We start from the raw sequence: 56,924 nt of genomic DNA, 5'->3' as shown, positions 1-56,924 counted from the left end.
GGACCGAGGCCCAGGACGACAACCCACACGACCGGCGCCGCCATCGGGGCAAAGTACAGCCCGCCCATGCCGACCAGGTAGCAGACGGCACACGCGATCACGACAGGGAAGGGATTGGCCATGCGGGCGCACAGGGTCGGCGCACCGAACGCTGCGACGAGCCCGATCACCGAGAACATTCCGACCATCGTTCCGCCGAAGGCATCACTGGCTCCGGCGTCACGAAGGATCGAGGGAATCCACGTGAACATCGAATACGTGATCAGTGAGGTCATGCCGAACATGCCGGCCATCCCCCAGGCCACGGGAGAACGCCAGACCTGACCGCGTGGCTGTTCTGCCACTGCCGCAACCGAATCCGATGCATTCTCGACGGACCCGGCTGCGTTCGCGCGAGCCTTGCGCGAGCGAGCGAGGGTGATCAACCACGGCACTGCTGCGGCGAAGCCGAAGGCGGACCACCAGCCGATCGAGAACCGCCACCCGAAGGCGTCGGCAACCGGGACTGCGACGAACGCCGGAACGATGGTGCCGATCTGCACGGCCACGATGTAGACCGAACTCATGGTGGCGAGGCGATCCGAGAAGTACCGCTTGACCAACGGCGGGATCACGACATTGCCGATTCCCATGCCTGCCAGTGCCAAAGCCGAGAGGGCCAGCAACGACCATGTCTGAGACATCATGGCGCGCAACAGCATTCCGACGCCGGCCATGAGCATCGCGACGAGGGCCGTTCGCTCGAGCCCGATACGTTTCGCGATGGCGGGAGTGATGAGACCGAAGATGGCGAACATTGCGGTCGGAACCATGCCGAAGACACCGACGATCGAGGCGGAGAAGCCGATCTCGTCGCGAATCTCGGCCGCCAAGGGCGAGAACGAGGTCACCGCAAGTCGAAGTACGAGCGCAGACATCGCAATCGCTGCGAAGACGAGCACACGGCCTTGTATCAACGAGCGGGTTTCGGTTCTCTCCAGTTGAGCAGTCACCGGCAAATCATAGGATGACCGGACGAACTCGCACAAGCGCGGTAATCTTACGTCACATTCACACCACTTACCCGGACCCGAGGAAACAACCACGTGCAACCCGTTCGACGCGCAAGTCTCATCTCGCAGGTCACCGAACAACTCCGCAACGAGATCCGGAGCGGGACCTGGCCGATCGGTTCCAAAATCCCCACCGAACCGGAACTGTCGGAGCTGACCGGGACCGGTCGCAATACCGTGCGCGAGGCGGTCCAGGCGCTTGTTCACGCCGGAATGCTGGAACGTCGTCAGGGATCGGGTACCTACGTCGTTGCTGTCTCCGACCTCGGTGGCACTCTCGGCAACTACTTTGCCGGTGCCCACCAACGGGACGTACTCGAACTTCGGCGCGCACTCGACATCACTGCAGCCACCCTCGCCGCCGCACGGCGAACCGAAGACGACATCGCCGAACTGACGCGACTACTCGAGCTTCGCACCGCGTCATGGGAGGGTCAGGACATCGACGCTGCCACCACCGCTGACGTCGCCCTGCACCGAGCAATCGTCGCGGCCAGCCACAACGAGGTCTACCTGGAGTTCTACGACTCCCTGCTCCCGGTCATCGAGACCACGATCCAACAGCACATCGATGCAACCGGCGAAGGATTCCACTCGCAGCACGCGAACCTCGTCAACGCTGTCGTCGACGGAAACACCGTGGCCGCCTCGAACGCCGCACGCGAGCTGTTCGAGGGCCTGGTCTCGGACTTCGGTACCGGCGCCCCGATCTAGAGCAGCAAGCGCACGATGTCGGAAGTACGGGCCAACCCCGGGAACGCGTCCGCCGTCGAGCGGGGATGCAGAACATGAACTGCCAAGCGGAACATCACCGCACGTAGAAGCATCTGCGGCCACTCGGGAAGGTCTTCCCACCGGCCGACCAGTGCCTCGTCGGCACCGCCCCACGAGATCGCGTCGACCACAGCGACGGCAGCGGCCCACGCAGCCGGTCGCCAATACGGCGTGATGTCGGTGATTCCGGGGGCCATACTGCCCGAGAACAGCACCGTCCCGAACAGATCGCCGTGCACGAGCTGGTCCGGGCTCTGCACCGGCTTCCGCAAAGTAGCGAGCCCGGCAATCAGTTCCAGACTTTTGCGACCGTCAGGAGTGGGCGTCTCGAGTTGCTCGACGCCCTTCGCGATCCTCAGCGGAACCGTTTCCCATGCCGCGCGATCAGCGGCGACGAATACGTCGACCTCGGCCCACGGCGGCACCGGCGGTTGTGCAAGGAAGCGCGGGCGCTCGAGCGAGGCCGTCGCCGCATGCAGTCGGCAGGACATCGAGACCACTTCGTCGTGACGTGGTTCCGGCGATCCGACGATGAATGTGTCAGCGCGCCAGCCCGAGACGACGTAACGACCGTCGGTCGAACGCACCGGTCGAGCCAGCCGAACGCCGTCGACTTCGAGGTTCTCTCGCACCTTCGCCGACCACGCTGCGCGGGCATGATCCGCGACTGCTGAAAGGACGACGTCTCCACACAGCCACCCGCCGTCCCAATCCGCACCGAGTGGGATGGGATCGACTTCACGGAGGCCGAAGGTGGAGCACACGTGCTGGGGAGGTTGGCCTGTGCTCACACCCCAACGCTACCGGTGCGCGGCGCCGCCTCCCGCGAGGCGCGCCTAGTAGACCGGCAGACTCGCATCCACCTGGTTCGCCCAGGCGATCGCGCCACCTTGAACATGAACTGCGTCGGAGAAACCGGCGTTCTTGAGAAAGGCCAGTGCCTCGGCCGAACGAATGCCGGTTTTGCAGTACAGAACTATCTGCTTGTTCTGCGGCAACGTCGCCAGAGCTTCACCGGAAAGGATGCGGTCCTTCGGGATCAGCACCGCCCCCGGCAGATGCATGATGTCCCATTCAACCGGTTCTCGTACGTCTACCAGCTCGATCGATCGTCCCTCGCCGATCATGGCCTCCAACTCCGGCGCCGTGATCGTCGAGCCGACAGCAGCAGCGCTCGCCTCTTCGGACACGACACCGCAGAACGCGTCGTAGTCGATCAAGGCGGTGACCGGCACGCGGGTCGGATCACGCTGAAGGCGGATCGTCCGGAACGTCATCGCAAGAGCGTCGTAGATCATCAGGCGCCCGAGAAGCGGTTCGCCGATCCCCGTGATGAGCTTGACCGCCTCGGTCGCCATGATCGAACCGACGGTCGCAGGCAGGACTCCGAGAACACCGCCCTCGGCGCACGAGGGGACCATGCCGGGCGGCGGCGCCTCCGGGTAAAGATCGCGATAATTCAGTCCCGCGCCGTCCGGGGCGTCTTCCCAGAAGACCGAGACCTGCCCTTCGAAGCGGTAGATCGAGCCCCACACGTACGGCTTTCCGGCGATGACGGCGGCATCGTTGACGAGGTACCGCGTCGCGAAGTTGTCCGTACCGTCCAGGATCAGGTCGTACTCCGAGAACAGTTCGACCGCGTTGGAGTTGTCCAGGCGGAATTCGTGCAACCGGACGTCGACGTGCTCGTTTATCTCGAGAATCGACTCCTTCGCGCTGACCGCCTTCGGGCGTCCGACGTCGGAGCGTCCGTGAATCACCTGACGCTGCAGGTTCGACATGTCGACCTCGTCGAACTCGACGATCCCGATGGTGCCCACTCCTGCGGCCGCGAGATAGAGCAGTGCAGGCGAACCCAATCCACCGGCGCCGATGAACAGGACTCGCGCATTCTTGAGCCGCTTCTGGCCGGTCATGCCCACGTTCGGGATGATCAGGTGCCGGCTGTATCTGGCAACTTCCTCCCGGCTCAACTCGGCTGCCGGCTCCACCAGTGGTGGCAATACGACGGGTGTTGCAGACACCGCGAAACACTCCTAGTTCAAGACGAGATCAGGGATTCTCGATCCGGTCACGCTCGGGGGTACGGCCACGGATTGAAGCGGCACGTGAGTCCGTTCATCGGAACGACGCCCTCGGGATCAAGCCTAGCGATGTCGTTGTTCGCGGTTCCGAAGGTCTGCTGCATCATGATCGGTGCGAGTCCACCTTCGGTCTCGCAAGGCTGATGGGCGGCGTATCCGATGGCATGGCCGACCTCGTGATTGATCTGATACTGCCGATACGAGCCGATGTCACCCTGGAACGAAATGGCGCCTCGCACCCAGCGCGGTTCGTTGAGCAGGACTCGGTCCATGCTCGGGTTGTAGCAGGATCCTTCGAGTTCGATCTCGTATCCGCAGCCTTCACGGATAGTCATCTGCGAGGTCAAGGAGATCCGGAAGTCCGGCTCGCCTGCGTCGACGCGCCGGAACGCGACCTTGGGGTCATTGGTCCAACTCTTCGGGTTGGCCAGTGTCTGATCGACCATGCGTCCGTACGATTCGTCACCGCCGAAACCGGTCGTGTCGACGCCGTCCTCGATCTCGACCGTGTACGTGAACTCGCGTTCGGTTCCCTGTCCGACCTTGCCCGTCGTACCCGGTACGACGTGCCACGTTCCGCCGCCCGCGACGGTGAACGGACCACCGTCGGGGAGAGCGCCGGACGGTATCGACGACGCAAAGGTTCCGTCTCCGGCCGGCGGCGCACCGATGACGTCGGTTCCGTCGGTGCTGTGGGCGAGGTCGGCAGTGGCCGACGTCTTGCTCGCGGTGTCCGTGGCGTCCGGACGTACTGCGTCGACGATCACAAGGATGGTGAGCACCACGAGAACCGGAATCGCGTAGGCCCGCCAACCGTAGGTCGAGACGAAGCGCCCGAGCTTGCTCTGCTTTCGCGCTGCCCGGTCGGGCCGCGGATTACGCGGGGTTCGGCCCACTTCTCGTTTGGTCGGATCCCACTGGGCACGCAAGGGCTGATGGGAGGAAATGCCGCGATAGTCGCGTTCGCCGTAGGCACGATCATCCGGCACCTCTGGCCGACGTTCGTCGCGGGGCGCTCCAGTTCCGCTACGCATTCGACGTTCCTCACGTTCAGGGTTCTGCGTAGTTCGTCCACGCATGCGCGGTCCCCCTGGGTCAGTCACGTCGTCCAGAATCTCACACACGGCAAGTCGCTCGCCCGGGCTGACCGAAACATGCTGGTCCTGGCGTGTCATGGCAACCCGTCATGTAACGAGAAAGACCGCTGGTCTCGCTCACCGAGGCACGCGCGACTCGCCCGGGCGACACACGGTATCGTTCATTCGGCTACGACCGGTGTGACGGAGGATACTGGCGGGTACGCACACGCGACTCGCGGATCCGCGCGCCGACCGAATTTACTTTTGCTCAGATTGGAAGCGACATGACAGAACTCGCGGATCGGACAGACTCCGATCGCGGTACAACGGCTGGCAAGCCTGCCGGAACACGTCGCAGCACCCGACTCCCCCGCGATGCGCGCCGCCTCCAGCTCCTCGCAGCTGCAAGTGAGGTATTCGTCGCGAACGGGTACCACTCGGCCGGCATGGACGAGATCGCCGAGTGTGCCGGTGTCAGCAAGCCAGTCCTGTACCAACACTTTCCAGGCAAGCTCGAATTGTATGTCGCAGTCCTGCAGAGTTATGTCGACAGCCTCATCTCGGGCGTACGCCAAGCCCTGCGATCGACGACGGACAACAAACAGCGTGTCCGCGCCGCAGTCCAGGCGTTCTTCGACTTCGTCGACAACGACTCGCAGGGCTTCCGCCTGGTGTTCGAGTCCGACATCATGGGCGAACCTCAGGTCCAGACACGCGTGGAACAAGCCACCGAAGCCTGCGTCGACGCCGTGTTCGACCTGGTCAGTCAGGATTCCGGACTCGATCCGTATCGCGCGCGCATTCTTGCGGTCGGTCTAGTCGGTGCCAGCCAGTTCACGGCGCGGTACTGGCTCGAAGCCGCGCGGCCGATCCCCAAGGAAGAGGCCGTGGAAATCACCGTGACACTGGCGTGGGGCGGTCTCTCACACGTGCCGCTGCAGGCCGAAACCAAGTAACCGGAACCCGAACGAGAATGGGCGGGCAGTCTCACGACTGCCCGCCCATTCTGCTTTTACGGCTACGCGTCAGACGGTAGGCGCGAATCCGACCTTGCGGATATCGGACGGACCGATCTCCACGTACGCCACACGAGAAGCCTGCACCAGGAACTTGCGGCCCTTGTCGTCGACGAGAGCCAGAACCGGCTCGCGGCCACCGAGGACAGCCGCGACCAGTGTCTCGACCTCGTCAGGGGTCTGTTCGCTGTTGACGATGAGCTCACGCGGGCTGTCGATTACACCGATCTTGACCTCCACGGTCAACCTCCGAACTGTTCGTGAATTACATCCGTTGTCGACGCAAGGCTAATGCAGCAGCGACCGCCCACGCTCCTCTGCACGCTGTGCCCAGAGCGAACAGGCACCTAGACGAGTCCGAGAATCGCCATCCGCTCGGCGTGCTTTGCCTGCATACCGTCGAACAACGCGACAACTCCGTTGAGGTCACCCGAGGCCGAGATCACCAGATCCGTGAGGTCCTCACGCTGCGCCAGCACGAACTGCGCCTGCGTGATTGCTTCACCCAGAAGACGGCGTCCCCACAACATCAGCCGGTCCTTGGCGCGGGTGCTGGCCTCCACTGCTGCCTTCACCTCGAGCACCACGAACTCCGAGTGGCCCGTCTGGGACAGCACGTCCTCGACGATCTCGGCGACATCCGCCGGGAGGGAGTGCCCGATCTCGCGGTAGAAATCGGCAGCGATTCCGTCGCCGACGTACGCCTTCACGAGCGATTCCAGCCACGTCGACGGTGTCGTCGACGCGTGATAATTGTCGAGAGCACGAACGAACGGGTCCATGACGGCAAAGATCTCGTGGCCACGTTCCGTCAGCGCCGTTTCCAGAGTCTCGAAGTGGTCCATCTCGGCGGCGGCCATGCTGGCGAACGCCACCTTGCCTCGCAGGTCCGGTGCCATTTGTGCGTCCTCCGCCAACCGGTAGAACGCCGAAATCTCGCCGTAGGCGAGAACGGCAAACAAATCGATCACGCCGGGGTGATCGGAAGCGACTCGGCCTCCGGTTCCAGCGTCCGTCGAAGCATCAAGATCGTGTGCGCCCATGACTACGAACTGTAGTGCTTCGACGGCCGACGCGACCGCCAAGGACCGCATGTCCGATTCGGTGATCTTCGACATGTCATCGCGAGGGGCGGACAACGTGCAGCTACAATGGTCTTGGGAGTTCGCCAGTTCCCCCGGCTCTTATGGTTAGCCGGGACGGCTGCTTTAGGTCAGCCGACACGACTGTGCTCACGCGGACCCCACCGATAATGTGCGCGCACCTGCATCGACGGTTGTTGCCCGCTTCGCCGAGATCTCCGGACGGTTCGAATTCGTCCGAGTGGAATTCAGTGCTGAGGCGTAGGCATGACCGAAGAAAAAGAGGGCATCGACATCGGCCGATTTACGGCCTGGCCCCTTACCTTGTGCGTGCGTACCGCCACGAGGAAAGGCTAGTCCCCTGAGCAAGATCACTGTCGACCACGAAGACGAAGCAACCGAGAACACCGTTTCCGTCCAGCTCGACGACACCCATGTACCCCCGAGCTTCGCCGAACTCGGTGTACGCGACGAAATCGTCCGCGCACTGAACGAGATCGGCATCGAGCGCACCTTCGCCATCCAGGAACTCACCCTTCCGTTGGCTCTCGCCGGTGACGACCTCATCGGTCAGGCCCGCACCGGAATGGGCAAGACCTTCGGTTTCGGCGTCCCGCTCCTGCATCGCATCGTCACCGCCGAGAACGGCACGGCTGTCCTCGACGGCACGCCTCGCGCTCTGATCATCGTTCCCACCCGCGAACTGTGCATCCAGGTCGCTCGCGACCTCGAGAACGCCAGCAAGTACCTCCGAGTCGGCGACCGAGGTCTCCAGGTTCTGCCCATCTACGGCGGTCGGCCGTACGAGGCGCAGATCTCGGCACTGCAGAAGGGCGTCGACGTTGTCGTCGGCACCCCGGGTCGCCTGCTCGACCTGGCCAACCAGTCGCACCTGATCCTGGGCAAAGTGGGCGTTCTCGTCCTCGACGAGGCCGACGAAATGCTCGACCTCGGATTCCTCCCCGACATCGAACGCCTCATGGGCATGGTCCCCGACAAGCGTCAGACGATGCTCTTCTCCGCCACGATGCCCGGCCCGATCATCACCCTGGCTCGCACCTTCCTGACGCAGCCGACGCACATTCGCGCCGAGGAAGCCGAATCCTCCGCAGTGCACGACCGCACGAGCCAGCACATCTACCGTGCGCACGCTCTCGACAAGGCCGAGATGGTCGCCCGTGTTCTGCAGGCCGAAGGCCGCGGCGCGACGATGATCTTCACCCGCACCAAGCGCACAGCCCAGAAAGTCGCCGACGATCTCGCCGAGCGCGGTTTCTCCGTCGGTGCCGTCCACGGTGACCTCGGACAGATTGCCCGCGAGAAGGCCCTGAAGGGCTTCCGCAACGGCAAGGTCGACGTGCTGGTCGCCACCGACGTCGCCGCACGCGGCATCGACATCGACGATGTCACCCACGTCATCAACTACCAGTGCCCCGAGGACGAGAAGACCTACGTCCACCGCATCGGTCGCACCGGCCGCGCCGGACGCACCGGTATCGCCGTCACGCTGGTCGACTGGGACGACATTCCTCGCTGGCAGCTCATCGACAAGGCACTGAGCCTCGGAATCCCCGATCCGGTCGAGACGTACTCGAGCTCGCCGCACCTCTACGAAGAGCTGTCGATTCCGGCTGACGCCAAGGGCACTGTTCGCAGGGCCAAGGCCGCCCCTGAGAAGGCTGCAACCGACAAGGCAGCAACGGACAAAGCAGACGCGCCGAAGACGGCCGACGCCGACGGCAACGAAGAGAAGGCCGCGCCTCGTCGCAACCGGACTCGCCGCCGTACCCGCGCCGGTGCTTCGACCGACGCCGCGACGTCCACCACCGCCGGCGCCACCACAGCTCCCCCTTCGGCACCGGCTGCAACCGCTACCGAGAACTCGGACGAAGACGGAGCGGCCAAGCCGCGTCGCCGTCGGCGTCGTCGCCCCGCGGCTTCCGCGACGGCAGGCGCCGCAGAGTAAGCTGCCGATGTGCTGGCTCCCGAAAGGCGTACTCGCTCAGATGTGATCGGTGCGCTGGCAATCGCGCTGGCCGTAATCGTGGCGGTGACCGTGGTGTGGTTGCGCAGTGATGCGCGCGGAACCACCTCGGTCACCGCCGAATCTCCACTCCCACCTCTGTCGACGTCGGTGTTGTTACCCGACATCCTGAAGCAGACGTGGGAATCTCCCAGTGCCGACTCGACGGCACCCATCACCGTCGGAAATGCCGTCGTCACCGCCGACGGTTCCGACGTGATCGGCCGCGACCCGGCAACAGGCGAAGAAGTGTGGCGATACGCGCGCAACATTCCCCTGTGCGGTGCGATCGGTTCGTGGGATCGCGTCGTCAGCGTCTATCAGGACAATCGCGGTTGCTCTCAGGTCACGTCACTGGTCGCCGACACCGGCGCCCGAAAGGACCAGCGCAACAGCGACGCCGATTCCGCGGTCACCTTGTCGGCGGACGGCACCTATCTGATCTCACGCGGCAGTGAGCGAATGGAACTGTGGCGCTCGGACCTCGTCCGAACTCTCGAGTACGGCCGGGTCGACGCGAAGGTCAATCCCAACAAGCAACCCCGCACCGGATGCACGCTGCTCGACGCTGCGTCGAGCGCCAACCGAGTCTCGGTACTCGAGCGTTGCCCGGGTGAAGCCTCCAACAGGTTGACGGTGATGAACCCCGCACCGAAGGACGCCCAGGAACCCGAAGAATACGGATCCTCGATTCTCCTCGGCTCCGAAGGCGCCCGCCTTCTTGCCGTGGCCGGCGAGAAGACGGCGGTCTACCTCCCTGCCGCCAACGGAACCGCTTCTCGCATCACCATTTTCGACGGAACCGGCAATCCGATCGTCGACTATCCGATCGAGGGAGCGGTGACCGAAGGGGCCCGCACCCACGCCGACAAGGCTTCGATCACGTGGTGGACCGGCTCTCAGACGGTCAACCTCCGCCTGAGCGACCTGGCTCCGACGTGGATCGTCAACGGAACGTCAGGGCCCGGAAGCATGGTCGCCGGTCAGATGCTCATCCCCGTTCCGGGCGGCATTGCAGCCGTCAGCCCGTCGGACGGAGCGGTGCAGCGCATGATCGCAGTCGACCGCGGTGAGACGACGACGCCGATCGTGCTCGCCAGTGCGGGCGAGACGATTCTGGAACAGCGCGGCGATACCTTGTTCGCGCTGCGCTAGAAGCTCTCGCCTTCCTCAGAGCGCCAGTTCCGGCGCGAAAGTCACGACTTCATTTCCAGCCCAATGCTTTACGAGATTGTCGGCGAGTTCTCGATAGGCATCCGCGCCCTTGTTCTTTCGCCCGGCAAGGACCGTCGCGCCGGAAGCAGAGGCCTCGGCGAACTTGACGGTCCGTGGAATCGGCGGCGCCAGAACGGCGAGGGAGTAGCGGTCACTGACGTCAGCGAGTACGTCGCGACTGTGCGTGGTTCGAGCGTCGTACAGAGTCGGAAGTGCGCCGAGCAGAACAAGATCCGGGTTGGTGATGGCTTGGACTTCGCGAACCGTACGCAGCAGCTGTCCGACGCCGCGGTGTGCGAGGGTTTCGCATTGCAGTGGAACCAGAACCGACTGCGCCGCAGTCAATCCGTTGAGTGTGAGCACACCCAACGACGGTGGGCAGTCGATGATGATGACGTCGTAAGAACCCAGGAGCGGAGACAGCGCCCGCTTGAGCGCGAACTCTCGACCGGGTCGCATCAGGAGCAGCGCTTCGGCGCCCGCGAGATCGATGGTGGCCGGCAGGAGATCCATACCGTCGTCCGTTTTGAGCACGGCGTCGACCGCGTCGAGATCACCCGCCAGGACCTCGTTGACCGAACGCTCGAGGCGATCGGGGTTGTGTCCGAGCGAGAACGTCAGGCAGCCCTGCGGGTCGAGATCCACCACCAGAACTCGTTGTCCGAGCGCGGACAAAGCCGCACCGAGAGAAGCGACGGTAGTGGTTTTAGCCACGCCGCCCTTTTGATTCGCCACTGCGAGAACCGTCGTCACACGTAGATCCTTGCGCACTTCGCGCCAGGAGGCGAGCTACACACGCGAGGCAGCCTGCAATGATGGTCGACATGACCTCCCAGTCCGCCCCCTCGTCGATCCCCCTCGGTGCTCGCGTCGTACTCATGCGCCACGGTGAAACCGAGTGGGCACGCACCGGGAAACACACGGGCCGGACCGAGGTTCCGCTGACTCCGCTCGGCGAGATGCAGGCAACCGCGACCGGAAATCGCTTGCGAACCCTCGACCTCCGGAACCCCATGATTCTGACGAGTCCGCGGCTGCGCGCACAGTTGACGGGTGATCTCGCCGGCCTGCCGGAAGAGCGAACCTGGGATGCACTTTCCGAATGGGACTACGGCGACTACGAAGGCCTCACGACGCCCGAGATCCGCGCAACGGTGCCCGATTGGACCGTCTGGACACACCCGTGCCCCGGCGGCGAGCAGACCGATCAGATCCATGCCCGCACCGACATGGTGCTGTCGATGGTGCGTTCGCAGCTACCCGAGCGGGACGTGATCCTGATCGGGCACGGCCACTTCTCACGCGCGCTCATCGCCCGCTGGCTCGAGCTCCCGGTCACCGAAGGAAAGCGTTTCGCGTTGTTCCCGGGCGCTTACACGGTTCTCGGTTACGAGCACGGCGCCAGCCACCTCGTCCATCACAACGTGCCGCCGCTCGTGGAGGCTTGAGGCTTAAGATTCTCCCCATGATCCGACGCGCCACGCCCGCAGACGTCCAGCCGATCACCGACATGATCTACGAGTTGGCGGACTACCAGAAGGCCCTCGACGAGTGCACCGTGAAGGCGGAACAGATCGGCGAGGCATTGTTCGGGCCGGCCGCGACGGCCTTCGCGCACGTCGCTGTGAATTCGGCTGACGACGTCGTCGGCATGGCGCTGTGGTTCCGCAATTTCTCCACGTGGGACGGCGCCCACGGCATCTACCTCGAAGACCTGTACGTCAAGCCCAGCCAGCGCGGATCAGGCCACGGAAAGGCTCTTCTGGCCGCGCTCGCCAAGGAGTGCACCGACAACGACTACACCCGGCTGTCCTGGTCGGTGCTCAACTGGAACACGCCCTCGATCAAGTTCTACGAGTCACTCGGTGCCGACGCGAAGACGGAGTGGACCACGTATCGCCTGACCGGCACCCACCTCGGAGCTCTTGCCGCCGAAGCTGAGTAGGACTGAAGCAGGGTAGGCGTTCCGTCCTACTTGTCCCGCGGCTCTTCGGTCTCGTCCGGGTGTCCCTCTTCCGGCGACACCTCGTCTGCGTACGCTCCGTACTCCGCTGCCATCCATCGAGACGTCGGAGCCGAGAACAGGCAGCCCAGAGCGCCGAGAACGACGACACCCAGAACGATGCCGAGCGGCACCTGATGCGAATCGGTCAGGAGCGACCAGGCGACCGGTAGGAGCAGCAACTGCGCGACGACGGCGATTGCCCGGCCCCACCGGCGACCCGTCAGCAAGGCGATACCGGCTGCCAACACCGCGCCGCCGAGGATCGCGACCCACGCGGCAAATCCGTATCCGTTGGTGACGCTCTGATCGTGGCCGGTCGCGCCGCGAATTACTGCGACGATCGCGAACCCGGCGGCAACCAGCCCTTGCAGCGTCACGAGGGCACCTGCCCATGTGACTGTCTTGGGCAGGGCGTTCGGACTGGCGGTATTCGGCACGAGGCCAGCCTAGAACACGACACCGGATAGGCTCATGCCCCGTGCGCGCACTGCTGATCGTCAACCCCAATGCCACCTCCACCACCGCTGCCGGTCGTGACCTGTTGGCACACGCCCTCGAGAGTCGGGTGCGACTTACTGTGGCGCACACCACACATCGGGGACACGCTGCCGAACTGGCGCGCCAAGCCCACGAAGACGGCTTCGGCTCGGTGATCGTCCACGGCGGCGACGGAACGGTCAACGAAGTGGTCAACGGACTGCTCGGGTCACCGCATCCCGCGTCGATGAAATCGGTTCCGGTCGGTCCGATCCCGACGATCGCTGTCGTCCCGGGAGGCTCGGCAAACGTTTTCGCGCGCTCACTCGGTATTGCCGCCGACCCGATCGACGCCACAAACCAACTCGTCGATCTACTCTCGGAACGAACGAGACGCCGAATCGGGCTCGCACACTGCGACAACCGTTGGTTCACGTTCAACGCCGGAATGGGCCTCGACGCCGATGTATGCGAGGCCGTCGACGCCAGCCGTAAGAACGGTGACGCCGCCACACCCGCCCGGTATGTCCGAACCGCAATCGCGGCGTTCTTCCGTGCCAAGCGAGCCGAGCCCGCCCTGACAGTCCACCTCCCCGATCAGGATCCCGTCTCCGGAGTCCACTACGCGTTCGTGTCGAACTCGAGCCCGTGGACATATCTGGAAGAGCGTCCCGTACACACCAATCCGGGAACGACCTTCGACAGTGGACTCGGCATCTTCGCTATGACGAGCACCAAAGTCCTACCGTCTCTGCGGGTTGTGCGACAGCTCCTCGCACGCGGCGCAGAACCGAAATCGAAGGTCCTTCTACGCACCGACGACGTCCCGACAATCACCATCGAATCGTCGCGACCGATCGGACTGCAGATGGACGGCGACTACATCGGACTTCGCGAAAAAGTCGAATTCACCTCGGTCCCGGATGCACTGGAAGTGTTCGCACCGATTCCGACGTGAGTCAGGCAACACGTTTGACCTGCAAAAACTCTGGTGCCGAATAGTCGAAATCGGGTAAAATGCCGGTGACGCCCAGGTGGCCGTCAGGTGTGTCACAAATTAGTGAGTTGGCCCACGAACCCGTTCAAACCTATTGACATACCGCGAGTTCGTGAAAGCATTCACAAGTAACAGTGCGGAAACATTGATGACGCACACACAAACTCATTGGTACCAAATGGTGTGAATACACACCCAATTAAGGAGCGAAAAAAGATGGACTGGCGCCACAACGCAATCTGTCGCGACGAGGATCCCGAACTGTTCTTCCCGGTGGGAAACAGTGGACCGGCCCTCGCTCAGATCGCTGATGCCAAGGTTGTCTGCAACCGCTGCCCCGTCACCGCCGAGTGCCTGTCCTGGGCTCTCGAGTCCGGTCAGGATGCAGGCGTCTGGGGCGGAATGAGCGAAGACGAGCGCCGCGCACTCAAGCGTCGTAACGCACGTACCCGTGCACGCACTTCCGTCTAGGTAGAACCGAGACGTTCGACTCGCGGCGGAGAACAGCCCCTCCGCACAGTCGAAGACGACAGCCCGACACCACATGGTGTCGGGCTTTTTGTCTGCTCGAATCGCTAACGCTGCTCGAATCAGTAACGCGCAGTGCGTCTACCGAGCGGCACGCGCAGAACCGCGTCGGTGCCGCCACCGCTTCCCGGGTGCAGTCCGAGCGAGCCACCGAGTTCGGCGCCCAACAAAGTCCGCACGATCTGGAGTCCGAGCCGATCGGACTTCTCGAGGTCGAAGTTCTCCGGCAGGCCGCGCCCGTTGTCGTGGATGATCACGTCCAACCAGCGCGCAGAACGCTCGGCGCTGAGTGTGACCGTGCCGGTCACTCCCGGATCGAAAGCGTGCTCGATCGCGTTCTGCACCAACTCCGTCAGCACCATGACCAGCGGGGTGGCGCGCTCGGCGGAGAACACTCCGAAACTGCCCTCACGCCGAATCGCCACCGGCACACCCACTCCCGCGACATCGGAGAGCATGGGAACCAACCGGTCGATCACCTCGTCGAGATCCACCTCTTCGTCCACCGACATCGACAAGGTGTCGTGAACGAGGGCGATGGACGTCACGCGCCTCACGGACTCGGTCAACGCCTGTCGCGCTTCGTCGTTGCCGGTTCGCCTGGCCTGTAGACGCAGAAGCGCCGCGACGGTTTGCAGGTTGTTCTTCACTCGATGGTGAATCTCGCGGATGGTTGCGTCCTTGCTCAGGAGAGCGCGATCACGACGCTTGACCTCGGTGACGTCGCGGACGACGACCGCCGCACCGACATGCCGGCCGCCCGGCTTGAGAACCAGGGCTCGCAGCAGAACGGTCGCCCCGCGCGCCTCGATCTCCATACGGCGACCGGGCTTGTCCGCCAACGTATCTCGGATGTATCCCGCAGCTTCCTGAGACTCGAACGGGTCGGTGACCAACGAACGGGTCAACGCCGCGAGGTCTTGGCCCACCAGATCCGAACTCAGACCCATCCGGTGATAGGCCGAGAGCGCGTTCGGGCTGGCATAGACGACGGTGCCTTCGGTATCGAGACGGATGAAGCCGTCGCCCGCACGTGGGCTCGAGTTCGTGTCGGAGCGCGATTCTCGGATCGGGAAGGTTCCGTCGCTGATCATCTGACACAGGTCTTCGGCGCAATCGAGATACGCGAGCTCGAGCGGACTCTGCGCTCGCTGGTGCGACAGGTTGGTGTCGCGGCTCAGAACCGCGATGACTCGCCCGTCCAGACGCACCGGAACGGCTTCCCGACGCGGCGGCATTCCGTCACGCCACGTCTCGTCTTCCCCGCGCACGACGCGGCCCTCGACGAGAGCGCGAAGAACCTGCGGGTGCTCGGACTCGGAAACGACCGTTCCGACCGCGTCCTCCGGAAAAGCCGTCGATGCCGTTGTCGGCCGGCAATGCGCGACGCAGATGACCGTCCCCTCGGATCGGTTCTTCTCCGATTCGGTGCCCACCCACAGGAGAACGTCGGCAAAGGAGAGGTCGGCGAGCAGTTGCCACTCCCCCACGACGCGCTGGAGATGGTCGACCGCCGCACCGGGAAGATCGGTGTGTTCGGCGAGGAGGTCACTGAGAGTGGACATCGTCCGGCTTAGGAGATCACGGCGATCAGATCGCCTTGCTGAATCACGTCGCCGACCTTGACGCCCACCGTCGTCACCGTTCCCGGAACCTCGGCCAGGACGGGAATCTCCATCTTCATGGATTCGAGGATGACCAGGGTGTCGCCGTCCGCAACGACGTCTCCCTCGCTCACGACGACCTGGTAGACCGTCGAAACCATCTCGGCGCGCACGTCTTCTGCCATCGTGAACCTCACTTCTGTCGGAACTGCACTCTGACCACGAAAATACGTCGACGGATCACTCGATCGACCTGCCAATGGAACCACACCGGCATCGGCGTGAAACAATGACGCGAAAGAAACAGAAGGGAGACCAATCATGGGTAAGCGTGGTCGTAAGAAGCGCAGCCGTAAGGGCAACGCCGCTAACCATGGCAAGCGTCCAAACGCCTGACATGTAGCGCAACAAAACGTCCGAGGGGCGGGGAAGCATTGCTTCCCCGCCCCTCGGCGTTACTGCCTTCCGACTGCTGCCGCTCAGATCTTCGCTGACGGGCTAGCTGTCGGTTTCGGTAGTCGTTATGACGATGGTCCGACGCAACTCGACGGTGAGCCGCTGACGCAGGCTTTCCGGCGCGTGGTCTCCACCGCACTTACGGTTGATCAGGCTCTTGACCTTCTCCTCGATCCCGTAGGCCTCGAGGCACGATCCACAATCGTCGATATGACGCTGCAGGCGAGCACGACTCGAATCGTCGCATTCACCGTCGAGCATCAACCAGACGTCGGCGATGACTGCCGAGCAGTCGAGCCTTTCGAATTCGTCCTGCTCACTCATCGTGTGACACCTTCCGTCTCGGTGGCTGCGACTGTGGCTGTGTCGACCGCGCCGTCCCGATTGAATCCCCGGTCTTTTGCGACATCGGCCAAGAGACCACGCAATTGCTTGCGACCACGGTGCAGTCGCGACATCACCGTTCCGATGGGTGTGCCCATGATCTCCGCGATCTCTTTGTACGGGAATCCTTCGACATCGGCGTAGTACACGGCCATACGGAATTCCTCGGGAAGCGACTGCAGCGCCGCCTTGATGTCGTCGTCAGGCAACGCGTCGAGCGCCTCCACCTCGGCCGATCGCAGCCCCGTCGAGGTGTGCTCGGCGGTGGCAGCCAACTGCCAGTCGGTGATCTCGTCCGTCGGATACTGCGCGGGTTGGCGCTGCTTCTTGCGGTACGAGTTGATGTAGGTGTTCGTGAGAATCCGGTACAGCCAGGCTTTCAGGTTGGTACCGGCACGGAACGAACGGAAAGCGGTGTACGCCTTGACGTACGTCTCCTGCACGAGATCCTCGGCATCAGCCGGATTCCGCGTCATGCGCAGGGCAGCGCCGTACAACTGGTCGAGCAGCGGGAGCGCGTCGCGCTCGAACCGGGCAATCAACTCATCCGCAGTTTCGGGCGTTTCGGACACAGCGCCGTCGATAGGTTCAGTTACCCCTGACGGTTCGTCCTTGGGCCGGTCGTGTTCCAGCACTCTGATCCCTTCACTAGCCGTAGGGATCAAGGTTACCGCCAACTGAAGATCCGACCCACGGGCCGGTGGTGGCTCACACACAGCCAGCACGGTCGCTCCTTCGCTTCTCGGGACAAGTTTCATCAACTGGTACCAACACGGGAGTCTGCGACTCTGTTCCCGGCCTGGTCGGATGTACCTGTCGGCGATCCACATAGGGTGTTCCTCATGGCCGGAACAGCGACCCCTGCGACCGTACTTCTCGACAAGTCGAAGACACCGCACCGCGTTCACAGCTACGACCACGATCCTCGCGCCGAATCGTTCGGCGACGAGGCGGTCACTGCACTGGCCGAGTTGGTAGGAGTCGAGGCCGCACAGATCTTCAAGACCTTGGTCGTCAAACTCGACACCGGCAAGCTCGCCGTCGCGGTCCTGCCGGTCCCGAACAAGCTCTCGCTCAAAGCCGCAGCCGCTGCCCTCGGTGCAAGCAAAGCCGTCATGGCCGATCGCGCCGAAGCCGAGCGCTCGAGCGGCTACGTCTTCGGCGGTATCTCACCGCTCGGCCAACGCAAGAAACTGCCGACCGTGATCGATGCGTCGGCGCTCGACTGGGACCGCATTCTCTGCAGCGCCGGTCGACGCGGGCTCGAGATCGAGCTGGCTCCGACGGACCTCGCGCAGTTGAGTGGCGCGGTCACGGCGCAAATCGCGGCGGGCTGAGTATCCGGTCGCTACGGTCTCACCATGCGACCACACCTGAAAACTCTTGCACTGACCGCTGCAGCGGCAGCCCTCACCGTCTCGCTGACGGCCTGCGGGAGTTCGGACAATGCCGCCAAGGAAGTCACGGTAGTCGGATCAGGGCAGGTCCGCGGGGCGCCGGACATCCTCAATGCCGACATCGGCATCGAGGTGGTTGCCCCGGATGTATCGGGAGCGGTCTCGGAGGCGAATGACAAGGCCCGTCAGATGATCGACGCGGTAGTCGCCGCCGGTGTGGCCCCCGACGACGTGCAGACAAGCGATCTGTCCGTCCAGCCGCAGTACGACGCCAGCGGCGGACCGTTCGTCGGCGGCAACGTGACCGGCTACCGGGCAACCAACTCGGTACGAATCGTCGTGCGCGATCTCGACAAGGCCTCTTCTGTCCTGGACGCCGGCATCGCGGCGGGTGGAAACGCGGCACGGCTCGGTAACGTCGCCTTCGCCATCGACGACGACTCTCAGCTTCTGGCCGACGCTCGCACCCGGGCCTTCGAGGACGCGAAGAACCGTGCCGAACAGTACGCGGATCTGTCCGGTACGTCGCTCGAGAACGTCGTGACCATCACCGAGGCACACGACACGAGTGGCGGTCAGACCATGCGCGCTCCCGACGCCTCGATGTCCGACATGGTCCTCGCCCCGGGAACCCAGCAGGTCTCGTTCGAGGTGACCGTTACCTGGGCTCTCGGCTGACCACTAGAGCAGGCTGATCTGCTCGCCGGCACGGTCGACGTCCGGCTCGATCAACTCGTGCCCGTTGTTCTTGACACTGTTGACCAGCGGCCGGACTCGATCGACGTCGATCCGCTCGAAGAGGTCCGGCACCGGTTCGAGCAGAGCCGAATCGACGGTGTTGTCGGGATCGAGCCACGCCTCCCAGCGGTCACGAGGCAGGGCGAGGGGCATGCGGTCGTGAACCTGCTCGAGGTGACCGAGAGAGTCGACTGTGACGATCGAGCAGCTCAGGACGGGGCTCGCGTTCTCGACCCTCGGGTCCCGCCAGGCAGACCACACGCCCGCCATGAACAGCCGTGATCCGTCGTCGGGGTGCATGTAGTAAGGAATCTTCGCTGCCTTTTTCCCGCCGGTGGCCTCGGTCTGCCACTCGTACCACCCGTCCATGGGGACCAGGCAACGCTTGAACTTGAAGGCGGTCCGAAACGCCGGCTTCTCCGCCAGCGAGTCGGCGCGGGCGTTGAACAGGACCGGGCCTTTGCCCAGTTCCTTGGTCCACGACGGCACCAATCCCCACCGCATCCGCCGAATCCTCTTGGTCGGATCGCTGTCGGGGTTCTCCCGATCGTGGCGTTCGACGACGGTCAACACCTCGGTCGTGGGGGCCACGTTGTAATCGGCTTCGACGGGCGCCGAGTGGTCCGTCTCGTCGAGCGCATCGAGTTCCACCGCCAGGGTGGCCGGGTCCGCTGTGGTCGCATACCTTCCGCACATGACACCCAGGGTGGCACGGTTTCGACCATTCCCCCACCGATGAGAGAAGATGGACCATGTGAGTCTGAGTCTGTGGAGCGCCCCGAGGGCCCAAGCACCCGTCGATGCAGTGGTGACGCTGCCCGGATCCAAGTCCATCACCAATCGAGCTCTGATTCTTGCCGCACTTGCGGATGGCCCGTCCACGATCACCGGTGCACTTCGCAGCCGTGACGCCGACCTGATGATCGCAGCTCTGCGTGACCTCGGCATCGGCGTCGAGGAAGCCGGCGATCCGACCACGCTTCGCATCACCCCTGGGCCCCTGCGCGGCGGCGAGGTCGACTGCGGCCTGGCCGGCACCGTGATGCGCTTCCTGCCGCCACTCGCCGCGATGGCCGACGGCATCGTCCGCTTCGACGGCGACGAGCAAGCACGCACACGCCCCCTCGGCACCATCTTGGAGGCACTGCGCGGTCTCGGCGCTCGGATCGAGGGTGACGCACTCCCGTTCACCGTCACCGGAACCGGATCCCTACGCGGAGGAACGGTCACCATCGACGCATCCGGCTCGTCGCAGTTCGTCTCCGGTCTCCTGCTCTCGGCTGCTGCCTTCGAAGAGGGTGTCACCGTTCACCACGACGGCAAGCCCGTCCCGTCCATGCCACACATCGACATGACCGTCGAGATGCTCCGCCGAGCCGGAGTTTCCGTGACGACACCGGCCACGGGCGGAGACGCAGACACGTGGCGAGTGGCACCGGGGCCGGTGCGCGCCGTGGACTGGGCGATCGAACCCGATCTCTCCAACGCCACACCGTTCCTGGCCGCAGCCGCTGTTACCGGCGGAACCGTCAGCGTCCCGATGTGGCCGTCGTCGACGACGCAGCCCGGCGACGCGATCCGCGGGATCCTCGCCTCGATGGGCGCCGACGTCACTCTTGCCGACGGCGTGCTGACCGTTCGCGGCCCGGAGAAACTGCGTGGCATCGACATCGACCTCCACGACGTGGGAGAGCTGACCCCCACCGTCGCTGCCCTGGCCGCTCTCGCCGAGGGCACCTCGCATCTACGAGGTATTGCACACCTGCGCGGGCACGAGACCGACCGTCTGGCCGCCCTCGCCGACGAGATCAACAAGCTCGGCGGCTCCGTCACCGAAACCGACGACGGCCTGACGATCGTTCCCGCGGAACTCCATGGCGGACAATGGCTCTCGTATGCCGACCACCGCATGGCAACAGCCGGCGCCATCATCGGCCTGGTCGTCGACGGCGTCGACGTCGACGATGTCGGAACCACAGCCAAGACACTGCCCGGCTTCGAGAACATGTGGATCGACATGCTCGAGAGTTCGCCGGCGACACCGAAGGCAAGCTTCTGAGTCCGCGGCAGTACGACGAGTCCGACGTCCGGGTACGTCCCGGCCGCGGATCCCGCCCCCGTACGAAGACTCGGCCCGAACATCTCTCGGCCGAATCGGGGATGGTGGTGTCGAAGGATCGTGGCCGTTGGGGTTGCGTCCTCGGCGGCGATCCCGACCGACTGATCGTCACGATGCGTGCCCGCGAACTTGGCCGAACCCCCATCGTCGTCGGCGATCAGGTGGACATCGTCGGCGATCTGTCCGGCAAAACCGATACCCTCGCCCGCATTGTCCGGGTCTCCGAGCGTTCAACGGTTCTGCGACGGACGGCCGACGACACTGATCCCTTCGAACGCATCGTCGTCGCGAACGCGGAGCAGTTGCTCATCGTCGTGGCACTCGCCGATCCCCCACCGCGCACCGGTTTTGTCGAGCGCGCACTGGTCGCCGCCTACGTGGGTGGCCTGACACCGATCATCTGCCTGACCAAAAGCGACCTCGAACCACCCGAGGAATTCGCGAGCACTTTCGCCGACCTCGACATCCAAGTGGTCGTCGCCGGTCGCGACGACCCCCTGGACGAACTGACGCAGATCCTCGAGCACAAGTTGACCGCCCTGATCGGACATTCCGGCGTCGGAAAATCGACATTGGTCAATCGCCTTGTCCCCGATGCCAATCGAGCGGTCGGCATCGTATCCGGCGTCGGCAAGGGCCGGCACACATCGACGCAATCGGTGGCACTCCCCCTCGCCGGTGGCGGTTGGGTGATCGACACCCCTGGCATCCGTTCGTTCGGTCTGGCGCACATCTCGCCCGAGAACGTGGTGGCTGCATTCTCGGATCTCGCTGCGGCGATCGAGGATTGCCCGCGCGGATGCACGCACCTCGGGCCGCCGGCAGACCCCGAATGCAAGCTCGACCTGCTGGAGGGCAAATCCGCTCGACGCGTCGTCGCTGTGCGACAACTGCTGGAAGCGATCAAGTCCAACGATCAGTACTGAGCGACACCCCTTGGCTAGAACAGCAAAGCGGCCCGGCACCATGTCGAATGGTGTCGGGCCGCTTGTTGCGTCTGGTCAGCGCAGGCGGGAAATCAGCGCAGGCCGAGGAGGCTGCGCAGCTTTCCACTCTTGCGCTTACGTGCGATGGCGCTCTTGAGACCGTTACGACGCCCGGTCACGGGATCGACAGTCGACGTCAGTTCGCCGTCGAACATCCGCTCCGACGCCGTCTCGGGCGCATTGTCGACGGTGTCCTTGAGGTACTTGTTGGGCAGCGACAGCTTGGCGATGGTGCGCCAGGACTTGGCGTACTGCACGGCAAGTGGGCCCGTCGTGTACGGCAGGTCGTACTTGTCCGCGAGCTGACGCACCGTGACCGCGATGTCCTTGTAGCGGTTGCTGGGCAGATCGGGGAACAGGTGATGCTCGATCTGGTAGCTCAGGTTGCCCGTCATGAAGTCCATGAGCGCGCTGCCCTCGATGTTGGCGCTGCCGAGCATCTGACGCAGGTACCACTGGGCCTGCGTTTCCTTGTCGATGTCTTCCTTGGTGAACTTCTCGGCACCGTCCGGGAAGTGACCGCAGAAGATGACCGCGTTGGTCCACACGTTCCGCAGGGTGTTGGCGGTGAAGTTGGCCGACAACGTGCTCTTCCACGCCGGGCCGGTGATGGCCGGGTAGATGACGTAGTCGCGCAGGACCTGCTTGCCGATCTTCTCGCCGACCTCGCGGAGCTTGCGCTGGGTCTCTTCCTTGTCGGCGCGGCCCTTGGCCACCTTGCCGAGCTCGAGGTGCTGTGCGGCGATGCCGTACTCGAAGAACAGCGCGAGCAGCGTGTTGTAGACCAGATTGCCGGCGTTGAAGGGCTTCCATCGCTGATCGCGGGTGACGCGCAAGAGTCCGTATCCGACGTCGTCGTCCATTCCGAGGACGTTGGTGTACTTGTGATGCAGGTAGTTGTGGGTCTGCTTCCAGTGCGCAGACGGGCCGGTGACGTCCCACTCCCACGAGGTGGAGTGGATCTCCGGGTCGTTCATCCAGTCCCACTGACCGTGCATCACGTTGTGCCCGAGTTCCATGTTCTCGATGATCTTCGAGAGCGTCAGCAGGCCAACTCCGGCGAGCCACGCCGGACGGCGACGGCTGGCGAAAAGCACTGCGCGGCCGCCGATTTCGAGTGAACGCTGCAGGCGAATGACGTTGCGCACGTAGCGCGCGTCCTTCTCGCCGCGCGACTCCTCGATGTCGCGACGAATCGCGTCGAGTTCGCGGCCGAGCGCCTCGATGTCGGCGTCCGTGAGATGTGCATATTCCTTGACATCTGCAATCGCCATGGAAAGCCTCCTAGCAGTGAGTTAGGCGCAAAGTAGTAAGTGCAGAACGATCATGACTTCGAATCGTTCAGATCAACTGCACCTACTGTAGCGTAACTTACGGCACCGTAGGTTAGGTTTTTCCCGATGTAACCTATATCACTTCCGGCGCTTCGGCATGCGAGAACGCGCCTGCGACTTGAGTGCGGTCAACAATCCGAGGCGCTTGCCGGTGACCGGATCGGTACGCAGGTCCTCGACCATCGCCATGGCTGCGTCCCGGAACCCTGAGTCACGGAACCGTAGTTCCGAGGACGTTTCCGGAGCATTATCCGAGGTCGCAGTCAGCCACTTGTCCGGCAAGGCCAGCTTGTGGATCGTGCGCAGCGCAAGGAGATACTGCTTGAAGAGCGAACCGGTGGTGTACGGGAGATCGAACTTCTCACATAATGCACGCATCTTCACGGCAATTTCGGGGTAGCGGTTGCTCGGCAGATCAGGGAAGACGTGGTGCTCGATCTGGTAGCTCAGGTTGCCACTCATGAGTCCCATGAGCTTGCCCGAATTGAAGTTCGCGCTACCGAGCATCTGGCGCAGGTACCACTCGTGACGAGTCTCCTGCTCGAATTCGGCAACGGTGAACTTCTCGGCGCCGTCCGGGAAGTGACCACAGAAGATGACAACGTACGCCCACAGGTTGCGCACGAGATTCGCGGTGGCATTGGCCGTCATCGTCGACTTCCACGCTGGCCCCGTCAGGGCGGGGAACAAGATGAAGTCCTTGCCCACCTGACGAAAGATCTTGCGCGCGAAGTCTTTGTTCGCCTGCGAGTTCAGTTGCCCCTTTTCCGCGCCCTCCAACTCGGCTGCCGCCGTGAGGTCGTGCAGCGCGATGCCCCACTCGAACGTGGCCGCCAAGATCACGTTGGCGATCGGCTGGAAGAGGTTGATCGGCTTCCACGGCTCGTCACGCGTCATACGCAGGATCCCGAAACCGAGGTCCTCGTCCATCCCGACGACGTTGGTGTACGTGTGGTGCTGGTAGTTGTGGGCACGCTTCCAGTGCTCGGAAGGACCGGTCTGATCCCACTCCCACGAAACGGAGTGAATCTCGGGATCGTTCATCCAGTCCCATTGCCCGTGCATGACGTTATGCCCGAGCTCCATGTTCTCGATGATCTTCGACAGGCTCAGCAGGGTCGTCCCGACCAGCCATGCCGGTCGGTACCGACTGCCGAACAGCGCGATACGCCCACCGAGTTCCAACGCCCGCTGGACGCGAATGACGCGACGAATGTAGCGGGCGTCCCGGATTCCACGAGAGTCTTCGATGTCGAGTCGAATCTGATCGAGTTCACGTCCGAGAGCTTCGACATCGGCCTCGGTGAGGTGCGAAAACTCTTTGATATCGGTGATGGCCACCGTGGTCCTCCGTGTGCCTAGAAGCTATGCGTCCAGCGTACAGTCGCCGGCGGCAGCGGAGATGCACGTCTGAATCCGCTCGCCCTCCGCGTGCTGTTTTCCCGAGCGTAGGTCGATTGCGTGGCCGGCGACGAGAGGCACGACACACGTCTGGCAGATGCCCATGCGGCAACCGAAGGGCATCAAGGCGCCGGACTGCTCGCCGGCTTCCAGAAGCGTCGTCGCGCCGTCGACGGTGATCGTCTTACCCGACTTCTCGAACGTGACCGTGCCGCCGTCCGCCGAGGCGTCGATGCGTGAAACCGCGAATCGCTCCATGTGGAGTCGATCCTCGATGCCTTCCACCTTCCAGACGTCTTCGAGCTCGTCGAGCAACGGAAGGGGTCCGCACGCCCAGGTGTGGCGCTCACGCCAGTCGGGGCAGACCGTGTCGAGAGAACTGAGTTTGAATTTTCCGTCGCGGCGCGTGAGCTGAACGTGGCTCACGAAGTCCTCGTGCTCGGCGTGCAGTGCCGTGAGTTCGTCAGCGAACATCACGTCGGATTCCGTCGGAGCCGAGTGAATGTGCATGACGTCGGGCAATTGACCGCGCCGGTTCATCGTCCGCAACATACCCATGACGGGAGTGATGCCACTGCCGGCGGTGATGAACAGGATCTTCTCCGGCGGCGGATCCGGCAAGGCGAAGTTGCCCGAAGGCGTGGCCAGTCGAACGATGGTTCCCGACGGCACGGCCCCGCTGACGAGGTGGCTCGAGAGAAAGCCCTCTGGCATGGCCTTGACCGCGATGGAAATGCGCTTGTTCTCCCAGTTGGGAGGCGAAGTAAGTGAGTACGACCGCCAATGCCAGCGGCCGTCGATATGCAGACCGATTCCGATGTACTGCCCCGGCTGGTAATTGAAGTCGAATCCCCAACCAGGCTTGATGACGATGGTCGCCGAATCCGTGGTCTCGGGCCGGACTTCGACGATCTGTCCACGCAGCTCGCGGGCAGACCACAACGGATTTGCGAGGTGCAGATAGTCGTCGGGAAGCAATGGTGTGGTCAGCCGTGCCGCCGCACCACGAAGCAGATTGAGCTTCGACCGCGCTGCCGGAACTACCGACGCTGCCGGTGCCTCGATCCAGTCCTTCAGACCCATCAGACCTCCACCTCTCACCTTCCGAACCCACTGCCTACGGTACCGTAGGTTATCAGGTTACGGTACCGTAGGTTACTTCACGGTAAGCACATTCACAGCAGGTCGAGCAAGAACGGCAACTCCTGCGCGGCGTACCACGCCAACTCGTGGTCCTCCGCGTCGCCGAGCGTGAACTCGGCATCGGCGTCACCGAGATCCGCCGCGTCGACTATGCCAGCAGCGCGCTCGATGTCCGATTCTGCCTGTTCGAGGTCGACATGCACAGATGCAACCTGAGCCATCGTCACAGGACCCGCCAATCGAACTACAGAATCGTCGAGATCGGGACGCAACTTCACATCTGCATCGTCGACGTCGGCGGCAACGACAGCACGCCGGAAGGTGACGTCACCCTCCGTTCCGGCGATCAGCCGCAGCGACGCACGCGCAGCCTCACCCATGGCGACCTCGGCCAACTCGTCGTCGTCGCCCGCCGCGTACGACTCACGCAGAGTCGGGGTGACCGCAAAAGCCGTCCGGCTCATCGGGTCGAACTCCTGATCTGCGACCAACTTCTGCAAAATCTCGACCGTCGCCGGTACGTACACCCTCATGAGACCACCTTCATGCTCGTTCGTCACCGACTCGCATCCGTCAATTCCTCGAGTGACTCGAAGATCAGCGAACGAACGACGTCGACGTCCGACATCGCGTCACGGTCGGCATTCAAACCGTAGTAGACATTTCCGTCGTACGACGTCAGGGCGATGCTGAGTGTCTGATTCTTGAGCAGTGGCGACACCGGATACATCTCCAGCATCCGAGCCCCACCGAGGTAGAGCGGGAACTGTGGCCCTGGCGCATTGGTGATCATCAAGTTGAACATTCGCTGCGACAGACTACTGGCCGCACGGGAGCTCATCGCATGCAGCGTCGCCGGCGCAAACCCGGACATTCGCACCATCGTCTGCGCGGTGACCCGCCGACCCTGACGCGCGAATGCCTCCGTCGCATGCGCCACGTGAGAGAGCCGAACAACCGCGTTGGGTTCACCGACAGGCAGGTCGATGAGGAACGAGGAAACATGCCCCGGCGCCTGCGGATCGTCGACGTCGGGACTCTCGGGGCCGTCCGTGTACACCGACATGGGCACCATCGCCCGCACGATGGTCGCCTCGGTCACCGGCTCACCACGCGAGAGCAGCCAGTTCCGCATCGCGCCCGCGATGACGGTGAGAATCACGTCATTGATCTCGCACCCGTACCGCGCGCGAATACGTCGATAGTCCTCGAGAGACGTCTTGGCCACCGCAAGGCGTCGATTGCGCGAGATGGTGGCGTTGAGCGGGCTCGACGGGGCCACCTGGGTCGCCGTTCGAACCACTTCCGCGAGTTTCCCGAGTGCACTCACAGCCTCGGTGACGGATGTGGTCACGTCGTTGAACGCTGCACGCGCCCGTGCGATCCCCTCCCCCGGGCTCGTCACGAGATCTGCCATTGCACTGACCAACAAGCTGGTATCGCTCGGCGGCCTGGCGGGCATCCACAATTCTTCGGGGCCTGGCGCTCGATTCTTCTCCGGATCGAAGATCACCTGACTGATCTCTGGAGCCGCCTCGCCGTCCACCAACGACGAATGAGACTTCGTGAAGATGGCAAATCTGTTTCTGCTCAGCCCCTCGACCAGGTACATCTCCCACAACGGCCTCGTGCTGTCGAGTGGTCTCGACGTCAGCCGCGCGATCAGATCCATCAGCTGTTCGTCGGAACCTGGTTTGGGCAGAGCCGATCGGCGTACGTGATAGGTGATGTCGAAATCCGAGTCGTCCACCCACACGGGGCGGGCCAGGCCGAACGCCACCTCACGCACTCGCTGACGGTAACGCGGAACCGATCCGAGCCGCTCTTCGACCAGACGAAGCAATTCCTCGTGATCGATCCCGTTTCGCAGTTGCCGGAAGATCCCCAACGAGCCGACATGCATCGGCGTCGTCCCGGCTTCGAGGAAGTAGAAAGCAGCATCCTGAGTCGTCAGTCTGTTCACCATGGCTTCGTGTCCCCTCCTTCGCCGAGATCGAACAGAATCGACAACTCCTCGATGGTCGATCCCGAGCCGACGTGGTGGACCCCGACCATCCCGACTGCCACCGCCGCCCGGACGTTGATTTCGAGATCATCCACGAAAACGAAGTCCTCCGGCTCGACGCCCAAACGACTCGCCGCCAACAGATAGATCTCGGCGTCGGGCTTCGCCATCTCGACATCACCGGACAAGATCACGTCGTCGACCAAGACCCCGTCTCCGAGATCCCGCAACCACTGAGCATTGGCACCGCCGGGATCGTTGCTGACGATTCCCGTCACGATTCCGCGGGTCTTCACCGCGCGCACGACCGCGCTCAAGCCGTCGAGATCCGATCCCGGACCGAACAGCACGCCACCGACATCCAACAGAAGTCCCCGCACGCCATCACCCTAAGTCGCGATGGTGATCACGGCGACATCTCGAGCGTTTCGTGTCATGCTTCTCACCATCGCTCGGGGGAGCGAAGTCCGAGACGACCATCTCGGACGCACGATCATCCGGGGGGATGTCATGGAGCAGGACTGCACAATCATTCTCGAGCCGGCACCACAATTCGAGCCTCACGCGCATACCGTCGCGCTTACGCGGCCGCAGTGCCGACCCGACCGAGCGCAGTGCCGAACAGACCGAATGCTGCGTCGCCCACGAAAGACACCACACAACGGGACGTCGTCCAGTGCCGGTTTCACTCACGTGCTGGAACCGCAGTTGGCGGGTGCCGACATCTTCTGGAACCGATCACTTCGCCTGGTTCTCGAAACCGTCGACCGGCGACGAAATCCGCGGCAACTCAAGGGCGTATTGACGCCGTCCGTCCTGGAAGTTGTTGCGCGACTTTATACTTCGGAATTTTCGGCCCGGAAGCTGGGCGGCGCGGCCGTTCACCGCACCCACGTTCAAGCAGTGTCGAAGAGTACCGCCGAAGTCTGTGCGACGTACACACGAGGCACGCAGACATTTGCCGTCGCGGGTCGGATCGACCATACAGACGGAACAGGCTGGACGGTCACCGCACTACACGTGGTGTGACCGTCCAGCCTGCTGAGTACTAACTGCGCTGGTAGCTCAGCTGTACTGAACCTCAGCGCTTGCGCTTGGACTTCGGAGCTCGATTGCTCTTCGACTGCGTCCGTGCTGCTTCACGACGTTCGCGGCGCGAGGCGGCCCCGTCACCGGAGTCGGCGGCCGAGTCCCGCGTTGCCTTCGCCTTACCGTCCTCGTCCGGGCCGGTGTACGTCAATCGCGACGGACCTTCGTCGTCAAGTCCCTTGGCGCGCAACGCCGTCGGGGCAGCAGTTCCGGTTCTCCTGGCTGCGGCTTCCTGCGTCGGGAGCGGCTTGGGCGCCGTGGCGGACGCCGCAGCGGCCGAGCCGGCCGTGACGGAGATTCCGCTCGCGGGCTGCGCCGGAGCTGCCTCGACCTGCAGGTTGAAGAGGAATCCGACGGACTCTTCCTTCAATCCGTCGAGCATGCCGATGAACATGTCGTAACCCTCGCGCTGGTACTCGACCAGCGGATCGCGCTGGGCCATCGCACGCAGACCGATTCCCTCCTTGAGGTAATCCATCTCGTAGAGATGCTCACGCCACTTGCGGTCCAGGACCGAGAGGAAGACACGACGCTCGAGTTCACGCATACCGTTTTCGCCGGCGATCGCATCGATCTCGGCTTCGCGCTTCTTGTACGCCGCGTGGGCGTCTTCGAGCAAAGCGGTTCGCAGGTCGTCACGGCTCAGGTCACTGTTGATGCCTGCGCCGTCCTCCCCTGCCAACGTCTTGTGATCGATGCCGACCGGGTAGAGCGTCTTGAGCGCGGTCCACAGCTGCTCGAGATCCCAGTCCTCGACGTATCCCTCGGCGGTGGCACCGTCGACGTAGGCGGTGACCACGTCAGTGATCATCTGCTCGACCTGGCCCTCCATGTCCTCACCCTCGAGGATCTGGCGGCGCTCCTTGTAGATGACCGTTCGCTGCTGGTTCATGACCTCGTCGTACTTGAGTACATTCTTGCGAATTTCGAAGTTCTGCTGCTCGACCTGAGTCTGAGCGCTCTTGATGGCCTTCGAGACCATCTTGGCTTCGATCGGGACGTCGTCGGGAAGGTTGAGGCGCGTCATGATCGACTCGAGTGCCGAACCGTTGAAGCGGCGCATGAGCTCGTCACCGAGCGAAAGGTAGAACCGCGATTCGCCGGGATCACCCTGACGTCCGGAACGACCGCGCAACTGGTTGTCGATACGACGCGATTCGTGACGCTCGGTACCCAGAACGTACAGGCCGCCGGCGTCGCGGACCTTCTCCGCGTCTGCCTTGACCTCAGCCTTGACCTCGTCCAGGACTGCGTCCCAGGCTGCTTCGTACTCGTCCGGCGTCGTGACCGGATCGAGGCCCTTCTTGCGCAGCGCGATGTCCGCGATGATGTCCGGGTTACCACCGAGAACGACGTCGGTACCGCGGCCGGCCATGTTGGTCGCGACGGTGACCGCACCGGAGCGACCGGCCTCGGCGATGATCGTCGCTTCCTTCTCGTGGAACTTCGCATTGAGGACGTTGTGTGCAACGCCGCGCTTGGTGAACTGCTTGGACAGGTACTCCGAGCGCTCGACGCTGGTGGTACCGATCAGGACGGGCTGGCCGTTCTCGTGGCGCTCGACGACGTCGTCGACCACCGCGTCGAACTTGGCTTCCTCGGTCTTGTAGATGAGGTCGCCGTTGTCGACTCGGACCATCGGACGGTTGGTCGGGATCGGGATCACACCGAGGGTGTAGGTCTGGTGAAGCTCGGCAGCTTCCGTCTCGGCGGTACCCGTCATGCCCGACAACTTGTCGTACAGACGGAAGTAGTTCTGCAGCGTGATGGTGGCGAGAGTCTGATTCTCCGCCTTGATCTCCACCTTCTCCTTGGCCTCGATCGCCTGGTGCATGCCCTCGTTGTAGCGACGGCCGACCAGCACGCGGCCGGTGAACTCGTCGACGATGATGACCTCACCGTCGCGGACGATGTAGTCCTTGTCCTTGGTGTAGAGCTCCTTGGCCTTGATCGCGTTGTTCAAGTAGCTCACCAACGGCGAATTCGCGGCTTCGTACAGGTTGTCGATACCGAGCTGGTCCTCGACCAGTTCGACGCCCGCCTCGTGCACACCGATGGTGCGCTTGCGGATATCGACCTCGTAATGGACGTCCTTCTTCAGCAGCGGCGCGATGCGAGCGAACTCGCTGTACCACTTGCTGGAGCCGTCGGCCGGGCCCGAGATGATGAGCGGGGTTCGGGCTTCGTCGATGAGGATCGAGTCGACCTCGTCCACGATGGCAAACGCGTGGCCACGCTGGACCAGGTCGTCCAGCGAATGCGTCATGTTGTCGCGCAGGTAGTCGAAGCCGAACTCGTTGTTGGTGCCGTACGTGATGTCGGCTGCGTAGGCGACGCGGCGCTCGGCCGGCGTCATGCCCGACAGGATCACACTGGTCTCGAGGCCGAGGGCGCGGTGAACGCGACCCATCCACTCGGAGTCACGCTTGGCGAGGTAGTCGTTGGTCGTGACCACATGGACGCCGTCACCGGCGATCGCGTTGAGATAAGCCGGAAGAACCGACGTCAGAGTCTTGCCCTCACCGGTCTTCATCTCGGCGACGTTGCCGAAGTGCAGGGCCGCGCCACCCATGATCTGCACGTGGAAGTGCTTCTGGTTGATCACGCGCCACGACGTCTCACGGGCCACGGAGAATGCCTCGGGCAGCAACTCGTCGAGAGTTTCCCCGGCGGCATAGCGCTCACGGAACTCGGTGGTCTTGGCTTTGAGTTGCTCGTCTGTCAGGCCTTCGACATCGGGCGACAGAGATTCCACATGCTCGGCGATGTGCTTGAGCCGCTTGACCATGCGACCTTCACCAACACGGAGCAGCTTCGATAGCGACAGCGACGGCACAGTCTTCTTCGTCCTCAATCTTCGGCGACAGGGGTCACACACTGAAAATCCGGCCGGGGTCCGAAAACTCCGGCCGGATTCCATGGTAGGCGCTACCGGCGGCGAGCGAGCAAACCCACCACCGATTGGGTCATGTCAGGCGGATCAATCCGTAGTCGAAAGCGTGACGACGGTAGACGACGGACGGCTTGTCCGACTCCTTGTCATGGAAGAGAAAGAAGTCGTGTCCGACCAGTTCCATCTCGTACAGAGCGTCGTCGATGGTCATCGGCTCGGCCGGGTGATCCTTCGTGCGGACCACGCGTCCCGGGCCGTCGTACTCGTCCGGCTCTTGGCCGTTCAGCGAAATGTCCGGTGTGACTCCGAGCGAGTCTGCGTCGACGAGGGAGGCGGTTGCCTCCGCGACGGACACCGGTCGCTTGTCGCCGTAATGGACCTTCTTGCGGTCCTTGGTTCGACGGAGCCGGCTTTCGAGCTTGTCGATCACCGATTCGAAGGCGGCGTAGAAGCTGTCTGCGGACGCTTCGGCTCGGGCCACCGGGCCTTTACCTCGAGCGGTGATCTCGACGCGCTGGCAACTCTTGGCCTGTCGTCGGTTGCGTTCATGTTGAAGTTCCACGTCGAAGTGGAATATGGAGGGGTCGAAGTGTTCGAGTCGCGCCAGCTTTTCCGAAACGTAGATTCGGAAGTGATCGGGGATCTCGACATTTCGTCCCTTGACTACGACGTCGGATCTCGGAGCTGCGGCATTCTCGGAACGCTCGATGGTGGCGTCCTCGATGAAAAACGAGGCTTGCGAAGGGGTCGTCACTCGTACCTCCCAATTACGGCCCCGCCCCACGGTGGGCGGCGGCAAATTCTGCAAGTACCGAGAGGGGATCCGCCCGGCACCAGTATCGAAGTACCACCTCCTACCAGTATTTTCGGGTGTGCCGCCGACGCTAGTACGTAACGCGCGCGAGTGCCACTGTTCCAACGAAATTCATCTAAGCCCCTGCAAGAACAAGCACGAGAGTTGTCCGAATCCCACTGAGCGCGAGAGCCCGAACCGACTCTGCCGCAGTCGCTCCCGTGGTCAGGACGTCGTCGAGCAGGACGATGTCGCCGTCCCCGACAATCGAAGAGACTGCAGTGGTGTCGAGAGACACATGACCGTTCACATTGGTCACCCGGTCGGCCGCGGACAGTCCGACCGAGTCACGTACGCCTCGCGTCATCCGGAGAATCGGACAGACACGTACCGGACACCCCTCGACAGAACCAACTTCCCGCTTTTCGCGCACACTTTCGGCTATCCGGCGAACCGGATCACCCCCGCGAGAACGCGCCGCTCGGGCGCGTGTGGGAGCAGGCACCAGCATGATCGGCGTACGACCCCCGCCGCCGACCTCGCCCCACCGTTCCAGAGTGCCCAATGCACCGGCCACAGCGATCCCCAGAGGCGTCGCGAGGTCCCGACGACCCCGTTCCTTCATCTCGATCACACTGCGCCGCCTGGGGCCGTCGTAGCGGCCGAGTGCCCAGACCGGCACGCCCGGGTCTACGCGCGGACTCAATTGAACCGGATGGTCACGCAGCAGTTCCGCGCACTCACCGCACCACAGCGTCCCCGTGCGGCCACACCCACCACACTCGCGTGGCAACAGCAGATCGAGCAATCCGGCACCGAATTTCTTGTCCCCCATGGCCGAATCATGAATCAGAGCACCGACATGCATCAGAGCACAGAGACGTCAGCCGGGTAGAACCGGAATCGCCTTCTGTCCGGTCAGCACAGTCACTTCACGCCAGCGTCGATCCCCGGCGGGGTCGTTGTTGTTCAGTTGGAACACCGCACGCGCGTCGGCGACGTACTCGGTGGTCGGCGACGCATCCACGGAGGTGACGGGAGCGGTCAGGTTTCCACTCGGCAGCGCGTCCATTCGTGAACCGTCTATGGCGACCTGGACGACCGGTATATCGGCTCCACTGCGCGCGATCACGATGGTGTCGCTGTTGCTCCAGTCGAGTGAGAGCGCGGTACTGCCCAAGCCGGACGCCACCGCACGCGGACTCGTCAGGGCGTAGACCCCGCTGGGTGTGCGCACGACCACGGCCAGGTAGACCTTGCCGTCGATGATCATCGCGGCTCGCACGCCGTCGCGAGAGAGACGCAATTCCGAGATCGTGGAGCCGACCGACGTCAAGGCCCCGACATCGACGTTGGTGACCGACACCCGACCGGTTCCTGGTTCGCGGACGACCCGAACGACGGTATTGCCGTTCACCGCCGCCCAGACCGCATTGTTGTCGAGTTCCCACGAGGGCCGGGTGATGGCGCTGCCTTCGAGCACCGGAGCGGAACCATCGCCGTATGTACCGAGCGACAAGTCGAACCGGGTGGCTGGATCCGGCCGAGCCGTGTCTGCGACGGCTGCGACCAACTTGCCGTCCCGCGAGAGAGCAGCCGCCGTGAGGTTGCCCGCATTGCCCGCGAAACCGGGCACCGGAGTCGCCTCCTGCTCGCTGACGCTCACCAGTGAACCGTTGCGCAGTGCGTGCAGTCCGACGGTCGCACTCGTGGTGGCCAGCGGGTTGGTGGACGCGACGTCGGCGGTGGTCCAGCCTTCCGCATGAGCAGCGTCCAGCGGTTCGCCGTCGATCTCCAGAACGTACGGTCCCGCGACATCGGCATTGGCGAGCGTCCAGATGACTTGCGCTGCAAACAAACCGCGCGTCGCAGCATCCATCGGGTTGTCCAGACGGAAGTTGATGCGCACACCGCCGAGACCGACTCCGACCTGTCCCGGCTTGCCGTCGGCCTTGGTGATCGGACCGATCACCGACACGCCATTGCCGAGTTCGTTTCGTACAGCCGGCGCCAGCGCTGCCTTCGGTCCGTCGATCATCAGGCCGATCAGCTGAGCTGCCACCTGGTCCTGTCCGCCGGAGATCCAGCGAAGGTCGGGGACGACTGTCTGGCTGGTCGGGTCGAGGAAGAACAACGACTTCCGCTGATATGCGCCGAGAAACTGCGGACGCTCCATGATCACGCCGGGTGGCAGATCGCTGATACGCCATTCGCCATCGGTCAACGTCAGCGTCATCTTCGCTTCGAAGCTGCCCTCTTCGGGGACGTACAGCCCGCCGGGGTCGAGGCGACCGACCTTGTTCACACGAATCGTGTACACCGCTTCGGAACTGGTTCGCGACGCCGACAGGGTGTCGATCTTGTCGACGATGACGGCACTGGCCGCGTCATCCCAGCGCGCCGAGGCGTCTTTGGTGAGGTACTGACGGGCTGCGGCATGCCGGTTGGACGGATCGGTACTTGCCTTGACGAAGTCACGTACCAGCAAGTCCGGCTCTCGCCCCGATGCCGGTGATTCGACGGAGGTTCCGGGCACGGCTGTTGCCAGAGTTCCGATTGCCTGCGGCGAGGAGGATTCCGGCAAACTCGCGCACGCGCCGGTCAGCAACAGCACGCTGAGCGTTGTTGCGAGAAGTGCCAGACGGCGGCGGGTTTCGATCATGATCGATCCCCACCGTTGGACTCGTTCCGCGAGTCCGATTCGCGCGGAGTCGGCAGGGACGACGTGACCTCGCCGACGGTATCGGCGACGATGTCGGCTTCGCTCGGCGTGCGGACGAACTTTGTGGTCGTCGGTTTGAGAGGCAGTGGGCTCGACACGACTTTCTTGCCACGGGTGCGCGAGAGCGTCAGCCGGAAGCAGGCGCCGACTCCGGGTTCGCCCCAGGCCTCGAGCTTGCCGTCGTGCAGATTCGCGTCCTCGACGCTGATCGCGAGGCCGAGTCCGGTGCCGCCACTGCGGCGCACGCGGGACGGGTCCGATCTCCAGAACCGGTTGAAGACCAACTTCTCCTCGCCCGGACGCAACCCGACGCCACTGTCGCGGACGATGAAGGCGAGGGCATTGTCGTCGGCGCGAAGGCGAAGCAGAATCGGCTTCCCCTCACCGTGGTCGATGGCGTTGGCCAGGAGATTTCGCAGGATGCGTTCGACGCGGCGCGGATCGACATCTGCCATGACGGGCTCGTCCGGCATGTCCACGATCAGTTCGGTGCCGGATTCGCGGGCGAGATGGCGAACTGTGGAAACGGCCGCTCGCGCACACATACGCACGTCGAGTTGTTCGGATGCGAGTTCCGCGACACCGGCGTCGTGGCGGGAGATTTCGAGGAGGTCCGCCAGAAGCCCCTCGAACCTGTCCAGCTCGGCGACAAGCAGTTCCGACGACCGACGCAGCATCGGGTCGAGGTTCTCGCTGCCGTCGTAGATCAGGTCGGCGGCCATGCGGACCGTGGTCAGAGGTGTGCGGAGTTCATGGCTGACATCGGAGGTGAAGCGTTTCTGGAGACTGCCGAACTCCTCCAGCTGGGTGATCTGTTTGGACAGACTCTCGGCCATCTCGTTGAAGGACATGGCCAAGCGCGCCATGTCGTCCTCGCCGCGGACCGGCATTCGTTCCTTGAGTCGGCCGTCTGCGAAACGCACCGCGATTCGTGAGGCCGATCGGATGGGAAGCACGACCTGCCTGGCAACCAACAGCGAAATCGCAGCCAGGAGCACCAGCAACACGGCTCCACCGATCAGCAGGGTGCTTCGAACAAGCGACAGACTCCGGTCTTCGCTTGCGAGCGGGAAGATCAGGTACAGCTCGAGTCCCGATATCGACGACGCGGTGGGGCTACCGATGATCAGCGCGGGACCGGAGTAACCGTTCGGGTTGGACACCGTCGCGAATTGGTAGCTGATCTGGCCGCGTTTGACGAACTCGCGCAGGTTGTCGGGGATTTGATCGACCGGTCCCGAACTCGTCGGCTGGCGCGGCCCGTCCCCGGGCACGATGAGCACCGGGTCGAAGGTGCCGGCCGACCCGGAGGCCTGGCCCGAGGTCTGGTTGCGACGGCTCGTCAGTCCGGATGCAGCGCTTTCCAATTGAACGTTGAGCGCCGTCGAATCGTCGACGCCCGCGAGTTGGTCTTCGACGATGCCGCGGGCACGGTCCATTTCTTCGGTCGCCGCGGTGATCTTCGTTTCCAACAGTCGATCGGTGATCTGACTGGTCAGCACGACACCGAGAATGACGATGACGATCAAGGACAACGTCAAAGTCGAGACGACCACTCGCAACTGGAGCGAGCGTCGCCACGTGTGCGCGAGGGTGTTGCTCATCGAGTGACACCACCGCAGAAATGGCGTCAGCCGTCGGTTGAGACGACGACGCCACCTGGAAACTCCGCTCACGGCGGTCCGGCCTTGTAGCCGACCCCCCTGACCGTCAGAACCACTTCGGGATTCTCGGGATCAGTTTCGACCTTGGCGCGCAAACGCTGAACGTGCACGTTCACCAGACGGGTGTCGGCGGCGTGGCGGTATCCCCACACCTGCTCGAGGAGGACTTCACGGGTGAACACCTGGCGCGGCTTGCGCGCCAATGCGACCAGCAGGTCGAATTCGAGTGGTGTGAGCGAGATCTGCTCGCTGCCGCGGCTGACCTTGTGCGCCGGCACGTCGATCACGATGTCGGCGATGCTCAGCAGCTCGGCCGGTTCCTCTTCGGTGCGGCGCAGGCGAGCGCGAACTCGCGCCACCAACTCCTTCGGCTTGAACGGCTTCATGATGTAGTCGTCCGCACCGGATTCGAGGCCGAGCACGACGTCGACTGTGTCGGTCTTGGCCGTCAACATCACGATGGGCACACCGGAATCCGCACGCAGAACCCGGCATACGTCGATCCCGTTCATTCCGGGAAGCATGAGATCGAGCAGGACGAGATCGGGGCGCGTCTCACGCACTGCCGCGAGCGCCAGGGTTCCGTCGCCTACCACGTAGGGATCAAAACCCTCACCACGCAGCACGATCGTGAGCATCTCGGCGAGTGCCGTGTCGTCGTCGACAACCAGAATCCTTGGTTTCATATCCCTATCGTTGCATCTCGGAGCGATGAATCAGACCGTTACGAGGCCGTGCGGCGTGCCGCGTCTTTCCCTCTACTGTGCCGGAAAGTTCGAATCCCGGCTGCCAGGGTGACCGATCACGCGAAATCCGCGAGCCTGCGTGCCAGATCTGCCGGGTCCGTCTCCGGCCCCACGATCCACCAGGGTGAGGCCCAGTTCGTCGCTGCCAACTGCTTGTAGAGCTCACCGGTTCTGGCCTGCAGACCGCCGTCGCGCTCGTAGGCGTCGAGCTGACGCGACGCGTCCTGGGCCTCACGGGAGCGGGCGCGCTGCTCGGCCAGAGCTACCGGCACGTCGAGGTACAGCTGCAGGTCGGGAGCGGGGAGAGCGAGACGACCCAACTCCAATTCACGGATCCAGGCGACCATCTCGCCGTCCACGCCCTGATGCACGCGCGCCGCGTTGTAGGCAGCGTTGGAGGCAACATAGCGGTCGAGGAGAACAATGTCGTTGGTGGACAACAGTTCCGAGATCCGATCCGCAGCACCAGCGCGGTCCAAGGCGAACAGGACCGCCATCGCGTTCACGGATTCGGCCAGGTCTCCGTGTGATCCTTTGAGCGCCTCGGCAGCAAGATCCGCGTGGATCGACTTTCCGTACCGCGGAAAATCCAGAGTCGCGATCGACGTGCCGCCGCGGCGGAGTTCGGTCTCCACTTTGCCGATCAACGTTCGCTTTCCAGCTCCGTCGAGGCCTTCCAATGCCACCAGTGTTCCCACGGCGGACAAGCCTATCCCCCGGCCTGCTTGCGCAGACCGGGGGACGGCGGGCACTACATTCTCAGCGACGAATCGCCGGGTCAGTAGCGGTAGTGCTCCGGCTTGTACGGGCCTTCGACGTCGACGCCGATGTACTCTGCCTGATCCTTCGTGAGCTTGGTCAGCGTGCCACCGAGTGCCTCGACGTGGATCTTGGCGACCTTCTCGTCGAGGTGCTTCGGGAGGCGGTAGACCTCGTTGTCGTACTCGTCCGGCTTCGTCCACAGTTCGATCTGTGCGATGACCTGGTTGGAGAAGCTGTTGCTCATCACGAACGACGGGTGGCCCGTCGCGTTGCCGAGGTTGAGCAGGCGGCCTTCGGACAGCACGATGATCGAGTGGCCGTCGGCGAAGGTGAACTCGTCGACCTGCGGCTTGATGTTGATCCGCGTGACGTCGCCGGACTTCTCGAGGCCTGCCATGTCGATCTCGTTGTCGAAGTGACCGATGTTGCCCAGGATGGCCTGGTGCTTCATGGCCTTCATGTGCTCGAACGTGATGATGTCCTTGTTACCTGTGGACGTGATCACGATGTCGGCCCAGCCGATGGCCTGCTCGACTGTCTTGACCTCGAAGCCGTCCATGAGCGCCTGAAGGGCGTTGATGGGGTCGACCTCGGTGACTGCGACGCGAGCGCCCTGGCCACGAAGTGCCTCGGCACAACCCTTGCCGACGTCTCCGTAACCACAGACCAGCGCAGCCTTGCCGCCGATCAGAACGTCGGTGCCGCGGTTGATGCCGTCGAGCAGCGAGTGGCGTGTGCCGTACTTGTTGTCGAACTTGCTCTTGGTGACCGAGTCGTTGACGTTGATCGCGGGGAACGTGAGTTCGCCGGCAGCGGCAACCTGGTACAGACGCAGAACGCCCGTGGTGGTCTCCTCGGTGACGCCCTGGACGGACTCGGCGATCGCAGTCCACTTGCCCTTGTCAGCGGCGAGCGACTGACGCAGAAGCGCAAGGAAGACCTTGTACTCGTCGGAATCCTGGTCGTCGTCCGTCGGCGGCACGACGCCGGCCTTCTCGAACTGTGCGCCCTTGAGCACCAGCATGGTGGCGTCGCCGCCATCGTCGAGAATCATGTTGGCGGGCTCGCCCGGCCAGGTCAGCATCTGCTCCGCTGCCCACCAGTACTCTTCGAGGGTTTCACCCTTCCAGGCGAAAACCGGAACGCCCTTGGGCTCTTCCGGGGTGCCGTGCGGACCGACGACGATGGCGGCGGCAGCATGATCCTGCGTGGAGAAGATGTTGCACGAAGCCCAGCGGACCTCGGCGCCGAGCGCCGTCAGCGTCTCGATCAGAACCGCGGTCTGAATGGTCATGTGCAGCGAGCCGGAAACGCGAGCGCCCTTGAGCGGCAACACCTCTGCGTATTCGCGACGAAGCGCCATGAGGCCGGGCATCTCGTGCTCTGCCAGACGGATTTCCTTGCGACCGAACTCCGCGAGCGAAAGATCTGCAACTTTGAAGTCGATGCCGTTACGGCTCTCGGCCACGGGCGTTGTTGAAACTGAGGTCGTCATCTGCCTCTCCTGGTTGACGTGCAAACTATGCACAAGCCTATCGGTGTACCAGGCTATCGGTTAGACGCCCTCTCCCGCCCGCCCCTCTACTGCGCGACCCTCTCGCGCCACGTCGATGAATGGCCCGAGCAATGTGCCCAGATCCTCCGCCACCGAAACCTCGGACTCCGGCGGCATCGAAATGTAGCTGAGCCCGAGACGCGCAATCGCCCTGGCCAGAATCCCGGCATCGGCGGGTGACGCCTGAATCCACCCTCGCTGGAAGCTCTCCGCAAGCCGCGACGACGCGCGTTCGATGATGACCGCGCTGTCAGTGGTGATCAGGCGAAGAAGGTCCGGCTTGGCCTCACCGGTGAGCAGAGAGATCACCAACGGGTCGGTTGCACTGGAGGCGAAAAACGAGCCGAAGCCCGCCGTCAATGCCTCGACTGCACGTCCGTCGTTCGCCACCATGGCCTCGTCCACCGCATCGACGAATCCGTCGGCAAGGCGAAGCGCGTATGCCTCGGCAAGCCCTTGCCTCGAACCGAACTCGTTGTAGAGCGTCTGACGACTCACACCGGCATGCTTGGCCAGAACTGTCAGCGTCACCTCGGACCAGTCACGCTCGGTCAACAACTCACGCATCGAATCGAGCACCGACGTACGCAGCAGCAGGCGCGACGCTTCTTTCTGCGGCAGACGAGTTGGCGTCGAAGTCATGGTGACGACACTACCGCCGCACCTAGGTCCGTTCGACGCCGACGCATCTCACCGCCGCTCGACCTCAACCATGAAGAAGTCGCTCTTCGCCGCGCCGCAGTCCGGACAACTCCAGTCTTCGGGAATGTCGCCCCAGCGAGTGCCCGGTTCGATACCGTCCTCCGGCCAGCCGACTGCCTCGTCGTACTCGAATCCGCATTGCGCGCACTGATACAGCTTGTAGTCGTTCATGATTCACTCCCCGCCGTTGCCGGCATCGGCTCGAAGTCCAGCTTTTCCCTCACGCCGCAGTCCGGACAGCACCAGTCGTCCGGCACGGCATCCCACGGCGTGCCCGCCGGAAACCCTTCTCGTGGTGCACCCTTCGATTCGTCGTAGACGTATTCACACACCGGGCATCGATAGCTGCTCATCACGCTGCTCCGTACCGAGCAAGGATGCGATCACGCTTGGACGGCTGAACGTTGACGCGGGTGATGTCGCCGCCGTAGTGCGCAAGGACCTTGGGATCCATTACTTTTCGCCACAGCGGCGGAACGTAGGCGAGCATGATCATGCTCGCGTATCCACTGGGCAGGTTGGGTGCACCGTCCATGCTTCGAAGCGTCTGATAACGACGTGTCGGGTTCGCATGATGGTCACTGTGACGCTGGAGGTGATACAGGAAGATGTTGGTGCAGATGTGATCGCTGTTCCAACTGTGCTCCGGTGCGGCGCGCTCGTACCGCCCACTGTCCAGACGGCGACGCTTCAGTCCGTAATGTTCGAGGTAGTTGACGGTTTCGAGCAGGCAGAATCCGAAGACGGCCTGCAGCACCAGGAACGGCAGCACCGAGAGCCCGAAGACGGCGACGAGGACACCGAAGAGTACGACGGACATCAACCACGAATGCAGGACGTCGTTGCGAATTGTCCACGGCTTCTTACCCAGTCGATCGAGCCTGGCTTTTTCCAGGGACCACGACGAGCGCAGAGATCCCCACACACTGCGCGGCAGGAAGGTCCAGAAGCTCTCGCCGAAGCGAGACGACGCCGGATCCTCGGGCGTGGCGACCCGCACGTGGTGTCCACGATTGTGCTCGATGTAGAAGTGGCCGTAAAACGACTGCGCCAGAGTGATCTTCGACAACCAGCGCTCGAGATCGTCCTTCTTGTGACCTAGTTCGTGTGCGGTGTTGATCCCGATTCCTGCGACGCAACCGATACTGATCGCCAGACCGATCTTGGAGATCAGCCCCAGTCCCCCGTCGATTCCGAGCCAGGACAGGTCGGTCGCCGACCAGAGATAGCAGGCCAGGACCAGGCTGGCCAACTGGAACGGTATGTAGATGTAGGTGCAGTACCGGTAGTACTTGTCGTTCTCGAGGCGCTCCATCACCTCGTCCGGCGGATTCTCGCCGTCCGGACCGAAGAAGATGTCGAGGATCGGGAGCAGGATGTAGACGAGCAAAGGCCCGATCCACCACCACACCGGCGAGACCGCGTTCCACCCGAGACTGTTGAACAACGCAACCAATCCGACGGCAATGAAGACCGCCGTCGGCGGCACCAGGCCGAGCAGCCAAAGATATCTCTTCTTGTCACGCCACTGCTCGGGCGGGAGCGTCTGCCCGGACTGCGAGTTCACGTGCGTCGACACGGTCTACCTCCTCGATTCGGACCGACTCGACAACTGTGAGTCAGTTCACCCTGAGATAGACAGTACTACGCTATTTGTACAAGTGATAGACAAATAATAATCTTTGTACATTTACTCGATTTCGCCGCGTTCACGCTTCCCGATCAACGAATGCTGCCTGCTGTAGGCGAAGTAGATGACAACACCGAGGGCCATCCAGACCACGAACCTCATCCAGGTCTCCACCGACAGGTTGAACATCAACCAGAGACACGCGAGGACAGCCAGGATCGGGATCAGCGGGACCAGTGGCACCCTGAACCCGCGGGGTAGGTCCGGCCGCGTCCGACGAAGCACGAGAACCCCCAACGACACGAGAACAAACGCGAACAACGTGCCGATATTGACCATTTCCTCGAGGGTGCCGATCGGGAACACTCCGGCGAGCACCGCGACCACAACGCCGACCAAGATCGTGATCCGCACGGGAGTTCCGTGCTTGCCGGTCGGCGCCAGGCGTCGCGGCATCAGACCGTCGCGTGCCATCGCGAAGAGCACCCTGGTCTGCCCGAGCATCAGCACCATCACCACGGTCGTGAGACCGGCCAACGCGCCGAACGAGATGACGTTTTTCGCCCAGGTGATGTCGTGGAAGGCGAATGCCGTTGCCAGGTTGGAAGTATCGCCCTCGAGTTCGGTGTACTTCACCATCCCGGTCAACACGAGTGTCACTGCCACGTACAGAACCGTGACGATCAAGAGCGAGCCCAGGATGCCGCGTGGCAACGCCTTCTGCGGCTCCTTCGCCTCCTCCGCAGTCGTGGCGACGACGTCGAAGCCGATGAACGCGAAGAACACCAGACTGGCTGCCGCGAGCAATCCATACCACCCGAATGTGCTGCCACCGGCCCCGGTCACGTACGAGAACAACGACTGGTGGATGCCCTCTCCCGTCGAGCCCGGCTCCGACGGCGGAATGTACGGCGAGTAGTTGTCGGTGTCGATGTAGAACAGACCGACGATGATCACCAGCAACACCACCGCGACCTTGATCGCCGTGATCACCAGTGACACCCTCGAAGAGAGTTTTGTGCCGGTCGCGAGCAGGATCGTGATGACGGCGATCACCAGCACCGCACCCCAGTCGAACGAGATCGGCCCCAACTCGACGATCGGGCTGCGTGAACCCATCACTTCGCCGAGGTACAGCGACCAGCCTTTTGCCACCACCGAAGACGCCAAGGCGAATTCGAGGATGAGATCCCAGCCGATGATCCAGGCGACGAATTCGCCGAATGTCGCGTACGAGAACGTGTACGCGCTACCGGCAACCGGGACCGTCGACGCGAACTCGGCGTAACACAGCGCTGCCAGTCCGCAGGCGATTGCCGCGATGACAAAAGCCAGGGAAACCGACGGCCCGGCGACGTTTCCCGCCGTCCGAGCCGTGAGTGTGAAGATGCCCGCACCGATGACCACTGCGACACCGAACACCGTGAGATCCCACGAGTTCAGCTCTTTCCGGAGTTTGGTTTCCGGCTCGTCGGTGTCCTTGATGGACTGCTCGATCGATTTGGTTCGAAACAGCTTCGACCGTCCAGATCCGGCCTGCTCGTCCTTGACAGCCATTGCCGCCTCCTTGCTGGGGACCAGCAGGTCCCACCATGGGCAAGTAGAGAGATGGCATCAGCCTAAGCCCGCAGGCGCGGCTTTGTTCAGGGTTTGTCGGGAGCCTGTAGATCTGTTTCAGGGCGATCTCCTGCGCTGAGACGATCCAGGTCCGGCTCGAGGTAGATCACCCGCGCCGCAGGCACTGCAGCGCGCACGCGAGACTCGGCCTCGTCGATCGCCGTCGCCACATCCGAGATCGTCGATCCGACCGGCACCGCAACCTTGGCAGCAACAAGGATCTCCTCGGGACCGAGGTACTGCGTCTTGCAATGAATGACGCGTTCGATACGAGTTCCGTCGACCAGTGCGTTGAGGATCAGTTCGGTCTCCACCGCCGTTGCGCCCTCACCGATCAGCAGCGACTGCATTTCGATGATCAGAATGACCGCGATGATGCCGAGCAGGACACCGATGCACAGAGTTCCGATGCCGTCGAAGACCGGATTTCCGGTCACCATCGTGAGGCCGACGCCGCCGAGTGCAAGGACGAGACCGATCAATGCGCCGGTGTCCTCGAGCAGCACAACCGGGAGTTCCGGGCTACGAGAGGTTCGGATGAAGTTCCACCACGACGCATTTCCCTTGAGCGGTCGTGATTCCTTCGCTGCGGTCCGGAAGCTGTAGCCCTCCAGGCAGATCGCGATGAACAGGATCGCGATTGCCACGAAAGCCGAATTGAGTTCTTCCGGATGCTGAATCTTGTGAATACCTTCGTAGATCGCGAACAGCGAACCGAGGGTGAAGAGCACCAGTGCAACGACGAACGAATAGAAGTACCGGTTGCGCCCGTAACCGAACGGGTGCAGTTGATCTGCCTCACGTTCTGCCTTCTTCTGCCCCAAGAGCAGCAAACCCTGATTGGACGTGTCGGCCACCGAGTGCACCGATTCGGCGAGCATCGACGACGATCCGGTGATCAAGAATCCGGCGAACTTGGCTACGGCAATTCCGGCATTGGCTCCGAGGGCCGCCAGAATTGCCTTCTTGCCACCATGAGCCGACACAATGTCTCCTCGCTATCGACCGAGATTCCTATCGACCGACCACTGCACTGAAAACCTGCGCAGTCGGGGTTCGTGTGGTCAGGTGTACTACGGGCTCGTCGGCAGCAATCCACGCGGCTCGGCCCCGATCGAGGTCGAGAGTGTCGGCACCGCACGTCGCAGTGACCGCGCCGTCGGTGCAGATCAGAATCCGCGGGCCGCCGGCTTCGACAACGAGGTCGGTGGCATTCGAGTCGAACTCCAGACGCGTCAAACGAAATTCAGGTGCGGGCGTGACGTACTCGTATCTACCTGACCCTGACTGACCTGACCCTGACTGACCTGCTCCTGGCGACGGGGCCGGATCGAGCACTTCGATATCGGCCCCGACGAAGTCCAGAACCCTCAACAGTTCGGGCACGTCGACGTGTTTGGGCGTCAGCCCGCCGCGCAGCACGTTGTCCGAGTTGGCCATGATCTCGACCGCGAGTCCATGGAGATACGCGTGGAGATTTCCCGCAGCGAGAAACAGTCCTTGGCCGGGCTCGAGTGTGACGCGGTTGAGCAGTAGTGCCGCCAGAACGCCGGCGTCGCCGGGGTACGCCTCGCTCAATTCCAGCGCGGTGCGGATCTCGGTCACGAATTCGGCGTCGTGGTGCGCGACGTAGGTGATGCACCCCGCAAGCACGGCAGGGAGCAACGTCCCGAGCACCGTGGACGGCAGCGTGATCCATGTCGTGAACAACGCCCGGAGTCCGTCGGAATCGGGTTGGCCTTCGAGCAGACCGATGTACGGCTCCAACTCGTCGACGGCCAGAGCGCGCAGCAGTTTGACAGTCCGCGTCGGCTCGCGGAATCCGGCAAGCGCTTCAAATCTGCTCAGCGCGACAACGAGTTCGGGCTTGTGGCTGCCGTCCTTGTAGTTGCGAATCGGCGATTCCATGGGAACGCCGAGTGCGTTCTCACGACGAAAACCCTCGTCGGCTTGAACGGCGCTGGGATGCGCCTGAAGCGACAGCGGTTCTTCCGCCGCAAGCAACTTGAGCAGGAATGGGAGTCGCTCACCGAATGCCTCGAGGTTCTCACGGCCGAGTTCACGCTCGGGTTCGCGGTGCAGGACCTCGAGCAACGACTCGCTTCCGGATTCGGTGATCACGCGCGCCGGGTCACCCGGGTGCGCGCCCAACCACAACTCCGCTTCGGGATGATTCGACGGGGTCGCAAGACCGCGTAGTTCGGCAATTGCCGTTCGCGAGCCCCACGCGTAAGAACGAAGTGCACCTTCGAGTTCACGCACTTACTTCGCACCGCCCGTCAACTGCACGTACGCCGCGGCCATGTCTACTCGAGACGCCAACACGAATACCTGCTCCATCTCCGATATCACCACGTTGGTCTGGTCTTCGTCTGCCGCCACCACCAGATCGGCGTCGGCCAATGCGTCCATCCGGCGTCTCGCCTCCCCGCGCGTGGATTCGGTCGCGAAGACGAACGCCCGCGCCGGCGGGGTCGGCAGTGCGCCGTCCAGTTGCGGATCGTGAAAGAACGGGTCGTGGAACACCGAATCACGCGAAGCTGCGTCCGGCGCGAACAGAGCTCGTGCCGAACGAATCACCTCCGACATCTCGGCGGCAGCGGCATTCAGGCCCGAGCTCATCAGCGAAACGCTCGAGAACTCTGCGAGTGCTGTTGTCACGGAACCACTCCCACATAGAACGACTCGCCGGCCGCTCATTCTGGTGGCCAACGACTTGGCCGGGTTGTGGAATACCTCGTTGGCCGGCCCGTCCCGCATCGCCTCCGCATCAACGGCGTCGGCGATTCGACCGAGCACCGCCGAACGGTCCTCGATCGATCCCTTGCCCTCGATTTCGGCGGCAACGGCGAGGAAGACGGCGAGGAACCGCGTCATCGTGTGCCTCGGCGAGGCGTAGAGCCGCGGCGGCAACGACATGGTGCGCCCGGCCGCCACAGCCCGCATGGGCCCCTCGTCCGGAACGGCGACAACAACTTCGGCGCCACGGCGAACTGCACTGTCGACGGATTCGACCAGGCGCGGATCACCGGCATCGTCACCGGCAACGACGATCACGTCCAACGGTCCGGCCCACGACGGCGTCCGGTCGAGTACGAGGAGCGGACAACCGACCGAATCTCCGACGAGAGCAAGCGCCATCCTGGCTCCGTGCCGAGCGCCACCGGCACCGGCAATCAGCACGACGCTGCGCGGGCGCAGGCCGGCCAGCCGAGAGATCACACCCTCGCCGACGGCCGATGCGGTGGCCCGAATCTGTGCGCCCCCCATGGCCACAGACCGCAGTAGCCCTTCCGAATCGGCAGCCGACAAACCCTCGCTGTCGTCGAGGTCGAGAAGCGGCATCGGCGCTGTCATCTCACCGCACCCCCTTCTCCGTTAGCAGTTCCCGCACCATCCAGCATTCCAGCTCTACGCGGTCCGTGGTGGCAAAGCCCTCGTTCCCGTGGCAGTCGTTCCCGAGATAGTCCCCCAACTATCCCAGGGCTTCGGCTCACCGACAAACCGATCAGACTCGGATTCAAGCCCGGACGATCGCCAGAATTTCGTTCACCAATGCGTCGACATCGGCGGACGTGGGTGCTTCGACGTTGAGTCGCAGCAAAGGCTCGGTATTGGACGCGCGCAAGTTGAACCAGGCATTTCCCTCGAGACTGACTGTGACACCGTCGAGGCGATCAACCGACTCGGTGCGGTCCGCGAATGCTGCCAGCACAGCGGCAGTGCGATCGGCCGCGTCAGCCACCGTGGAGTTGATCTCACCCGAGGCCGCGTAGCGGGTGTACTCCGCCATCAACTCGGAGAGCGGACGGTCCTGCTCGCCCAGTGCGGCGAGTACGTGCAACGCCGCGAGCATGCCGGAGTCGGCGCCCCAGAAATCGCGGAAGTAGTAGTGAGCTGAGTGCTCGCCGCCGAAGACGGCACCGGTCTCGGCCATCTCCTGCTTGATGAACGAGTGGCCGACTCGGGTACGGATCGCGACGCCGCCGAGTTCTTCGACCAGTTCGGGCACTGCCCGCGACGTGATCAGATTGTGGATGATCGACGCGCCCGGTTCCTTCGCGAGTTCGCGCTTGGCGACAAGTGCCGTCACCGCGGACGGAGAGACGGGGTCGCCCTTCTCGTCGACGACGAAGCAACGGTCCGCGTCACCGTCGAAAGCCAAGCCGATGTCTGCTCCGGTCTCACGCACGTAGGCCTGCAGATCGACGAGGTTGGCCGGATCGAGCGGATTGGCTTCGTGGTTGGGGAACGTGCCGTCGAGCTCGAAGTAGAGCGGGAGGACTTCGAGAGGCATCGGCCCGAATACGGCCGGCGCGGTATGGCCGCCCATGCCGTTTCCTGCATCGACTGCGACCTTCATCGGGCGCAACGCAGCCAGGTCGACCAATCCGCGGAGGTAGCTCGCGTATTCCTCGAGGACGTCCTTCGTGCTGGCGGTACCTGCCGGTCCGTCGTACGCGGGAACACCCGAGACGACCTCGGCGGAGATGACTGCCAGGCCGGTGTCCTGACCGACGGGCTTGGCGCCGGCCCGGCACATCTTGATGCCGTTGTACTTGGCCGGATTGTGGCTCGCCGTGAACATCGCGCCCGGGCAGTTCAGCAAACCGGATGCAAAGTAGAGCTCGTCGGTCGACGCCAATCCGATGTAGACGACGTCGAGTCCTTGAGCGAGCACGCCGTCACCGAAAGCGGAAGACAGTGTGGGCGACGATGCACGCATGTCGTAGCCGATCACAACCGTCGTGGCTGCGCCGGCCTCGTCACGGACCAGACGGGCGAACGACGCTCCCACGTCGCGGACAAAATCTTCGTCGATCTGCTCACCGACCACGCCGCGCACGTCGTACGCCTTGATGATTGCAGCAACCGACTCGGCTGTTCGCCCCACTGAAAACTCTCCTTGTGCATGCACCCTCACAGACGAGAACGTCCGGGCGCATGGCGTCCGGAGATTCGCAGTACTCGGGTGTGGAAGTACTCGGTCGAGCCTAGCGTCTGCGGCGACGAATCTCGCGTCAGTTGGATGGGTCGGGCAGTACGCGGAGGTGTCCACGACGCCCTGTACGGGCAGTACTCGGTGCTGCGGGACGTATGTCCTCATCTGCGTCGACGTTGGACTTGCTGCGATCTCCGAGACCGGCTTCACGTACAGCTTCGGCCAAAGCGGTCAGATCGTCTTCGTCGGGAGTGCTCGACGCGAATCCGCCTTCGTGGCGGACGAGTTCCCAGCCCTTGGGGGCGGTGATTCGAGAGCCGTGAGTGTCACACAAATCCCATGAATGGGGCTCGGCGACGGTTGCCAGCGGCCCGACAACCGCAGTGGAGTCCGAGTAGACATACGTAAGCGTCGCGACGGCGGGGTTCTTGCACCCGGGGCGGCAGCAGCGACGCAGAGATCTCACAGGTACGGAGCCTAGCCCTCCCCACGTCCGGAACCTACTCGGACACACCGAGCAGTTTCTTCTGTCGTAATCTGGGCGCCATGCCACAAGCTCGCCGCCGACGCTCGGTCACCACTCGTTCCATCGAGCGACACGGCCGTGGCCTGCGCGGACCACTACTTCCCCCGGAGGTGCCCGCCAGGCGTACCCGGGCTGAGAAGTTCGATCTCCTGGTGCTCGACGCCTTCTCGCCCGTCGACCTCGCGTGGCACGACCGGTTGACGAAACTCGACATCGCGGTGGACGAAGTTCCGAAGATTCACGCGCACGATCCGGAGTCCGTCACATGGCCGCCGGAGGTCATCGCAGACGGCCCGGTTCCACTGTCACGACTGATTCCGGCCGGAATCGACCGTCACGGAAATACGACTCGCGCAAGAATTGTGCTGTTTCGCCGCCCATTGGAGCAGCGCGCGAAGGATCCGGAAGAACTCACGGATCTGGTGCACGACGTGTTGGTCCATCAAGTCGGCACGTATCTGGGCGTCGACCCACAGGTCATCGACCCCACACTGCCCGACGAGGACTGACGCACCGTCAGACGAAAAAACTGATGTCACACGAAGAAGTAAATCCACACGAAGAACAAAACAGTCGTTGCTTGACCTGCAATTCCCCGTTGCAGGTCAGACTTTCGAAGACCGCCCGTCAGCCCCGACGCTGACAGAACCGATTCAGCAGCAGATCAGATGATCCCCCGCTTGAGTCGCCGACGCTCGCGCTCGGACAACCCTCCCCAGATTCCGAACCGTTCGTCGTTCGCGAGCGCGTACTCGAGGCACTCGTCACGAACTTCACAACCGAGGCAGATCCGTTTTGCTTCCCTCGTCGATCCACCCTTTTCAGGGAAGAACGCTTCGGGATCGGTCTGCGCGCAGAGAGCACGCTCCTGCCACTGATCCTCGATGGTGTCGAACAATTCTTCGAAGCCGGTGACGAGACTCAGCACTGGCCGAGTACTCATACCGTCGAACTCACTGCTGCAGGCACCTTCTGCTGCGCCTGCTCGGGAATCGGTCTGCGGTTCGTCGCTTACTGTCATTGCGAGAGAACTGATCTCGACATTTTCATTGGGCATCGTTCCGCCTCCTCACCTGTAATAGCGCAGAATTTTCACTCCATCTTCAACCCCACCCCGTCGACCGTTCGAAACTGTGTTCGAAACCGGCCCCGCTGCAAGTGAACTCACAAGTAGCGGTTGGAATGACACATTTGAGATTACACACGTCCAGCGTGTCGCGGTCAAGCTAAACGAGATGAATCCATTAGTATTCCGGCCCCCAATTGACGGGACCTTCTGCCCGCCAGACACGACGACGCGCCGACCGCCTAGGCTCTGATGTCGTGAACGTGACTGTATTGGTTGGCGGCGTCGGCGGGGCCCGTTTCCTTCAAGGTGTGCAAAATGCGCTCGGAATCGCCGGTGGTGAATCCCTCGAGAAATACGAAGGCCCACATCGCATCACGGCCGTCGTCAACGTCGGAGACGACGTCTGGATGCACGGTCTGCGCATCTGCCCCGATCTGGACACTTGTATGTACACACTCGGCGGCGGTATCGACACCGAACGCGGGTGGGGGCACGCCGGCGAAACCTGGAATGCGAAAGAAGAACTCGCGGCATACGGAGCGAAGCCGGACTGGTTCGGCCTCGGAGATCGCGATATCGCAACGCATTTGATTCGCAGCCAGATGCTCCGCACGGGATATCCGTTGTCCGCGATCACCGAAGCGTTGTGCAATCGCTGGAATCCGGGTGTCGCACTGCTTCCCGTGAGCGACGACCGCAGCGAAACACACGTTGTGATCACCGATCCGGAAGACGGTGAACAGAAGGCGATTCATTTCCAGGAGTGGTGGGTACGCCATCGAGCACAGGTGGAAACTCACAGCTTCGCTCACGTCGGCGCCGAGCAGGCCAAGCCCGCGCCGGGGGTGGTCGAGGCGATCGACGGTGCCGACATCGTGCTGATCGCACCGTCCAATCCCGTCGTGAGCGTCGGCGCGATCCTCGCGGTGCCCGGCATTCGCGGAGCCCTGCGGACCACCGCGGCCAAGGTTGTCGGCCTCTCCCCCGTCATCGGTGGAAAACCGTTGCGCGGCATGGCTGACGAGTGCCTCGAAGTGATCGGGGTCGAGACGACTTCCGAGGCGATCGGTCGCCACTACGGAGCTCGCTCGATCAACGGCATTCTCGACGGCTGGCTCGTCGACGAAGGTGACACGGCCGACATCGACGGGGTGGACGTGCGAAGCATCCCACTTTTGATGACGTCCCCCGAAGAGACCGCAAAAATGGTTCGAACGGCTTTCGAGATCGCCGGAGTCGAACTGTGACCGAGCCCGGAACCGAAGCAAGCCGCGACAGAAATCACTCTCCCGGCGATCACTCCCCCGGCGCCGCAATCGAAGTCATTCCCGTGCTCGGCCTTCCCGAGTTCCGGCCCGGAGACGACTTGGCCGCCGCTGTCGTCGACGCGACACCGTGGCTCGAGAACGGCGACGTCGTTGTCGTCACGAGCAAGGTGTTCTCAAAAGTCGAGGGTCGCATCGTTTCCTCGCCGACCGATCCGGAAGAGCGCGACGCAGCACGACGCCTCCTGGTGGATCAGGAAGCCGTCCGCGTCGTGGCCCGCAAGGGCCGCACTCTGATCACCGAGAACAAACTCGGCATCGTGCAGGCCGCATCGGGCATCGACGGCTCCAACGTCGACGGTGCCGAACTGGCCCTGCTCCCCGTGGATCCCGATGCGAGCGCAGCGGGGCTGCGTGCCCGAATTCTCGAGAGCACGGGCAAGTCCGTCGCCGTCGTCGTGACCGACACGATGGGTCGTGCGTGGCGCAACGGGCAGACCGATGCCGCGATCGGTTCCTCCGGCATTCCGGTCCTGCACGGCTACCTCGGGGCACAGGACAGTCAGGGCAACGATCTGATCGTCACCGAGATCGCGATCGCGGACGAGATCGCCGCTGCGGGCGATCTGGTCAAGGGCAAGCTCGGCGGCGTTCCCGTCGCCGTCGTGCGAGGACTCCGATTCGAGGACGACGGTTCGAGTGGCCAGGATCTGATCCGTCGCGGCCCGGACGATCTGTTCTGGCTGGGAACCGAGGAGGCTACGGCGATGGGCCGCGGCCAGGCGCTGCTGTTGCGTCGGTCGGTTCGGCAGTTCGCAGGTGATCCCGTCGACGCGGAGATCATTCGCAGCTCGATCGCCGAGGCACTCACTGCTCCAGCGCCCCACCACACAAGGCCTGTTCGATTCGTGTGGCTGCGGACCGAGTCGGTCCGCACGTCGCTCCTCGAGCAGATGCGTGAGAAGTGGGCCGCCGATCTGCGTGCGGACGGTCGTAGCGACGAATCCGTCGACGCGCGGGTTGCCCGCGGAAACATCCTGTTCGATGCCCCCGAGGTCGTCATTCCCTTCTGCGTGCCCGACGGCGCACACAGTTATCCGGATGCCCGACGTACCGCGGCGGAGTCCACGATGTTCACCGTCGCTGCCGGCGCGGCAGTGCAGGGACTGCTGGTCTCGCTGGCCACACGCGGCGTGGGAAGCTGCTGGATCGGATCGACGATCTTCGCCGCCGACCTCGTACGCGAACAACTCGATCTCCCGGCCGATTGGCAGCCACTCGGCGCAGTCGCAATCGGGTACCCCCTCGAACCACTGACTCCGCGCACGGTCCCCGCCCCTGGGGACGCGTTGGTGGAGCTGTAGGTCATGTCAGCCGAATCGCTGCACGCCTCCGCCAAGGGCGTCCTGGAGGGCTGGTCGACGTCCTCCGAGGCGGACGAGTCACTGCGGCACACGATGCTCGCGTTCCTCGATTCGGCTCCGGACGGCTGCCTTCGTCGCCATGCCCCGGGACACATCACCGCGTCGTCTCTGGTTCTCGACGAGAGTGGCTGCCACGTCCTGCTGACCCTGCATCCCAAGGTGGGCAGGTGGATTCAGCTCGGAGGTCACTGCGAGCCCGACGACGAGACGGTAGTCGATGCGGCATTGCGGGAGGCTCGCGAGGAGTCCGGAATTCACGACGTTCGGATAGACGCGGACCTACTCTCCGCCCACACACATCCGATCACGTGCTCACTCGGGGTCCCGACCAGACATCTCGATCTACGGTTTCTTGTTGTGGCGCCGGACAATTCACATATCGTCCGCAGCGCGGAGTCCACCGACCTCCGGTGGTGGCCGGTGGACGCGCTACCGCCGACAGCCGAACGCGAGACCATCGACCACCTGGTAGCGCTCGCCCATCAGCGCAAGAATCAGGACTGAATCGGAGACAGCTCGGGTTGCTTGGCGCTCACGCCGTCGCCCGAAGATGTTCCCTTCACGCGCCGAGCTACCCACGGCACCAAGAACTCTCGCGCCCATTGACGATCCTCGCGACGAGTTTCCGCTTTCGTGAGAACCGGCGCAGGCCCGAGGTCGGGCGCGATCAATCCGTGTTCGACGCCCAGTACGTCGAGCACCCGCGTCGCCATGTTCTCGTGCCCGGCGGGCGACATGTGGAGGCGATCCCAGTCCCACATCCGTAGGTCCTGATATTCGGAGAATCGCCAGAAGTCGACGAGGGTCGCGCCGTGGCGGTCCGCTACCTCGCGAACGAGCTCGTTGTAAATCGCCAGGCGTCCGCGGAGCTTGCCGAAGAAGGCGGACCATCCGGTGTCGTATGCGGTGAACATGAGAACCTGCGCACCGGAAGCAGTGAGCTGGCCGATTGCCGAATCGTAGCGGGCGACCATCGCGTCGATGTCGAGCTTCGGACGCATCATGTCGTTTCCGCCGGCGTAGACGGTCACCAGATCGGGCTTCAACGCCAGAGCGGGTTCCAACTGCTCGTCGATGATCGGTCCGAGTAGGCGACCACGAATCGCCAGGTTGGCGTAGCGGAACTCGGGGTTGTTCACCGCCAGCTGCTCGGCCACTCGGTCTGCCCACCCGCGCAGACCGTTGGGGAATCGTTCGTCGGCGTCGCCGACGCCCTCGGTGAACGAGTCACCGAGGGCAACGTAACGGCTCGGAAGAGAAGTCATACCCGCCAGTATTCCAGTAGGTCAGCTAACGATCACACATCTGTGCTGAAGCGCACGCCACCGTCCGGCAGCGTCACCCCCGGCCACACACGTGCGCCGCGCAACAATTCGCACCGCGCACCGATGTCCGCGCCGTCTCCGATGACGGCGTCGCGGACCAGTGCTCGTGGTCCGATACGGACGCCGAATCCGAGGATCGATCGTTCGACTACCGCACCGGCTTCCACAACGGCGCCGTCGAAGAGAATCGCACCGTCAAGGCGCGCACCTGCGCCGACTTCTGCGCCACGGCCGACAACCGTGCCGCCGATCAGGACGGCGCCAGGCGCAATTCCCGCCCCGGGGTGAACGAGCGACTCGCCGCGCGGACCTTCGAGAGCCGGCGAAGGCGCGATGCCTCGCACCAGGTCGGCGGAACCGCGAACGAAGTCCTCGGGGGTTCCCATGTCACGCCAGTACGACGAGTCGACGTGGCCGAACACCCGCTTGCCCTCGGCCAGGAGATTCGGGAACACCTCGCGCTCGACCGATACCGGTCGTCCCTCCGGGATCTGTTCGATGATCTCGCGCTTGAAGACGTAGCAGCCGGCGTTGATCTGATCCGTCGGCGGATCCTGGGTCTTCTCCAGGAATGCCGAGACTCGTCCGTCCTCGTCGGTCGGAACACAACCGAATGCACGCGGGTCTCCCACACGAACCAGGTGAAGTGTCACGTCGGCGTCCGTCTTCTCGTGGGTCTCGAGAATGGCGTTCAGGTCGGTGCCACCGAGCACGTCACCGTTGAACACCATGACGTTGTCGCCGCGCAACTTCGGGAGTACGTTGCGGATTCCGCCACCGGTGCCCAGCGGCTCGGTCTCGAAGACGTAGTCGATCTCGAGCCCCATCTTGGAGCCGTCGCCGAAGTAGTCCTCGAATACCTCTGCCTTGAAAGATGTTCCGAGCACCACGTGCTTGATACCGGCAGCCTCGATCCTGGCAAGCAGATGCGTCAGGAACGGAAGGCCGGCTGTCGGAAGCATCGGCTTGGGCGCCGACAGCGTCAACGGACGCAGCCGAGTGCCCTTGCCGCCTACCAGGATTACGGCGTCGGTCGGATTCGGATCGGACATCATTTTCCCCCGTGGTTCGAAACTGATGGGTTGTCGGTCGAGTCGTCGGTGCGAGCGCGCTCGCGAACAGCAGAAGCTACGGCGATCTTGGACCGCACGGCCAGGCCACCGCGCAAGGCAAGTCGCAGCGGAGCCTGCCACCAGTGCGGATGACGATCAGCCTGGAACTGGTATGCGCTGCGATGATGAGCGGGCAGCATCAGTTCCGGATGCCGGCCTGCCGCATGGCCTTTGGCATGGGTCACGACAGCGGAGGGAACAAAGACATTGAGCCACCCGGCTTTTCCGAGGCGATCACCGAAATCGACGTCCTCCATGTACATGAAGTATCGCGAGTCGAACCCGGAGATGGCGTCGAAGGCATCACGTCGGACCAACAGGCACGACCCGGAAAGCCAACCGACGGAGCGCTCGGTGACGGCCTCGTTCTCCTGACGGTAACGGGCAGTCCACGGGTTCTTCGGCCACACGGTGCCGAGCAATGCGTGCCCGACGCCCGAGGTGATGTCGGGCACCGTTCGTGCCGACGGATAGACGCTGCCGTCCGGTTCGAGGACCTTCGGCCCCAGTGCACCGGCCCTTGGCCACCGATTTGCCGCAGCGACCAATTCGTCGAGTGAACCTGGTGCCCATTGGACGTCAGGATTGGAAATCACGACAAATTCGATCGACGAATCGATCTCCGCCACAGCCCGATTTATCGCTCCGCCGTAGCCGATGTTTCCCCCTGTACGAAGCAGACGAACATGCTCGTACTTGGCATCCGCCGCCTCCGGCGCACCATCGGTCGACCCGTTGTCGGCCATGATGACCTGGGGTTTTTCTGTCGTCGCCGCGGCGAGCGTGCTCAAGAAATTCTCGAGATGCTCGCCTGGGGAGTACGTCACCGTTACCACGGCCAGCTTGGGACTCACGCCGGTCAGCCTAGCCGCCCACGGGCACTGCCCCGAACAATGCTCACGCCAGAGCGGCGTGCAGAGCCTCTCGCCACGGACGCAGCGGCGTCATTCCCGCGGTAACCCACGCGCGCTCGGACAAAACCGAATATGCCGGGCGGGGCGCAGGGCGCACGAAGTCCGCGCTGCTGCACGGGCGCACCCGCGCCGGGTCTGCTCCGATCTCCTCGAACACCGCTCGCGCCAACTCGTACCAACTGGCTTGCCCGCCGTTGGTCAGGTGGAACGTCGACGCACCCGTGAAGTCCCGCAGCGCGAGTTCGACGATGCCGCCGGCCAGATCGACGCTGTAC

Annotated in this window: 59 protein-coding genes (2 of these 59 running past the window's edge); 17 read left to right on the top strand and 42 right to left on the bottom strand. The window is 63.3% G+C overall.

What is annotated here, in order from left to right:
• Positions 1-992 carry the 5' portion of an MFS transporter gene (locus RA302_RS10925; RefSeq protein ID WP_070796175.1) on the bottom strand. The gene continues 271 nt to the left of window position 1, outside the view, so the window shows 992 of its 1,263 coding nt (coding positions 1-992); it begins with the start codon at positions 990-992; its stop codon lies off the left edge, out of view.
• 93 nt (positions 993-1,085) lie between these two features.
• Here RA302_RS10925 and RA302_RS10920 point away from each other — a divergent pair, with 93 nt between their 5' ends.
• The gene (locus RA302_RS10920) at positions 1,086-1,766 is read left to right on the top strand and encodes a FadR/GntR family transcriptional regulator (RefSeq protein ID WP_020907120.1); all 681 of its coding nucleotides are present in this window, start codon (positions 1,086-1,088) and stop codon (positions 1,764-1,766) included.
• On the opposite strand, the gene RA302_RS10915 is transcribed toward RA302_RS10920, so the two are convergent.
• The 3 genes from RA302_RS10915 to RA302_RS10905 are packed head-to-tail and all read right to left on the bottom strand — an operon-like array spanning position 1,763 to position 4,899.
• Positions 1,763-2,617, bottom strand: coding sequence for a TIGR02569 family protein (locus RA302_RS10915; protein ID WP_007731227.1), 855 nt, complete (start codon positions 2,615-2,617; stop codon positions 1,763-1,765). The two genes, RA302_RS10920 and RA302_RS10915, sit on opposite strands and share 4 nt — an antisense overlap.
• A gap of 45 nt (positions 2,618-2,662) precedes the next feature.
• The gene (gene moeZ / locus RA302_RS10910; protein WP_019747808.1) at positions 2,663-3,850 is read right to left on the bottom strand and encodes an adenylyltransferase/sulfurtransferase MoeZ; all 1,188 of its coding nucleotides are present in this window, start codon (positions 3,848-3,850) and stop codon (positions 2,663-2,665) included.
• Between the two features lie 47 nt (positions 3,851-3,897).
• Positions 3,898-4,899, bottom strand: coding sequence for a DUF3152 domain-containing protein (locus RA302_RS10905; RefSeq protein WP_019747807.1), 1,002 nt, complete (start codon positions 4,897-4,899; stop codon positions 3,898-3,900).
• A gap of 374 nt (positions 4,900-5,273) precedes the next feature.
• Between RA302_RS10905 and RA302_RS10900 the strand changes: the two genes are divergently transcribed.
• Positions 5,274-5,945, top strand: coding sequence for a TetR/AcrR family transcriptional regulator (locus RA302_RS10900; RefSeq protein WP_003942309.1), 672 nt, complete (start codon positions 5,274-5,276; stop codon positions 5,943-5,945).
• 69 nt (positions 5,946-6,014) lie between these two features.
• On the opposite strand, the gene RA302_RS10895 is transcribed toward RA302_RS10900, so the two are convergent.
• Both RA302_RS10895 and RA302_RS10890 read right to left on the bottom strand, forming a co-directional pair.
• Positions 6,015-6,245: a DUF3107 domain-containing protein gene (locus RA302_RS10895; protein WP_003942312.1), complete on the bottom strand. Its 231-nt coding sequence runs from the start codon at positions 6,243-6,245 to the stop codon at positions 6,015-6,017.
• Positions 6,246-6,352: 107 nt separating this feature from the next.
• Positions 6,353-7,048, bottom strand: a complete 696-nt coding sequence (locus tag RA302_RS10890; RefSeq protein WP_029255047.1) for a ferritin-like fold-containing protein — start codon at positions 7,046-7,048, stop codon at positions 6,353-6,355.
• Positions 7,049-7,448: 400 nt separating this feature from the next.
• On the opposite strand from RA302_RS10890, the gene RA302_RS10885 reads away from it, so the two are divergent.
• Together RA302_RS10885 and RA302_RS10880 are read left to right on the top strand one after the other, a co-directional pair.
• A complete protein-coding gene (locus RA302_RS10885; protein WP_030244557.1) occupies positions 7,449-9,053 on the top strand; it encodes a DEAD/DEAH box helicase in 1,605 nt (534 codons plus the stop codon).
• A gap of 9 nt (positions 9,054-9,062) precedes the next feature.
• Complete coding sequence (locus RA302_RS10880; RefSeq protein ID WP_070796174.1) at positions 9,063-10,265, top strand: PQQ-binding-like beta-propeller repeat protein; 1,203 nt, start codon at positions 9,063-9,065, stop codon at positions 10,263-10,265.
• Positions 10,266-10,280: 15 nt separating this feature from the next.
• Here RA302_RS10880 and RA302_RS10875 read toward each other — a convergent pair whose 3' ends face one another.
• The gene (locus RA302_RS10875; protein ID WP_003940948.1) at positions 10,281-11,078 is read right to left on the bottom strand and encodes an AAA family ATPase; all 798 of its coding nucleotides are present in this window, start codon (positions 11,076-11,078) and stop codon (positions 10,281-10,283) included.
• A gap of 71 nt (positions 11,079-11,149) precedes the next feature.
• On the opposite strand from RA302_RS10875, the gene RA302_RS10870 reads away from it, so the two are divergent.
• Together RA302_RS10870 and RA302_RS10865 are read left to right on the top strand one after the other, a co-directional pair.
• Complete coding sequence (locus RA302_RS10870) at positions 11,150-11,773, top strand: acid phosphatase (protein WP_019747801.1); 624 nt, start codon at positions 11,150-11,152, stop codon at positions 11,771-11,773.
• Between the two features lie 17 nt (positions 11,774-11,790).
• Positions 11,791-12,270, top strand: coding sequence for a GNAT family N-acetyltransferase (locus RA302_RS10865; RefSeq protein WP_003940724.1), 480 nt, complete (start codon positions 11,791-11,793; stop codon positions 12,268-12,270).
• A gap of 26 nt (positions 12,271-12,296) precedes the next feature.
• On the opposite strand, the gene RA302_RS10860 is transcribed toward RA302_RS10865, so the two are convergent.
• Complete coding sequence (locus RA302_RS10860; protein WP_020907115.1) at positions 12,297-12,767, bottom strand: hypothetical protein; 471 nt, start codon at positions 12,765-12,767, stop codon at positions 12,297-12,299.
• 41 nt (positions 12,768-12,808) lie between these two features.
• On the opposite strand from RA302_RS10860, the gene RA302_RS10855 reads away from it, so the two are divergent.
• Positions 12,809-13,765, top strand: coding sequence for a diacylglycerol kinase family protein (locus tag RA302_RS10855; protein WP_020969228.1), 957 nt, complete (start codon positions 12,809-12,811; stop codon positions 13,763-13,765).
• 255 nt (positions 13,766-14,020) lie between these two features.
• A complete protein-coding gene (locus RA302_RS10850) occupies positions 14,021-14,275 on the top strand; it encodes a WhiB family transcriptional regulator (protein WP_003940950.1) in 255 nt (84 codons plus the stop codon).
• A gap of 119 nt (positions 14,276-14,394) precedes the next feature.
• Here RA302_RS10850 and RA302_RS10845 read toward each other — a convergent pair whose 3' ends face one another.
• The 4 genes from RA302_RS10845 to RA302_RS10830 all read right to left on the bottom strand — a co-directional run bounded on the left by RA302_RS10845 (position 14,395) and on the right by RA302_RS10830 (position 17,360).
• Positions 14,395-15,897 (bottom strand): histidine kinase N-terminal domain-containing protein, encoded by a 1,503-nt coding sequence (locus RA302_RS10845; protein WP_211917000.1) that lies wholly within the window; start codon positions 15,895-15,897, stop codon positions 14,395-14,397.
• An 8-nt stretch (positions 15,898-15,905) separates the two neighbouring features.
• Positions 15,906-16,121 (bottom strand): biotin/lipoyl-binding carrier protein, encoded by a 216-nt coding sequence (locus RA302_RS10840; protein WP_007731208.1) that lies wholly within the window; start codon positions 16,119-16,121, stop codon positions 15,906-15,908.
• Positions 16,122-16,434: 313 nt separating this feature from the next.
• Positions 16,435-16,716, bottom strand: a complete 282-nt coding sequence (rsrA, locus tag RA302_RS10835) for a mycothiol system anti-sigma-R factor (RefSeq protein WP_003940722.1) — start codon at positions 16,714-16,716, stop codon at positions 16,435-16,437.
• Complete coding sequence (locus RA302_RS10830; RefSeq protein ID WP_085989606.1) at positions 16,713-17,360, bottom strand: sigma-70 family RNA polymerase sigma factor; 648 nt, start codon at positions 17,358-17,360, stop codon at positions 16,713-16,715. Before RA302_RS10830 ends, rsrA begins: the two co-directional genes overlap by 4 nt.
• Before the next feature lie 258 nt (positions 17,361-17,618).
• On the opposite strand from RA302_RS10830, the gene ybaK reads away from it, so the two are divergent.
• Positions 17,619-18,113 carry a Cys-tRNA(Pro) deacylase gene (gene ybaK / locus RA302_RS10825; RefSeq protein WP_338480601.1) on the top strand — a complete coding sequence of 165 codons (495 nt, stop codon included), beginning with the start codon at positions 17,619-17,621 and terminating at the stop codon, positions 18,111-18,113.
• A gap of 24 nt (positions 18,114-18,137) precedes the next feature.
• Entirely contained in the window at positions 18,138-18,851 is a 714-nt protein-coding gene (locus RA302_RS10820; RefSeq protein WP_338480599.1) for an SIMPL domain-containing protein, read from the top strand.
• A gap of 3 nt (positions 18,852-18,854) precedes the next feature.
• On the opposite strand, the gene RA302_RS10815 is transcribed toward RA302_RS10820, so the two are convergent.
• Positions 18,855-19,607: an SOS response-associated peptidase gene (locus RA302_RS10815; RefSeq protein ID WP_020969226.1), complete on the bottom strand. Its 753-nt coding sequence runs from the start codon at positions 19,605-19,607 to the stop codon at positions 18,855-18,857.
• Between the two features lie 49 nt (positions 19,608-19,656).
• On the opposite strand from RA302_RS10815, the gene aroA reads away from it, so the two are divergent.
• Positions 19,657-20,970, top strand: a complete 1,314-nt coding sequence (gene aroA, locus RA302_RS10810; protein WP_141487454.1) for a 3-phosphoshikimate 1-carboxyvinyltransferase — start codon at positions 19,657-19,659, stop codon at positions 20,968-20,970.
• A complete protein-coding gene (gene rsgA, locus RA302_RS10805) occupies positions 20,919-21,956 on the top strand; it encodes a ribosome small subunit-dependent GTPase A (RefSeq protein ID WP_338480597.1) in 1,038 nt (345 codons plus the stop codon). The genes aroA and rsgA overlap by 52 nt, the downstream gene beginning before the upstream one ends.
• Positions 21,957-22,048: 92 nt before the next feature.
• Here the strand turns inward: rsgA and RA302_RS10800 are convergent, their stop codons facing one another.
• From RA302_RS10800 to RA302_RS10775, 6 genes are all read right to left on the bottom strand, one after another.
• Positions 22,049-23,290, bottom strand: coding sequence for a fatty acid desaturase (locus RA302_RS10800; protein ID WP_019747790.1), 1,242 nt, complete (start codon positions 23,288-23,290; stop codon positions 22,049-22,051).
• 138 nt (positions 23,291-23,428) lie between these two features.
• Complete coding sequence (locus RA302_RS10795) at positions 23,429-24,691, bottom strand: acyl-CoA desaturase (protein ID WP_020907111.1); 1,263 nt, start codon at positions 24,689-24,691, stop codon at positions 23,429-23,431.
• 24 nt (positions 24,692-24,715) lie between these two features.
• The gene (locus tag RA302_RS10790) at positions 24,716-25,834 is read right to left on the bottom strand and encodes a ferredoxin reductase (protein WP_020969224.1); all 1,119 of its coding nucleotides are present in this window, start codon (positions 25,832-25,834) and stop codon (positions 24,716-24,718) included.
• 92 nt (positions 25,835-25,926) lie between these two features.
• On the bottom strand, positions 25,927-26,427 hold the full coding sequence (locus RA302_RS10785) for a hypothetical protein (RefSeq protein WP_020969223.1): 501 nt from the start codon (positions 26,425-26,427) through the stop codon (positions 25,927-25,929).
• Positions 26,428-26,450: 23 nt separating this feature from the next.
• The gene (locus RA302_RS10780) at positions 26,451-27,860 is read right to left on the bottom strand and encodes a wax ester/triacylglycerol synthase family O-acyltransferase (RefSeq protein ID WP_020969222.1); all 1,410 of its coding nucleotides are present in this window, start codon (positions 27,858-27,860) and stop codon (positions 26,451-26,453) included.
• Complete coding sequence (locus RA302_RS10775; protein ID WP_338480593.1) at positions 27,854-28,279, bottom strand: HAD-IA family hydrolase; 426 nt, start codon at positions 28,277-28,279, stop codon at positions 27,854-27,856. The genes RA302_RS10780 and RA302_RS10775 overlap by 7 nt, the downstream gene beginning before the upstream one ends.
• Positions 28,280-28,334: 55 nt before the next feature.
• On the opposite strand from RA302_RS10775, the gene RA302_RS10770 reads away from it, so the two are divergent.
• A complete protein-coding gene (locus RA302_RS10770; RefSeq protein WP_020723642.1) occupies positions 28,335-28,928 on the top strand; it encodes an Rv3235 family protein in 594 nt (197 codons plus the stop codon).
• A 52-nt stretch (positions 28,929-28,980) separates the two neighbouring features.
• Here the strand turns inward: RA302_RS10770 and secA are convergent, their stop codons facing one another.
• The 18 genes from secA to RA302_RS10680 all read right to left on the bottom strand — a co-directional run bounded on the left by secA (position 28,981) and on the right by RA302_RS10680 (position 49,480).
• Positions 28,981-31,824, bottom strand: a complete 2,844-nt coding sequence (gene secA, locus RA302_RS10765) for a preprotein translocase subunit SecA (protein WP_338480590.1) — start codon at positions 31,822-31,824, stop codon at positions 28,981-28,983.
• A 130-nt stretch (positions 31,825-31,954) separates the two neighbouring features.
• Entirely contained in the window at positions 31,955-32,635 is a 681-nt protein-coding gene (gene raiA, locus RA302_RS10760; protein ID WP_003940893.1) for a ribosome-associated translation inhibitor RaiA, read from the bottom strand.
• A gap of 175 nt (positions 32,636-32,810) precedes the next feature.
• Positions 32,811-33,542, bottom strand: a complete 732-nt coding sequence (locus tag RA302_RS10755; RefSeq protein ID WP_047889467.1) for a ComF family protein — start codon at positions 33,540-33,542, stop codon at positions 32,811-32,813.
• A gap of 15 nt (positions 33,543-33,557) precedes the next feature.
• Positions 33,558-35,336, bottom strand: coding sequence for an MtrAB system accessory lipoprotein LpqB (gene lpqB / locus RA302_RS10750; protein WP_019747782.1), 1,779 nt, complete (start codon positions 35,334-35,336; stop codon positions 33,558-33,560).
• The gene (mtrB, locus tag RA302_RS10745; protein WP_019747781.1) at positions 35,333-37,072 is read right to left on the bottom strand and encodes an MtrAB system histidine kinase MtrB; all 1,740 of its coding nucleotides are present in this window, start codon (positions 37,070-37,072) and stop codon (positions 35,333-35,335) included. Before mtrB ends, lpqB begins: the two co-directional genes overlap by 4 nt.
• Positions 37,069-37,746 carry an MtrAB system response regulator MtrA gene (gene mtrA, locus RA302_RS10740; RefSeq protein ID WP_003941013.1) on the bottom strand — a complete coding sequence of 226 codons (678 nt, stop codon included), beginning with the start codon at positions 37,744-37,746 and terminating at the stop codon, positions 37,069-37,071. The genes mtrB and mtrA overlap by 4 nt, the downstream gene beginning before the upstream one ends.
• A 116-nt stretch (positions 37,747-37,862) precedes the next feature.
• A complete protein-coding gene (locus tag RA302_RS10735) occupies positions 37,863-38,504 on the bottom strand; it encodes a dTMP kinase (RefSeq protein WP_019747780.1) in 642 nt (213 codons plus the stop codon).
• 80 nt (positions 38,505-38,584) lie between these two features.
• Complete coding sequence (gene ahcY, locus RA302_RS10730) at positions 38,585-40,063, bottom strand: adenosylhomocysteinase (RefSeq protein WP_021332564.1); 1,479 nt, start codon at positions 40,061-40,063, stop codon at positions 38,585-38,587.
• Positions 40,064-40,123: 60 nt separating this feature from the next.
• The gene (locus RA302_RS10725) at positions 40,124-40,765 is read right to left on the bottom strand and encodes a TetR family transcriptional regulator (protein ID WP_021332563.1); all 642 of its coding nucleotides are present in this window, start codon (positions 40,763-40,765) and stop codon (positions 40,124-40,126) included.
• A gap of 48 nt (positions 40,766-40,813) precedes the next feature.
• Positions 40,814-40,996, bottom strand: coding sequence for a rubredoxin (locus tag RA302_RS10720; RefSeq protein WP_084326458.1), 183 nt, complete (start codon positions 40,994-40,996; stop codon positions 40,814-40,816).
• The gene (locus RA302_RS10715; RefSeq protein ID WP_003940827.1) at positions 40,993-41,178 is read right to left on the bottom strand and encodes a rubredoxin; all 186 of its coding nucleotides are present in this window, start codon (positions 41,176-41,178) and stop codon (positions 40,993-40,995) included. The genes RA302_RS10720 and RA302_RS10715 overlap by 4 nt, the downstream gene beginning before the upstream one ends.
• Entirely contained in the window at positions 41,178-42,404 is a 1,227-nt protein-coding gene (locus RA302_RS10710) for an alkane 1-monooxygenase (protein WP_020907102.1), read from the bottom strand. The genes RA302_RS10715 and RA302_RS10710 overlap by 1 nt, the downstream gene beginning before the upstream one ends.
• Positions 42,405-42,515: 111 nt before the next feature.
• Positions 42,516-44,012, bottom strand: coding sequence for an amino acid permease (locus RA302_RS10705; RefSeq protein ID WP_019747776.1), 1,497 nt, complete (start codon positions 44,010-44,012; stop codon positions 42,516-42,518).
• A gap of 86 nt (positions 44,013-44,098) precedes the next feature.
• Positions 44,099-45,058 carry a cation diffusion facilitator family transporter gene (locus RA302_RS10700; protein WP_019747775.1) on the bottom strand — a complete coding sequence of 320 codons (960 nt, stop codon included), beginning with the start codon at positions 45,056-45,058 and terminating at the stop codon, positions 44,099-44,101.
• Positions 45,059-45,086: 28 nt separating this feature from the next.
• Positions 45,087-46,334 carry a mannose-6-phosphate isomerase, class I gene (gene manA, locus RA302_RS10695; protein WP_070386885.1) on the bottom strand — a complete coding sequence of 416 codons (1,248 nt, stop codon included), beginning with the start codon at positions 46,332-46,334 and terminating at the stop codon, positions 45,087-45,089.
• Positions 46,335-47,429 carry a tobH protein gene (locus RA302_RS10690; protein WP_211917015.1) on the bottom strand — a complete coding sequence of 365 codons (1,095 nt, stop codon included), beginning with the start codon at positions 47,427-47,429 and terminating at the stop codon, positions 46,335-46,337.
• A gap of 163 nt (positions 47,430-47,592) precedes the next feature.
• On the bottom strand, positions 47,593-48,966 hold the full coding sequence (locus tag RA302_RS10685; RefSeq protein WP_019747772.1) for a phosphomannomutase/phosphoglucomutase: 1,374 nt from the start codon (positions 48,964-48,966) through the stop codon (positions 47,593-47,595).
• Positions 48,967-49,093: 127 nt separating this feature from the next.
• Positions 49,094-49,480, bottom strand: coding sequence for a DUF3499 domain-containing protein (locus RA302_RS10680; RefSeq protein ID WP_007731177.1), 387 nt, complete (start codon positions 49,478-49,480; stop codon positions 49,094-49,096).
• Between the two features lie 80 nt (positions 49,481-49,560).
• Between RA302_RS10680 and RA302_RS10675 the strand changes: the two genes are divergently transcribed.
• A complete protein-coding gene (locus RA302_RS10675; RefSeq protein ID WP_003940797.1) occupies positions 49,561-50,049 on the top strand; it encodes a metallopeptidase family protein in 489 nt (162 codons plus the stop codon).
• A 155-nt stretch (positions 50,050-50,204) separates the two neighbouring features.
• On the opposite strand, the gene RA302_RS10670 is transcribed toward RA302_RS10675, so the two are convergent.
• On the bottom strand, positions 50,205-50,483 hold the full coding sequence (locus tag RA302_RS10670) for a WhiB family transcriptional regulator (protein WP_020907098.1): 279 nt from the start codon (positions 50,481-50,483) through the stop codon (positions 50,205-50,207).
• Positions 50,484-50,863: 380 nt separating this feature from the next.
• Here RA302_RS10670 and cofD point away from each other — a divergent pair, with 380 nt between their 5' ends.
• Genes cofD through RA302_RS10655 form a run of 3 tightly spaced genes read left to right on the top strand, consistent with a single transcriptional unit; the run spans position 50,864 to position 53,802 of the window.
• A complete protein-coding gene (gene cofD / locus RA302_RS10665) occupies positions 50,864-51,856 on the top strand; it encodes a 2-phospho-L-lactate transferase (protein ID WP_003940958.1) in 993 nt (330 codons plus the stop codon).
• Positions 51,853-53,238: a coenzyme F420-0:L-glutamate ligase gene (locus RA302_RS10660; protein ID WP_047889549.1), complete on the top strand. Its 1,386-nt coding sequence runs from the start codon at positions 51,853-51,855 to the stop codon at positions 53,236-53,238. The genes cofD and RA302_RS10660 overlap by 4 nt, the downstream gene beginning before the upstream one ends.
• Positions 53,239-53,241: 3 nt before the next feature.
• On the top strand, positions 53,242-53,802 hold the full coding sequence (locus tag RA302_RS10655; RefSeq protein ID WP_019747768.1) for an NUDIX domain-containing protein: 561 nt from the start codon (positions 53,242-53,244) through the stop codon (positions 53,800-53,802).
• On the opposite strand, the gene RA302_RS10650 is transcribed toward RA302_RS10655, so the two are convergent.
• The 4 genes in view from RA302_RS10650 to rfbD are tightly spaced (at most 43 nt apart) and all read right to left on the bottom strand, a layout consistent with a single transcriptional unit that may run on beyond the window.
• Positions 53,793-54,563 carry an SGNH/GDSL hydrolase family protein gene (locus tag RA302_RS10650; protein ID WP_338480569.1) on the bottom strand — a complete coding sequence of 257 codons (771 nt, stop codon included), beginning with the start codon at positions 54,561-54,563 and terminating at the stop codon, positions 53,793-53,795. The genes RA302_RS10655 and RA302_RS10650 overlap by 10 nt on opposite strands.
• Before the next feature lie 32 nt (positions 54,564-54,595).
• Entirely contained in the window at positions 54,596-55,678 is a 1,083-nt protein-coding gene (locus RA302_RS10645; protein ID WP_019747766.1) for an NDP-sugar synthase, read from the bottom strand.
• Positions 55,675-56,589, bottom strand: a complete 915-nt coding sequence (locus tag RA302_RS10640) for a glycosyltransferase family 2 protein (protein ID WP_019747765.1) — start codon at positions 56,587-56,589, stop codon at positions 55,675-55,677. Before RA302_RS10640 ends, RA302_RS10645 begins: the two co-directional genes overlap by 4 nt.
• A 43-nt stretch (positions 56,590-56,632) precedes the next feature.
• A protein-coding gene (gene rfbD, locus RA302_RS10635) for a dTDP-4-dehydrorhamnose reductase (protein ID WP_020907092.1) crosses the window boundary here: on the bottom strand, positions 56,633-56,924 show its 3' end. The gene runs 548 nt beyond the window's last position; 292 of the gene's 840 nt are visible here — the last part of the coding sequence; its start codon lies off the right edge, out of view; its stop codon occupies positions 56,633-56,635.

Origin of the sequence: Rhodococcus sp. DN22 (assembly GCF_036669995.1) — a bacterium.
GTDB classification, from domain to species: domain Bacteria; phylum Actinomycetota; class Actinomycetes; order Mycobacteriales; family Mycobacteriaceae; genus Rhodococcus_F; species Rhodococcus_F erythropolis.
Note: the sequence above shows the minus strand (reverse complement) of the source record. Positions and strands in the feature narration are given on the sequence as shown.

What these genes read in the sequence shown, in the direction of transcription:
- RA302_RS10705 (WP_019747776.1), bottom strand. Translation starts at nt 44,012, where the DNA reads ATGGCTGTCAAGGACGAGCAGGCCGGATCTGGACGGTCGAAGCTGTTT.
- RA302_RS10770 (WP_020723642.1), top strand. Translation starts at nt 28,335, where the DNA reads ATGCTTCTCACCATCGCTCGGGGGAGCGAAGTCCGAGACGACCATCTC.
- RA302_RS10870 (WP_019747801.1), top strand. Translation starts at nt 11,150, where the DNA reads ATGACCTCCCAGTCCGCCCCCTCGTCGATCCCCCTCGGTGCTCGCGTC.
- RA302_RS10690 (WP_211917015.1), bottom strand. Translation starts at nt 47,429, where the DNA reads ATGACAGCGCCGATGCCGCTTCTCGACCTCGACGACAGCGAGGGTTTG.
- rsrA (WP_003940722.1), bottom strand. Translation starts at nt 16,716, where the DNA reads ATGAGTGAGCAGGACGAATTCGAAAGGCTCGACTGCTCGGCAGTCATC.
- RA302_RS10755 (WP_047889467.1), bottom strand. Translation starts at nt 33,542, where the DNA reads ATGCATGTCGGTGCTCTGATTCATGATTCGGCCATGGGGGACAAGAAA.
- RA302_RS10725 (WP_021332563.1), bottom strand. Translation starts at nt 40,765, where the DNA reads ATGACTTCGACGCCAACTCGTCTGCCGCAGAAAGAAGCGTCGCGCCTG.
- RA302_RS10785 (WP_020969223.1), bottom strand. Translation starts at nt 26,427, where the DNA reads ATGAGGGTGTACGTACCGGCGACGGTCGAGATTTTGCAGAAGTTGGTC.
- RA302_RS10890 (WP_029255047.1), bottom strand. Translation starts at nt 7,048, where the DNA reads ATGGGCGCACACGATCTTGATGCTTCGACGGACGCTGGAACCGGAGGC.
- RA302_RS10670 (WP_020907098.1), bottom strand. Translation starts at nt 50,483, where the DNA reads ATGAGTACTCGGCCAGTGCTGAGTCTCGTCACCGGCTTCGAAGAATTG.
- mtrA (WP_003941013.1), bottom strand. Translation starts at nt 37,746, where the DNA reads ATGAAACCAAGGATTCTGGTTGTCGACGACGACACGGCACTCGCCGAG.
- RA302_RS10815 (WP_020969226.1), bottom strand. Translation starts at nt 19,607, where the DNA reads ATGTGCGGAAGGTATGCGACCACAGCGGACCCGGCCACCCTGGCGGTG.
- ybaK (WP_338480601.1), top strand. Translation starts at nt 17,619, where the DNA reads ATGGCCGGAACAGCGACCCCTGCGACCGTACTTCTCGACAAGTCGAAG.
- RA302_RS10650 (WP_338480569.1), bottom strand. Translation starts at nt 54,563, where the DNA reads ATGACTTCTCTTCCGAGCCGTTACGTTGCCCTCGGTGACTCGTTCACC.
- RA302_RS10840 (WP_007731208.1), bottom strand. Translation starts at nt 16,121, where the DNA reads ATGGCAGAAGACGTGCGCGCCGAGATGGTTTCGACGGTCTACCAGGTC.
- RA302_RS10655 (WP_019747768.1), top strand. Translation starts at nt 53,242, where the DNA reads ATGTCAGCCGAATCGCTGCACGCCTCCGCCAAGGGCGTCCTGGAGGGC.
- RA302_RS10900 (WP_003942309.1), top strand. Translation starts at nt 5,274, where the DNA reads ATGACAGAACTCGCGGATCGGACAGACTCCGATCGCGGTACAACGGCT.
- RA302_RS10850 (WP_003940950.1), top strand. Translation starts at nt 14,021, where the DNA reads ATGGACTGGCGCCACAACGCAATCTGTCGCGACGAGGATCCCGAACTG.
- RA302_RS10790 (WP_020969224.1), bottom strand. Translation starts at nt 25,834, where the DNA reads ATGGGTCTGAAGGACTGGATCGAGGCACCGGCAGCGTCGGTAGTTCCG.
- aroA (WP_141487454.1), top strand. Translation starts at nt 19,657, where the DNA reads ATGGACCATGTGAGTCTGAGTCTGTGGAGCGCCCCGAGGGCCCAAGCA.
- RA302_RS10865 (WP_003940724.1), top strand. Translation starts at nt 11,791, where the DNA reads ATGATCCGACGCGCCACGCCCGCAGACGTCCAGCCGATCACCGACATG.
- RA302_RS10675 (WP_003940797.1), top strand. Translation starts at nt 49,561, where the DNA reads ATGCCACAAGCTCGCCGCCGACGCTCGGTCACCACTCGTTCCATCGAG.
- RA302_RS10820 (WP_338480599.1), top strand. Translation starts at nt 18,138, where the DNA reads ATGCGACCACACCTGAAAACTCTTGCACTGACCGCTGCAGCGGCAGCC.
- lpqB (WP_019747782.1), bottom strand. Translation starts at nt 35,336, where the DNA reads ATGATCGAAACCCGCCGCCGTCTGGCACTTCTCGCAACAACGCTCAGC.
- RA302_RS10800 (WP_019747790.1), bottom strand. Translation starts at nt 23,290, where the DNA reads ATGGCGATTGCAGATGTCAAGGAATATGCACATCTCACGGACGCCGAC.
- RA302_RS10645 (WP_019747766.1), bottom strand. Translation starts at nt 55,678, where the DNA reads ATGATGTCCGATCCGAATCCGACCGACGCCGTAATCCTGGTAGGCGGC.
- RA302_RS10720 (WP_084326458.1), bottom strand. Translation starts at nt 40,996, where the DNA reads ATGAACGACTACAAGCTGTATCAGTGCGCGCAATGCGGATTCGAGTAC.
- RA302_RS10845 (WP_211917000.1), bottom strand. Translation starts at nt 15,897, where the DNA reads ATGTCCACTCTCAGTGACCTCCTCGCCGAACACACCGATCTTCCCGGT.
- ahcY (WP_021332564.1), bottom strand. Translation starts at nt 40,063, where the DNA reads ATGACGACCTCAGTTTCAACAACGCCCGTGGCCGAGAGCCGTAACGGC.
- RA302_RS10715 (WP_003940827.1), bottom strand. Translation starts at nt 41,178, where the DNA reads ATGAGCAGCTATCGATGCCCGGTGTGTGAATACGTCTACGACGAATCG.
- RA302_RS10780 (WP_020969222.1), bottom strand. Translation starts at nt 27,860, where the DNA reads ATGGTGAACAGACTGACGACTCAGGATGCTGCTTTCTACTTCCTCGAA.